This window comes from Paenibacillus sp. Marseille-Q9583 (assembly GCF_976954365.1).
In genome coordinates this window covers 115344-163034 of sequence record NZ_CDRJTB010000003.1, presented here as the reverse complement: position 1 = coordinate 163034, position 47691 = coordinate 115344, and the positions used below count along the sequence as shown (strand labels likewise).

At 43.0% G+C, this 47691-nt stretch carries 36 protein-coding genes and 1 riboswitch (1 of these 37 cut by a window edge); of the genes, 12 read left to right on the top strand and 24 right to left on the bottom strand.

Going from position 1 to position 47691, the window contains the following annotated elements:
* Positions 1-171: 171 nt before the first annotated feature.
* Positions 172-4563, bottom strand: a complete 4392-nt coding sequence (locus ACWNM1_RS03265) for an S-layer homology domain-containing protein (protein WP_449599851.1) — start codon at positions 4561-4563, stop codon at positions 172-174.
* Between the two features lie 167 nt (positions 4564-4730).
* Here ACWNM1_RS03265 and ACWNM1_RS03260 point away from each other — a divergent pair, with 167 nt between their 5' ends.
* Positions 4731-4856 carry a DUF4023 domain-containing protein gene (locus ACWNM1_RS03260; RefSeq protein ID WP_052414454.1) on the top strand — a complete coding sequence of 42 codons (126 nt, stop codon included), beginning with the start codon at positions 4731-4733 and terminating at the stop codon, positions 4854-4856.
* A 164-nt stretch (positions 4857-5020) separates the two neighbouring features.
* Here ACWNM1_RS03260 and ACWNM1_RS03255 read toward each other — a convergent pair whose 3' ends face one another.
* The 3 genes from ACWNM1_RS03255 to ACWNM1_RS03245 all read right to left on the bottom strand — a co-directional run bounded on the left by ACWNM1_RS03255 (position 5021) and on the right by ACWNM1_RS03245 (position 7882).
* Positions 5021-6241 (bottom strand): hypothetical protein, encoded by a 1221-nt coding sequence (locus ACWNM1_RS03255; protein WP_449599848.1) that lies wholly within the window; start codon positions 6239-6241, stop codon positions 5021-5023.
* Positions 6242-6467: 226 nt separating this feature from the next.
* Positions 6468-7172 (bottom strand): hypothetical protein, encoded by a 705-nt coding sequence (locus ACWNM1_RS03250; protein WP_449599846.1) that lies wholly within the window; start codon positions 7170-7172, stop codon positions 6468-6470.
* A 188-nt stretch (positions 7173-7360) separates the two neighbouring features.
* Positions 7361-7882: a GNAT family N-acetyltransferase gene (locus tag ACWNM1_RS03245; protein WP_449599844.1), complete on the bottom strand. Its 522-nt coding sequence runs from the start codon at positions 7880-7882 to the stop codon at positions 7361-7363.
* A 164-nt stretch (positions 7883-8046) separates the two neighbouring features.
* Between ACWNM1_RS03245 and mbcS the strand changes: the two genes are divergently transcribed.
* Entirely contained in the window at positions 8047-9642 is a 1596-nt protein-coding gene (gene mbcS / locus ACWNM1_RS03240; protein WP_449599856.1) for an acyl-CoA synthetase MbcS, read from the top strand.
* An 80-nt stretch (positions 9643-9722) separates the two neighbouring features.
* On the opposite strand, the gene ACWNM1_RS03235 is transcribed toward mbcS, so the two are convergent.
* Both ACWNM1_RS03235 and ACWNM1_RS03230 read right to left on the bottom strand, forming a co-directional pair.
* Positions 9723-10301, bottom strand: coding sequence for a hypothetical protein (locus ACWNM1_RS03235; RefSeq protein ID WP_449599842.1), 579 nt, complete (start codon positions 10299-10301; stop codon positions 9723-9725).
* An 11-nt stretch (positions 10302-10312) separates the two neighbouring features.
* Entirely contained in the window at positions 10313-10753 is a 441-nt protein-coding gene (locus ACWNM1_RS03230; protein WP_449599840.1) for a HEAT repeat domain-containing protein, read from the bottom strand.
* Between the two features lie 227 nt (positions 10754-10980).
* Between ACWNM1_RS03230 and ACWNM1_RS03225 the strand changes: the two genes are divergently transcribed.
* The 3 genes from ACWNM1_RS03225 to ACWNM1_RS03215 are packed head-to-tail and all read left to right on the top strand — an operon-like array spanning position 10981 to position 14014.
* Positions 10981-11469 (top strand): DUF4358 domain-containing protein, encoded by a 489-nt coding sequence (locus ACWNM1_RS03225; RefSeq protein WP_449599838.1) that lies wholly within the window; start codon positions 10981-10983, stop codon positions 11467-11469.
* A gap of 6 nt (positions 11470-11475) precedes the next feature.
* Complete coding sequence (locus ACWNM1_RS03220) at positions 11476-12861, top strand: MBOAT family O-acyltransferase (protein ID WP_449599836.1); 1386 nt, start codon at positions 11476-11478, stop codon at positions 12859-12861.
* A 13-nt stretch (positions 12862-12874) separates the two neighbouring features.
* Positions 12875-14014, top strand: a complete 1140-nt coding sequence (locus tag ACWNM1_RS03215) for a DHHW family protein (RefSeq protein WP_449599834.1) — start codon at positions 12875-12877, stop codon at positions 14012-14014.
* 288 nt (positions 14015-14302) lie between these two features.
* Here the strand turns inward: ACWNM1_RS03215 and ACWNM1_RS03210 are convergent, their stop codons facing one another.
* The 6 genes from ACWNM1_RS03210 to ACWNM1_RS03185 form a co-directional block, all read right to left on the bottom strand.
* On the bottom strand, positions 14303-14545 hold the full coding sequence (locus ACWNM1_RS03210; RefSeq protein ID WP_341147110.1) for a hypothetical protein: 243 nt from the start codon (positions 14543-14545) through the stop codon (positions 14303-14305).
* A gap of 52 nt (positions 14546-14597) precedes the next feature.
* The gene (locus ACWNM1_RS03205; RefSeq protein WP_449599832.1) at positions 14598-16013 is read right to left on the bottom strand and encodes a HAMP domain-containing protein; all 1416 of its coding nucleotides are present in this window, start codon (positions 16011-16013) and stop codon (positions 14598-14600) included.
* Positions 15997-16644, bottom strand: a complete 648-nt coding sequence (locus ACWNM1_RS03200; RefSeq protein WP_449599830.1) for a response regulator transcription factor — start codon at positions 16642-16644, stop codon at positions 15997-15999. Before ACWNM1_RS03200 ends, ACWNM1_RS03205 begins: the two co-directional genes overlap by 17 nt.
* Before the next feature lie 10 nt (positions 16645-16654).
* The gene (locus ACWNM1_RS03195; protein WP_449599828.1) at positions 16655-17938 is read right to left on the bottom strand and encodes a glycoside hydrolase family 5 protein; all 1284 of its coding nucleotides are present in this window, start codon (positions 17936-17938) and stop codon (positions 16655-16657) included.
* Positions 17939-18063: 125 nt separating this feature from the next.
* Positions 18064-20394 carry a bifunctional glutamate--cysteine ligase GshA/glutathione synthetase GshB gene (gene gshAB / locus ACWNM1_RS03190; RefSeq protein ID WP_449599826.1) on the bottom strand — a complete coding sequence of 777 codons (2331 nt, stop codon included), beginning with the start codon at positions 20392-20394 and terminating at the stop codon, positions 18064-18066.
* A 19-nt stretch (positions 20395-20413) separates the two neighbouring features.
* Positions 20414-21757 carry an MATE family efflux transporter gene (locus ACWNM1_RS03185; RefSeq protein ID WP_449599824.1) on the bottom strand — a complete coding sequence of 448 codons (1344 nt, stop codon included), beginning with the start codon at positions 21755-21757 and terminating at the stop codon, positions 20414-20416.
* Positions 21758-21976: 219 nt separating this feature from the next.
* Between ACWNM1_RS03185 and ACWNM1_RS03180 the strand changes: the two genes are divergently transcribed.
* The 5 genes from ACWNM1_RS03180 (at position 21977) to ACWNM1_RS03160 (ending at position 28686) form a co-directional block, all read left to right on the top strand.
* Positions 21977-22882 carry an ArsR/SmtB family transcription factor gene (locus ACWNM1_RS03180; protein WP_449599822.1) on the top strand — a complete coding sequence of 302 codons (906 nt, stop codon included), beginning with the start codon at positions 21977-21979 and terminating at the stop codon, positions 22880-22882.
* A 113-nt stretch (positions 22883-22995) separates the two neighbouring features.
* Entirely contained in the window at positions 22996-24270 is a 1275-nt protein-coding gene (locus ACWNM1_RS03175; protein WP_341147104.1) for an MFS transporter, read from the top strand.
* Positions 24271-24554: 284 nt separating this feature from the next.
* A complete protein-coding gene (locus ACWNM1_RS03170; RefSeq protein ID WP_449599819.1) occupies positions 24555-26528 on the top strand; it encodes a serine hydrolase domain-containing protein in 1974 nt (657 codons plus the stop codon).
* 59 nt (positions 26529-26587) lie between these two features.
* A complete protein-coding gene (locus ACWNM1_RS03165) occupies positions 26588-27265 on the top strand; it encodes a response regulator transcription factor (RefSeq protein WP_449599817.1) in 678 nt (225 codons plus the stop codon).
* On the top strand, positions 27262-28686 hold the full coding sequence (locus tag ACWNM1_RS03160; protein ID WP_449599815.1) for a HAMP domain-containing sensor histidine kinase: 1425 nt from the start codon (positions 27262-27264) through the stop codon (positions 28684-28686). The genes ACWNM1_RS03165 and ACWNM1_RS03160 overlap by 4 nt, the downstream gene beginning before the upstream one ends.
* Before the next feature lie 393 nt (positions 28687-29079).
* Here ACWNM1_RS03160 and ACWNM1_RS03155 read toward each other — a convergent pair whose 3' ends face one another.
* The 6 genes from ACWNM1_RS03155 to ACWNM1_RS03130 all read right to left on the bottom strand — a co-directional run bounded on the left by ACWNM1_RS03155 (position 29080) and on the right by ACWNM1_RS03130 (position 39005).
* On the bottom strand, positions 29080-29808 hold the full coding sequence (locus ACWNM1_RS03155) for an ECF transporter S component (RefSeq protein ID WP_339244954.1): 729 nt from the start codon (positions 29806-29808) through the stop codon (positions 29080-29082).
* Positions 29790-31460, bottom strand: coding sequence for an ABC transporter ATP-binding protein (locus ACWNM1_RS03150; RefSeq protein WP_449599813.1), 1671 nt, complete (start codon positions 31458-31460; stop codon positions 29790-29792). Before ACWNM1_RS03150 ends, ACWNM1_RS03155 begins: the two co-directional genes overlap by 19 nt.
* Positions 31433-32323, bottom strand: coding sequence for an energy-coupling factor transporter transmembrane component T (locus ACWNM1_RS03145; protein ID WP_449599811.1), 891 nt, complete (start codon positions 32321-32323; stop codon positions 31433-31435). The genes ACWNM1_RS03150 and ACWNM1_RS03145 overlap by 28 nt, the downstream gene beginning before the upstream one ends.
* The gene (locus ACWNM1_RS03140) at positions 32323-33297 is read right to left on the bottom strand and encodes a DUF4430 domain-containing protein (RefSeq protein ID WP_449599809.1); all 975 of its coding nucleotides are present in this window, start codon (positions 33295-33297) and stop codon (positions 32323-32325) included. The genes ACWNM1_RS03145 and ACWNM1_RS03140 overlap by 1 nt, the downstream gene beginning before the upstream one ends.
* A 73-nt stretch (positions 33298-33370) precedes the next feature.
* Entirely contained in the window at positions 33371-37969 is a 4599-nt protein-coding gene (locus ACWNM1_RS03135) for an S-layer homology domain-containing protein (protein ID WP_449599807.1), read from the bottom strand.
* 165 nt (positions 37970-38134) lie between these two features.
* A riboswitch (cobalamin riboswitch) is annotated at positions 38135-38335 on the bottom strand.
* A 91-nt stretch (positions 38336-38426) separates the two neighbouring features.
* A complete protein-coding gene (locus ACWNM1_RS03130; protein ID WP_449599805.1) occupies positions 38427-39005 on the bottom strand; it encodes a hypothetical protein in 579 nt (192 codons plus the stop codon).
* Between the two features lie 219 nt (positions 39006-39224).
* On the opposite strand from ACWNM1_RS03130, the gene ACWNM1_RS03125 reads away from it, so the two are divergent.
* On the top strand, positions 39225-40946 hold the full coding sequence (locus tag ACWNM1_RS03125) for a cellulase family glycosylhydrolase (protein WP_449599803.1): 1722 nt from the start codon (positions 39225-39227) through the stop codon (positions 40944-40946).
* A gap of 56 nt (positions 40947-41002) precedes the next feature.
* Here ACWNM1_RS03125 and ACWNM1_RS03120 read toward each other — a convergent pair whose 3' ends face one another.
* The 6 genes from ACWNM1_RS03120 to ACWNM1_RS03095 all read right to left on the bottom strand — a co-directional run bounded on the left by ACWNM1_RS03120 (position 41003) and on the right by ACWNM1_RS03095 (position 47431).
* Entirely contained in the window at positions 41003-41296 is a 294-nt protein-coding gene (locus tag ACWNM1_RS03120; RefSeq protein ID WP_449599801.1) for a transposase, read from the bottom strand.
* A gap of 24 nt (positions 41297-41320) precedes the next feature.
* Positions 41321-41875, bottom strand: coding sequence for a hypothetical protein (locus tag ACWNM1_RS03115; protein ID WP_449599799.1), 555 nt, complete (start codon positions 41873-41875; stop codon positions 41321-41323).
* A gap of 272 nt (positions 41876-42147) precedes the next feature.
* Positions 42148-42972: a carbohydrate ABC transporter permease gene (locus tag ACWNM1_RS03110; protein WP_042193304.1), complete on the bottom strand. Its 825-nt coding sequence runs from the start codon at positions 42970-42972 to the stop codon at positions 42148-42150.
* A gap of 18 nt (positions 42973-42990) precedes the next feature.
* Complete coding sequence (locus ACWNM1_RS03105) at positions 42991-43890, bottom strand: carbohydrate ABC transporter permease (protein WP_042184949.1); 900 nt, start codon at positions 43888-43890, stop codon at positions 42991-42993.
* Between the two features lie 72 nt (positions 43891-43962).
* Positions 43963-45279, bottom strand: coding sequence for an ABC transporter substrate-binding protein (locus tag ACWNM1_RS03100; protein ID WP_042184948.1), 1317 nt, complete (start codon positions 45277-45279; stop codon positions 43963-43965).
* Positions 45280-45337: 58 nt separating this feature from the next.
* Positions 45338-47431, bottom strand: a complete 2094-nt coding sequence (locus ACWNM1_RS03095) for an amylo-alpha-1,6-glucosidase (RefSeq protein ID WP_449599797.1) — start codon at positions 47429-47431, stop codon at positions 45338-45340.
* 232 nt (positions 47432-47663) lie between these two features.
* Between ACWNM1_RS03095 and ACWNM1_RS03090 the strand changes: the two genes are divergently transcribed.
* Positions 47664-47691, top strand: the 5' end (the start) of a protein-coding gene (locus ACWNM1_RS03090) for a LacI family DNA-binding transcriptional regulator (RefSeq protein WP_405175657.1). The gene runs 983 nt beyond the window's last position; the window shows 28 of its 1011 coding nt (coding positions 1-28); its start codon is at positions 47664-47666; its stop codon lies beyond the right edge, outside the window.

Genomic DNA, 47691 nt, shown 5'->3' with positions numbered 1-47691 from the left:
GCATTATTTTAAAATTCATATTATTTTGTATTCTGTTACTTCTTCATCGTAATAGTCCACTTCCTTAGAGATGTTTTCCGGCAAAGTGACACAAAAGAGCCCCAGCAGATAAGCTGAGACCCCTTTGTTCGATACAAGCTAAGCTTGAGTTCATTTCACGCAGATAATAGTTTACTTCTGCCCTTTTTCTAATAATGCAAGGATTATGGTAACCGCCTCTGCTCTTGTTGCCTTCTGGTTAGGTGCAAATTTATTCTGCCCTACACCATTCACAAGGCCTGATTTCGCTGCTGCTGCAATATACGGCACTGCCCATGCTGGTACATCCTTAGCATCATTGAAGGTTAATGTCGCTTTAGGATCTATTGTAATACCAAGAGCGCGAACAACCATAACTGCTAATTCTGTACGTGTTAGCTCCTGTGTAGGACGGAATGTTCCATCATCATAGCCACTGATAATTTGCAGAGATACAGCCTGTGCCACAAAAGACTTAGCCCATGCTGGAATCTTCGCAGAATCCTTAAAGCTTGAAGTGTCACCATTCTCCGGCAATTGCAATGCACGTGCCAGCATTGTGATAAATTCAACCCGATTTACTTTCTGATTCGGACGGAAAGTATCATCCGGATAACCACTAACGAAGCCAGCTGCTACTGCTTTCTCGATAACAGCAGCCGCCCAGTGATTGCTAGTATCTGTTAAAGATGGCTTACTAACTGGCTTCACAGTTGGTGAAGCCACCGTTGTCGGCGCTGGTGTAGCTGTTGGCGCTACTGTTGGTGCTGGTGTTGCTGTCGGTTTTGTTGTTGGTGCTGTTGTTGGCGCTGTTGTTGGCGCTGTTGTTGGCGCTGTTGTTGGCGCTGTTGTTGGTGCTGTTGTTGGCGCTGTTGTTGGTGCTGTTGTTGGTGCTGTTGTTGGCGCTGTTGTTGGTGCTGTTGTTGGCGCTGTTGTTGGCGCTGTTGTTGGTGCTGTTGTCGGTTCAGGTGTTGGGTTTACTACAGATTCCTTAACAATACCAAACTCTTCAAGAACGTATGGTTTAGCATCATTAACATTTTGATCGATCTCATAAGATACAGCTGTCAGCTTCCCTGCATCTACAGTGATACCAACAAAGGTTTGAACTTGACCGCGTTTTGGACGCGTAGCATCACTTGGGTCCGCTCCGTATTTAGCGGCTGTATTCTCATTGGCTACTTCAAAGAGATTATAGTAAGCATCTCCCAATTCTTTCTTCATGTTCTTATAGTAAACCTTCGCTCCTGCCGTAGCTGGAATCAGATAGATTGTTCCATCTGGGTTTACTGTGTACTCTACCGTTTGACCATTGAAGCTTTCCTTGATTTTCACTGTGTCTGCTGCAGTTCCGTCAGCCTTGATTGGCTTGGTTCGTGCATAGATATGATCGTGACCTTGAAGCACCAGGTCAATACCCAGTTCAGCCATCATTGGAGCGACTTTCGCTCTTTCTCCATTAGCGCCCATAATATCTTTGTCAGTAGCGTGGTTAGAGGTTGTGTATGGTCCTTTATGCATAGCGACGATAATCCACTTCGCTCCAGCAGCCTTCGCTGCTTTTACATCGGCCTTCATCCAATCCAACTGTGCTTTGCTGAAATTAGCATATTCATCCGAATTCTCATTCGTGTTCAAGACTATAAAGTGCGCATTGCTGTAATCATAGGAATAGTATGCTCCTGTTTCTGTTGGTGAGCCTGCAGCTTCCTTAATATTGTAGTGCTCATAGAAGGCATTCGCTTTATCCTCATGGTTCCCCGCAACTGGAACAATAGTCGTATTGAGCAAGGTTTCCTGCGAATGGCCAAGCAACCAATTCCATTGTGATTCATTGGTTCCAGTATCTACGATATCTCCGTTAATCGCCACAAACTCAGCATTCGGGAATGTCGTAAGTGCTTTTGCCATCGTTTCTCCAGAAAGAATAGCCTCATCTTCGGTCTTAGCTTGTGTGTCCGCCAGATCGATGAAAGTAAATGCACCTGTCTTAGCAGCTGTTTCGAAGGTTCCCACTGCACTCCACAATCCCAGTGCTTTATCACCTACACGAAAGTAGTATTTCGTATCAGCCTTAAGGCCAGAAGCTTCAGCTTTATGAACTAATTCATCCTTAGAATTTCTGGAAACAGCTGAACGTCCTGTAAACTCAGCAGCTTTTGTAAAGTCTGGAGTAACGCCCGTGTTCTCTACAACCTGCAGGTCGCTTCCTGAAGATTTCAACGCTGTATACCAAGTGAATCCTTTCGCACTCACTGGGTCGCCATTAAAGGTAACTGTAACTTTTTTGATAGAATCGGTAGAAGCAATTTTAGCTTCAGAATTGGTTCTGTCACTTACAGCTTTGATAACAAATTGATAGGTTTGGTTCGGATTAGTATTTTCTACAGTGTAACTATAAGAAGTTTGACCTTCCGTATTAGGAACACTGACCGTCCAGTTTGCAGATACTAGATCATTTTGCTCATAAATGCGATATCCTGATACCGGTGCACCGGATGCAGGCGCATCCCAAGTTAACGTGATTTTACCGCCATCTGCTACAGTAGCTTTTGCATTTTGCACAGGTTTAACAGCTACGTCAGACTTATGAATGCTGTATTTATCATACAAGTCAGTAGATCCACCAGTTGTCGTGGTGTAGGCTTCGTATGAAAATTCATTATTCGTTACAGTCATTCCTGTGAACATTTCCTTACCAGGCTGCTCGTATTTAGCTGCAAAAGGAAACGGACCTGCGCCAACATTATATTTTTTATTACCCGCTGCATTTGTAATCAGGTATAACGTACCCTTAGGATCAGTTACCACTCCGTTTTTGTCCGGCTTAATATCCGTCAACGGCTGATTGTTGTACATTTGATAGCTTCTAGTATAGGTGTGGTCATGTCCTCCGATAACCATGTCAATACCAAGCTCATCAAATACCTTTGTCAAATTAGCTCTGTAATAGAGTACATCTGTATCATTTGTGTGACTGGCAACTGAATAAGGTGATTTATGCAAAAGCACAACCTTCCACTTCTGATCGCTTTTCGCGGCTTCACTGCGCAGCCACTCTACTTGTTTTTTGTAAATTTCGTTATTCTCAAGACTCGAGCTAGCACCATAATATTCTGTATTAATAACCATAAAGTGTGCTGAACCGTAGTCAAAAGAATATACAGAGCCATCTGGTTTTGCGCCCGTATTCGAGACATTAGGTAAATTAAAATGAGTTGTGTAATTGCTATAACTCTTACTTTCATGATTACCTACCAGTGGAACCAATGGAATATTTGCTAGAATATCCTTTGGTTTATTGAAGAACCATCCCCATTGCTCCTCAATATCACCGTTGTCTACTAAATCACCAGAATTCAGAATGAATTCACTTGTCGGGAATTTAGCCAATCCCTCTTGAAGGGTATGATTCCAAATATCAAAATCACCTTCAGTTGTTCCTTGAGAGTCCGTTGTATATAAGAACTTAAATGCCTGATTACTAGAGCTTTCTGTTGTAAACGTTCCGATGTCACTCCAATTGTCAGCTTGTCCATCCCCAGCACGGTAAGCATACTCCGTTCCCGGCTGCAGATGATCAGCAATGACCTTATGACTAGTCAATACAACTGGTTTTTTAGCTGACTTATCCGCTTTTGTCATATACACGCTTGTTGTAACCGATGTTCCTTCGTAAGATTGAGCACCTACCGTGAACTGACCGTCCACTAATTTAGAAGCTTCTACTACTTCAAGCTTGGTACCCGTCACACTCTCAGGTGCATACCAGTTGAATCCCATACTAGTCTGAGGGTTTCCGTTAAAAGTCAGTGCGATGGACTCAGGCTTACCAACTCCAGGTTCTACAGGCTCTACTACCGGATAAGCAATCAGGTTCATATCCCAATAGAGGTCAGAGCTACCATCACTCGATTGATGCACCTCAGCTGAAAGCTCATTACTTCCATCCTTCAAGTTAGCCTTTACTACTTCGGTAAGGTCTACCTTGGTATATTCGTTTGGATCACTTAAGTTAGTTGAACTTTTTGTTTGAAAATTAATTTCGCCCGCTGGCATAGCCTCACGGTAAATTTCTTTACCGTTCAAATATAGTATAGCTCCGTCATCAAATGCGAAGTTACCCAAGATTTTATCGGATTTCGCAATCTCTTCCTTATTCACCGTTACGTTTGTCCGGAAGTAAGAAGTACGATATTTCATACTCTTATTAGAACCGTAGCTTATATTTGTGTTCAGAGCACCAAATTGCTTGCTGCTGACTCCGGTTCCATTATCTTTATAACCAAGCGGCGCTTGGCCAGACGCCCATGTTGAATCATCGTACACGGACCGCCATACCGTCGCTTGATCTGTTCCGTGATCTAGATACTTCCACGTAGAATTCCCTGCCAATAATGTAACAGGCTCTAACGATTGTAATTGCAGTAGTCCAGCATCCCCATTGCTGTCTTCAGCATAAGCTGGTATTCCTGTGAATGTAATTCCCAGTACCATAACGAAAGCTAAGGTCATGGATACAGCTTGTTTAAATAACCTGTTCATAATCAGTCTCCCTTACTGTTCTATGAAATGCTTGCATCCATTTATAGTAACTATTAAATATTTTCGCAATGTCTTTATAAACATAGAAGTTTGTAAAGTACATCGTGTATGTATTCTTACAAAAGTGGTTACAGTAACAGCAAGGTTGCCAATCAAGGAGGATAAACATGGACGATACTCATGCTTTTGTAGAAAAAGTACACGACACCCAAAAGAAAGCAGAGAAGAATAAAGAGCATCATGGCAAATCAACACCAAGTCAAAAGCTGCCCAATAAGCAACATAGTAAGTAATTCTGCATTGGAATAGCTCAGAAACAAGCAAAAAACGCCTTCAGTGTCCTTAAAAAGGACGCAAGGCGCTTTTTTTGAGAATAATTTTGATAAATAATAATATGCAACTTTACATTCATATATTTGAAAAAAGCCCGTGCAAGCGCACGGGCTTTCGGTCTGAGCTATTTTAACGGAAAGAGCTTACTAGAATAGACCATGTACAAATTATCATTAGCTATGAATAAATCATCGTAATAAACAGGCTGTTCTCCACCTCTAAACGGACTTGCGAACGAATACAATGTCTTATAACTCTTACGGTCGAGCACAGTCAGTGCAGTTTTGCCTTCAGGTCTTAATTCAGGCACAATAGAAATGTGTTTGTCGTCCAACCGTATTTTGTAGCCTAATGAACTGTTGGATAGGGGAGCAAGTGGGGTATGATTCAGTTGCTCACCGTTACCGTTCAGTACATAGAATCCTGTTTTATTGAAGAACATGAGTTTGCCATCCAAAATGTAGCTTTTGTTCGTTGTTGGAGCAATCTTCTTTGTCCATTTCTCTTTCCCATTTGCACCTAAAGCCACCAGTTGCGAAGTACTCTGGGATATCTTTTTTTCTAAAATATATAGATCATTGTTAAGCTTCAGTATTTGCCCTATTTTTGTAGTTGATTGTAACGGCAAGCTGAATTTTTTCTTGAGATTCCAGTCAAAGACATCAAAGGATACCGGTTTAGCACTATAAAGCTCAGTTTTGAGCACCAATATTTCATTCGAAGTAACATCACAAATCCAATATGAATACTTCTGCGTATCCTTGCTACTAAAATTTTTCTTCCAAGCTACTTTACCATCCAAATTCACCGCTGTGATTTCGTCCCTATCAGTCACGATTATCTTATTATTAATTATACTAAGTTCGAATACAAAATCAGGGAATAACGTCTGCCATTTCATTACCCCCTTAGGGCTAATCGAATACAGGAACGTTTCATTCGAGGGGCTTTTCAGTCCTGCTCCAATTACACTGTAGAAGTTTCCTGTTTCGTCAAAAAAAGCACGTGCGCCGTAACCAAATCCCCCATAGATCGGAACCTTCCACTGAATTGTATTCGTCTTAGCATTAATCGTAACGATATACTTAAGAAGCATCTGTTTTTTTTCATTACGAGGACTCTTACCCGAATACGGCACATCGAAGTACAAAAGTCCATTTGCTGTTCCCAGATACTCAATTGTAGAATTGTAAGAAAAATCAGGGAAGGAAATTGGCTCTTGCATCTTCAATTGTTGTTCTGCCCCTGTATTCGGCTCTACAGCTTCCGCATTAGCGGGCATATGGCTTAGCGGTGCTAAAGCAACTATCAACATAATCAGAAGACTCCATACTTTTTTCATCATAACAATAGCTCTCCTTCTATCAAACAAATATTATTACAATCCTTTCTTTAAGTCCTTAATTTTTCCAATTATTAAAATAGACCCTTCTGAAGTTTACCAAAAAAATACAAAGTCTGCCCATTAAAATTTATACTTGCCCTATATCTCAATAAAAAGCAGCAAGCCTCTCCAAAATCGGGAGACTTGCTGCTTTTTATAGTTGACACGTTCATTACTATTTGTAGAGTTATTTATTCCATTTCAGCACATGCACTGCTACTTTCTCCAAATGCGCCTTACTCATCGTTTTATTTGGAGAGCTGATTGTTACATAACGGTCACCCAGCTTATAGGTCAAGAACAACGAATCGGTGGATGGACTATACCATTTAGCTTCGGTTCCGTTAGAAAGCTTTACAGTTTCACCTTTATAATCGTAGGCGTAATCACGAGGAGAAATATTCACCTTCATTTGCTTGAACAGAAAGTTCACACCATCATCTGAACCCACTACTTTTTGAAATGCGTCTCCACTCACCATTTGAGTAGGTGCATAGGCTGTTTCGAAACCTTGGAAATTGGCGAAGGCTTTAACAATCTCTTCTTTCTGAGTGTTGCTGTATTGTACAGGAGCCAGAGAAATAGTGTCAGTCACCGAGCCTCCTGTGCCAAGAATAACCTGATTGTTCACCGCATCAAAGGTCACAGGCACCTTCATCACATCAGCAATCGCACGTACAGGAAGATAGGTTGTATTGTTATACGTAATTGGTGCCAGTGCATTTCCTTTATTATCAACTGGCGTATAAGCCGTGCCATTCACCTTAAATCCAATGCTGTGATTGAGATATGCCGTAATTTTCTGAAGTTTAGTTCCTGCGTACACACCGGCTGATCCTGTGACTACCATCCCAAACACCATTGTTGCTATAATTATTTTTTTGTTTTTCATAAGTAAGCCCTCCTCGAAAGTTCAATCTTTGTTCTTACTTTAGCTCAAACTAAATAAGATTATGTCTCTAAGTTGTTTCTTACTTGTACCCATTTTGTAATTAAAAAAATCAAGATATCATTCATTTAACCAAAAATAAAAACAGCAACCCGCTTGTCCTAAAAAGGATCGTACGGATTGCTGTTAGATTAACTTTGATACGGCGTTGTAACCTTATACACTTCTGTATATAAAATTTCTCTATAAAGATTGAATTCTTCTACATCGACAGGGTTAGGGTAAGTCATAATTTGAAGCGGTAAATCAGCATTTTCCTCACGCAGAGGGGGCTGCACATACGCATAAGGATTCAAATGGAAGCCCAGTCGCTCATAAAAGCCAATTCTCCGTTGTTCCATTTCACCCAGTGGCGGCTCTACTTCAAGAAGCACAGGCTTGCCCGACTGACGGATATATTCTTCCATCAGCTTTTTACCAATGCCTCCACCTCTTATACTTGGGTCCACGGCAATATGTTCTACAAATCGAAATCCTGGAAACTCCCAGCAAGCTATAAAAGCAATGATTTTCCCCTCAGCATTCACTTCGGTAATCAATCGGTAATGTGGAACATCCAATAACTCCTGTTGTCCCTCATAGGTTCTGATCTCGGAGGTAGGAAAAGAGGCTTCCATAATAGCGAATATTTCATCAAAAGTTGTGTGATTCATAACATAGTTCTCACTTTCTGGATTTATATTTACACAAGTTATCTTAACCTTCTGAACCCTATGATATCAAATTTAAGCATCAAGGTACTAGTACCTGGTACTAGGATAACGTGCTATACTAAGCATAACAGTTATACACATCTTGTTTTATATAGGAGAGGTTCATATTGGATAATCAGCAGTGGATCGCACCTGAGTACTACAATCTCACTTCGGAAATGGAACGACATGCTCCGGAAAAGATTGCGCTTAAGTGGTTGAATGAACAAGGAGACTACGAAGAGATCACTTACGGAGATCTTCGCAAGCAAGCTAACCAGCTTGCCGGAGGGCTCACAGCACTCGGCCTTCAGCAAGGGGATCGTGTTCTTGTAATGGTTCCCCGTCGAATCATCGCTTATGTCATCTATTTAGCATGTCTGAAGCTAGGACTTGCCATTATCCCTTCATCAGAAATGCTTCGCGCCAAGGATTTATCTTATCGTCTGCGGCATTCTGAAGCCAGAGCTGTTATTGCTTGGTCCGAGGTCACTGATGAAGTTAATAAAATCTCAGACGATCTGCCTGCTCTGGCTTACCGTCTTTCTGTATCCGGCGACCCTGACGAGCTCGGTCATGGATGGCTAGATCTGGAAGGCCTAATGATTGATCAACCAGACAAATTCACAGCAGTCGAAAGCCACCGGGACGATATGGCGATCTTGGCATATACCTCTGGAACAACTGGCAACCCTAAAGCAGTCGTTCACAGTCATGGCTGGGGTTATGCTCACTTACGAATCACATCGCCTCAATGGCTCGATATCAAAGAAACCGACACCGTTTGGGCAACAGCAGCACCGGGCTGGCAGAAGTGGATCTGGAGCCCCTTCCTAACCGTCCTTGGTAACGGGGCGACCGGCTTTGTATATAGTGGATCATTTCATCCCAAAAAATATTTGCAGCTGCTACAAGATCACAACATCGAGGTATTATGCTGTACGCCAACCGAATATCGCTTGATGGCCAAATTAGAAAATCTCAATCAGTATGACTTGTCCCACCTTCGCTGCGCGGTTTCCGCTGGAGAACCTTTGAATCAAGAGGTTATCAACACCTTCCAGCGTGAATTCAATATCACGATTCGTGATGGTTACGGTCAAACAGAAAGCACGCTTATTATCGGTACTCTCAAAGATACACCTATTCGAATAGGTTCTATGGGTAAGTCTATTGCTCCAGGTCTAGTTGAAGTGGTAGATGAGGACGGCATTCCGTTACCTGCTGGAGTTGTTGGAGATATCGCAGTGCACTTAAGCATGCCAGCGTTATTCCATACCTATTACAAAGACCCCGGCAGAAAAGAAAGCTCTACTCACGGCGAGTTCTTCATAACTGGTGACCGGGCACGGAAAGATGAAGAGGGTTATTTCTGGTTCGAGGGCCGTGGAGATGACATTATCATTAGCTCGGGCTACACCATAGGTCCTTTCGAAGTAGAAGAAGCCCTTATGAAACATGCTTCGGTTAAGGAATGCGCGGTCGTTGCAAGTCCGGATGAAATCCGCGGACATATCGTTAAAGCTTTTATTGTACTAAAAGATGAGACCGCCGCTTCTCCAGAGCTTGTGAAGGAGCTGCAATCCCATGTTAAAGAGTGGACCGCTCCTTATAAATATCCACGCAAAATCGAGTTCATTCAAGATCTTCCGAAGACGACCTCCGGAAAAATACGGAGAGTAGAGCTTCGTGAGCAGGAGAAACGTGCTGCGCAGGAGTAACATAACAGTAGATATTTAATAAACAAAGAGCAGCTAGTCCGTAATAGGACTGCTGCTCTTCTTTATAGGGTATCAGCTTGTTACTCGGACCAATATTTCGCATCCGGGTTTAGAGCCGCGCCAACTTCGCCCTCTTTTACTAAATCGCAATCGAGGTAACCCTCTTCATCCAGGAAATAAACCTCCTGCTTGTAGAACTCACATAAAGTCTCCAGGAACTTTTCAGGTGATTCATACATGACAATCAGATCCCCAAAATCATGCAGCAGGTCACATACACGTTCCACACCATCTGCAGATTTATAGTAACAAATGAAGTCGCTACCGTAGTTCGTTAAGATCGGCAAGATAACTCCATCCACTTGATGGCCTTTTTCTTCCAATATTCCAGCTAAAATCTTCATCTCTGCTTCATATTCATTAATATGAATTAGACGATACCCTGGAATAAATTCGATCAGACTTGGTTCTTCTTCCTCACTGCTTGTACCAGAAACTGTGTTATAAATGACCTTCAGCAGTTCAGGGGCTTCCGGAAAAATCGCCGTAATCTTCGCTTCATTATCCCCCTTACCTAAGCTGGCAATATAGTCAGGACGTAAGTCAGCGGAAAGCTTAAGATATTCTTGAAATTGTTCTGTCAATTTGTTAGTTTGCATGTTGTCATCCTTTACTTGTTCGAGGAATTCCACATCTTCGTCAGCCAAGCGTCAAAGTCAGCGCCCTTTTCGCCTTCGTAAATATCGTACACGTCGATTCTCATCTTCTTCAGTTTCTCTTTGAAATCTTCGTACGAATGATCTCTTGGCAAGCTCTTCTTGATTCTCAGGAGTATTTTGGATACGCCTTTTACTAGCTCCGGTTTATTCTTGGACGGTGCTTTCACATCTTCGCCGAATGCCTTCAGTTTAAGGTAAGCCGCTTCTTGAACTGTATATACAGGATCGCTCTCCATTAAACGCGTCAGGATATCGATAATTTGTTTGTGGTTAGTCTGTCCTAGTTCTTCAACAGCTTCTAGACGGGCTCTCCAATCCGCAGAGCGGTTGGCAGCTTTCTTTAATTCCTCGTAATTCTCCGGTAGTCCATTATTGTTCAGTTCTTCGATCATTCCGTTCAATCCCCTTCTATTCAAAACTATCTATCTAACATTAACAGTATAACCAACCATTGCGCAAGCTAAGAGAGGAAGATCTTTGCATGACCTTTTCCTTTAAACATATTTCCACAAAATTGGGGTAAAGTATTCGAAAGAAAGTGTCCCGCAACATTCTATAGATTCTTTACGTTAGTTAACTAGAGAAACGTAGATCAAACACACCAAGGAGAGTGACCTAATTGAAAAAACATACCTTCATTCTAGCGTTAACTATTGTATTAAGTGTAATGCTTAGCGCCTGTTCCAGTAGTAACAATGAAGCCGTTGTCGAAACCAATCTGACGTCGAAAGAAATGATCGACGAGATGCTTGCAAAAGTGGAACAGCCTTCATTAATGGAAGTTGAAGAAGATATGGTGGCTCAGCTGTACCATCTAGCTCCATCATTACTTGAAGATTATAGCATTAGAATGCCAATGATGAATGTGAAAAGTAACGAAATTGCCATTTTAAAAGTTAAAGATGCAAAAGATATCTCTACTGTCGAAACCGCCGTCAAAGAGCGTGCGACTGATATTCAAAAGCAATTCGAACAATACCTTCCGGATCAGTATGAGAACGCCCAAAATTATAAGCTGGTCACAAAAGGCAATTACATCTTATTCGTGATTTCGGAGAGTGCTGATCAGCTGGTGACTGAATTCGATACCTTGTTTACTAAAAAATAATTAGCGATGGTATTCAGCAGCCTACTGTTCCTATTCCTGTTCCTGCCGGCTGTACTTGCACTCTACTATGTTTCGCCTTGGCGAATCAAAAACCTCATATTGTTCTTAAGCAGTCTGGTGTTTTATGCTTGGGGCGAACCCGTCTACATTGTAATTATGTTGCTGTCCACCATTACGGATTACGGCTTTGGTCTACTTCTTAGTAGACCGAAGCTAACTAAGGTACAACGCAAGTGGATTGTGGTTAGCTCTATGGTTATTAACCTGGGCTTATTGTCGTATTTCAAATATGCAGATTTTCTCATCCAAAATGTAAACGAACTCCTCGGTACTCATATCCCATTAACTGATTTACCACTACCTATTGGGATTTCGTTCTATACCTTTCAATCCATGTCGTACATCATTGACGTCTACAGAGGAACTGCTAAAGCACAGCGGAATTGGATTGATTTCGGTACGTTTGTAGCCTTGTTCCCGCAATTAGTAGCCGGTCCTATCGTTCAATACAACACCATTGCAGAGCAATTACGAGCGCGTTCGGTGGATATCTCCATGTTCGCAGAGGGTGTACGAAGATTCATTATCGGACTTGCCAAAAAAGTGCTGCTTGCCAATAACATCGGTTTGCTCTGGCACACCATTTCCAGCTCCAATCTAGATTCTATACCTGCTTTAACCGCTTGGATTGGCATTATTGCATTTGCTTTTCAGATCTATTTTGATTTCAGTGGATATTCAGATATGGCGATTGGCCTCGGACTTATGTTCGGCTTCCGTTTTAACGAGAACTTCAACAAACCTTATATTTCACAGAGCATTACCGACTTCTGGCGGAGATGGCATATTTCCCTTAGCAGTTGGTTTCGTGACTACGTATATATCCCGCTTGGAGGCAACCGCCGGGGTTTAGGCATTCAAGTACGCAATATCCTAGTCGTCTGGCTGTTGACGGGAATCTGGCACGGAGCAAGCTGGAATTTTTTACTCTGGGGATTATACTTTGGGATTATTCTTATCTTTGAGAAATGGTGGGGATTAAAGCTACTTAGCCGCCTACCGCGCTGGGTTAGGCATTTCTATGCCATTGTACTCATTCTCATCGGATGGGTCTTGTTCGCCTTTGAAGAACTTCCACTGGTACTTAGTTACTTGCAAGCGATGCTCGGCTTTAACGGTCAGCCATTGTGGAATACCACTACTTTATACTTTACTTACACAAACGCGATTCTACTTGTAGTACTAACTTTAGCATCTGTACCTTTGAAACTCTCCAAGCGTATGGATAATAGAACGATTCCTTCTCTGGTTTGGTATGGCGTGCTGTTCTTCCTATCTGTCGCGTACTTAGTGGATGCTACCTTTAACCCGTTCTTATATTTCCGATTCTAGGGGGTGATTGTTTATGAAGCAGAGGACGGATCGAATACTAGTGGTGGGATTTGTCGCGACGCTGTTTCTGGTGGGTATAACCTTTTTCTTACTGCCTGTTCAACGTTTCTCCGAGTTAGAGAATCGATATTTGCAAAGTGCTCCCCATTTGACATGGGACAATTTATTATCCCACACCTACGCGGAAGAGGCGGAAAGCTTCGTAACCGATCATTTCCCTTTTCGCGCCAAATGGGTATGGGTGAAATCGGCGATGGAGCAAATGAGGTTGCAGCAAGAAAATAACGGAATATATAAGGGGAAAGACGGCTACTTATTCGAAAAATTCGAGGCACCTGATCACAATAAGGTTCAGCAATATACAGCGGCTGTGAAGCATTTTGCCGATAAAAACACCGAAGCCAAAACGACCTTTCTGCTTGCGCCGACATCGGTAGGCTTGTACAACGAGCGTCTGCCCTGGTTAGCACCCGTATATTCGCAAGCCGAGGTGAATCAAACGATTGCTGAGGATGTAGGGGATAGCCTTACTTTTATAAATGGATTTAATGTTCTTGCTCCTCATGCCTCAGAGGACATTTATTATCGGACCGATCATCACTGGACAACCTACGGCGCTTATTTGGCTTACGTAGCCTATGCTAAAAGTATGGGATGGCAACCTCTGCCCCAGAGCGAATTCGAGATTGAGACGGTTAGCGATTCGTTCCTTGGAAGCTACCATACGCGGAGTCAATTTATCGGAGTGACGCCAGATTCCATTCAAGTGTATAAGCCAGTTCATGATGTATCCACCAAGATGCATATTGTAGATACGGGTGAGAATTTAACAAGTATGTACGATCCAAGCTATCTGGAGAAAAAAGATAAATACTCTTATTTCCTAGGCGGCGTTCATGCCCTCATGAAAATCACAAGCCAGCTTGATCCAAAAGTGGTCAAACAGGAGAAGCTGCTCGTCATCAAGGACTCCTATGCGCATAGTGTCATCCCTTTTTTGACTCAGCATGTACCGGAAATCCACGTGATCGACATTCGTTATTATAACGGGAGTATCAGTGAGTACATGGCTCAGAATGATATTAAGGATGTATTGATGTTGTTTAATACGGCTACTTTTGTTGATAATTCGGCGATTTTAAAGCTTAATTGATGATATAGTGATGGATTAGGTGATGGCTATGGAGATAATACGATAAATCTGGTGATGGGACGTAACTGCGGGAATGTTTGGACTTTCGGTCGCTGTTGTCTCCAGATTTCTTTATTTATACCGTTTCTAACGGTTGAAATCCGGAGACAAAGGCGAACGCTCCGCTCCTACAGTTCCAAAATTCCCTCCGTTACTTCCCACCATATTTATGGGTTAAATATCAAGATCAAAAGCACCAAATAAACTACACGATTTTTCCAACTGCACTATGCCCCACCAAACAATAAATTAATTGCCATCTTCTAACACGTATGTCCTTATTACTGTATCACCATCAAATACATAAATCCTTTCGCAATCAATGCATCTCCATATATCATATCGGGGAAACGGTATTGTAACCGGGTCAATTGAATCTCCTAAATTTATAATTTTGTCCCATTCTCTATCTGTATAGACCCTTAATTCAACGTCATTGGGTGCATTTGAGTTTGAAAGTGCTTCACCACATTTACATTGTAATCTTGCCATTGACGCTCCTCCTTTTAAGGAATTGTGATAATTCCTTCACTCATCCAAATTTTCACCTTGTCGGGAATTGATCTGCATCTTCAACATCAAACCAAACACTAAAACTAATATACGAGTCCTCTAATGTGGCTTCATATTTGAGATCATTCTTAGCTAGAATCTCCGCGACAATAGACAGGCCAAGTCCAGTTCCGGAAATTTCTTTGTTTCGAGACTCCTCAATAACATAGAACGGGTCCCAGATATACGCTAGATGCTTCTCTTTTAGGCGCGTGGTTTTATTAGTGATGGTGAATTTCAAAGTGCCGTGGGTATCATTCGCTACTGAGATTCCAAAGACATTCTCTTCCCCATATTTAATGGCATTACTAATTAAGTTGTTGAATACAATTTCTATCTGGCTAATATCCTCTTCAACGATGGATCGTTCAACCGAATGGAAGTCGGTCTGTAACGTCAGGTTTTTATTTTTAAGCGTAATATTATATTGTGAGATCACTTTGAGCAGAAGCTCTTTAAGATCGAATTTTTCTTTATACACTTCGGTCTTTTGAATCTTGGACAGCTTAATTAAGTAATCTACCATATCCGAAGTGTATTTCACCTGCTCCAAAATGATATCGGTATACGTACCATCATCCAAATCGTCTTGAATGCCAATGGTATACGCCTGGATTAAGGATAACGGTGTTTTTACCTCGTGTGAAATGCTTGAGATCAGTGTGTTTAAGCTTTGATTTTTCTTTTCCAGCTCTGCATGGGCGCTTTTCAAACGCTGACTCATCTGGTTAATGCTTTTGGATAACTCTTCGATTTCATCCCCCGACTTAATCGTCACTTGTTTAAAATCAAGATTGGAGATATCCTTCGCTACATCCTGCAATTGCTCTAACGGAGTAATGATTTTCCTCGAAAAATAAGCCACTAACAGCAAGCTGATAATAATCCCCAAAAGAATAGAATAGAAGCTGAATTGATTTACGATGTTTAAAGCATCTGTATTATGCACAACCACAGTGCCGATGAGGATTAAGCTACCATCCTGCTCATATATTTTCGTTAACAGGCTGGACTTCAATTTCCCCTGATTAAATAATAGATTCACCGTTTTTCCTTCATTTACCTTTTGCAAAACTTCTTCCGTAATCCAGAACTTATTGAGTGCCACCTTATCTTTATACAACGCAAATTGAATGTTCTCGTTGATTATTGTTGTGCTTCCGTTGTTCTCAACCCTAACTATCGTTACATTGTTATTGTTCTCGATCGCTGTTTCTTTCTCCATGAGCTGATCCAGGCTGAGATCCTTTACTTCGTCATAAATGTCGTTAATTTTGGTTTTCATTTTATAAAGGTAATAATCGGACGAGAAAAAATTGTGTAATGAATAGGACGTCCCAAACACAATCAGCAGAATAATACTTACCATAATCAATAACTTCGTGCTTATTTTATTGATTTTTATCATGGAAGCTGTACCCCATTCCCCTGTGTGTGATTACGTGGTCAGCCCCAATCTTATCGCGCAATCTTTTGATATGTGTATCCACGGTTCTCTCTTCACCAAGATAATCCATCCCCCAAACGGAAGATAACAAAGAATCTCTGGACAAAATCCGGCCTTTATTCTCATATAGGAAGGTTAGCAGTTCAAACTCTTTTTTATATAGGGACAGCTCCTCCCCATTCTTGAATACTTTTTTTCGCTCAAAATCAATTTCTAAGTCCCGTATAGCAGCTACTTTTTCGGTACCCAGCATTTTTTTGATTCTCAGCATTAAGATCCGTGGATCGAATGGTTTTCTTATATATTCATCTGCACCGATATCTAATGCGCTAAATTCATCGTCATGGGAAGATCGAGCGGTCAACATGACCACCTTAGCTAAACTAATCTGCTTGACTTCATTGCACACCTCAATTCCACTTCGCTTAGGCATCATCCAATCCAGTACCACTAGATCGATCTTATTCGAATAAAAGAGCTCCAGCGCCTCCTCTCCATCCGCTGCTACCCAAACGTTATAGCCCTCTTTTTCAAAATAAGTCTTCAATATAGATGTCATATGTTTCTCATCATCGGCAATTAGAATGTTCAATTAGCATCATCTACTCCTTTCCTTCAAGTCCTTTCCTCAATACTTCCCATATCGGGTTATCGACTACTTTTCGAGGAGGCTGTTCGCCTTTCTCTATCGCTTGCCAATATTCCCAGGTTGGGGGCTTACTTCCCAATTCATAATCCATACCGTCCCAAGTATCCTCGCGGAAAGCATAAAACGCCCAGTGCCAGGCGAAATCATCAAAAATCGAAATTAAATCAGCCATGTATTGATCTGCACCTTTTACTAGTCGATTCGTTCCAAACTCTTCTGCAACAATCCGATTTGCGGGGATGTTATGTTCCTTTACCCACTGCGCAACAGGTTCCAGAAATTCCTTTAAGGCTTCCTTGTTAAAAGCTTTTTCCGTTTTATTATCCCCGACCTTTACCGTTCCAGGATATTCATAGGTTAACCCTTTTTTCTTATTTTGACTGGTTAACTCGTAAGGCTCGTACATATGAAAAGCATACAACACATTCTCATCATCGATCGGTTTTAAATATTTAAAAGCCCAAGGTGTAGCATACAGCCCAGAATTTACGATAATTGGCGTCTTGGTATCTACGGTACGAATAGCGGTCACTATCGTCTCATATAAAAGATTCAAATCCGCAGGGGTATTCTCTACTGAGCTATACCATTCGCTGTAGTCCTGTGTCCAGAAGTCATTAAATCCCGTGGCGGTCTCTGGATGCGGCTCATTTATCAGGTTATAACCGATTACCGCAGGATGATCTTTCAACCGGCTTGCCAGATCTCTCCAAAACACTGCCGCTTTTTCATGATAACTGAAATCTTTCCATATCCGATCATCATTTTTGTAATTATTGAACTGCCTCCAGCGATCTCCGGGGAGACTGAGTACGGTCAGCACCACCTTGGAGCCCCGAGCCTCGGCTGCATCTAAGTCCGCTTTTAACTCGGCAAAATCCTCTTCAACAATCCCTTCATACTTATCTGCATTCCCTATTAGAAAATCTTTATCCGGGCTCGCATCCGGTTTGTCATTAAATAAATAGTCACTGTCTTTTGCCCATTTATCTGGTGCCAAACGAACGAATTCAATATTCTGCTCTTTGGCAGCATCATAGTTCTCCGGTAAAGATTTTGAATTCATGAAATTGGTTCCTTTTCTCTGGCCATCCCAGAAGGCTAACTTCTCGTTCCTTTCTTTCGTTTCTTCCTTCTTCTCTTCTTTCTTTGTTTCTGGATTGGCTTGCGGTGGTACCGAACTGCATCCGACAACCAACAATAAGATCAACACGATAAAAGCTTTAGAATTCTTCATTTTCTCACCTCGTAGCCTATCGTAGCGAATCTCTGTTACAAGAGTGTCACAAGGGGTGGAAATCAAGCCGAAATTGTCTCGTTTAAAAGCAGAAGCTCAACCAAAAGTACTGGTTGAGCTTCTGTTCATTCTCCAAATAACAGATCCAAAATTCGTTCATCCGCTTGACGGTTCTTCCCTTTATAAGGATAACAGTGGATATGAATCGCTGGATTAAAATTGATCTCAATAATGCTGTAATTGGTATCCTTCGCCTCTTCCCTAATATCATCAATCATCATGTCTACTCCACAAATAGTGGCCCCTGCAGCTTTAGCTGATTGAATGGCTAGATCTTTATAGCTGTCCGGAATCTCATCAGTAAAGTCTAAGCTATCTCCACCGGTACTAATATTCGAATTCTCCCGCAGGTAGATCATCTCATTTAATGGAGGGATATCGCTCCAAGTCATAGTGTGATTCTTCAAAAACATCTCTTCTGCTTCGCCAATCCGAATCTTCTCAAGCGGAGTTTTGTAGCCACGACCTCTTAGCGGATCCTTATTCTTTTCGTGGACCAGCTCTTCAATCGTATGTACACCATCACCGACCACATTCGCCGGAACCCGGTGCAATACCCCGACTACTTCATCACCCATGACTAGAAAACGATATTCTTTCCCCGTCATAAATTCCTCAAGCAGCACTGTTCGATCATGCTCGAAGGCAATTGCGAAGGCTTTTTTATAATCTTCTTTGGAGAAATCATCTGTAAAAATAGTAATGCCGAGTCCAAAGTTGGTTGATTTGGGTTTGATCACTATTCGCTTATTACGATAAGTGCTATATGCATTCATTGCCGCTTCCAGATCTCCAAATGCCTCACCTGAAGGAACACGAATGCCTTGTTGTTTGAGAACTTCCTTCGTAACAATTTTATTCTCCATAATTAATACCGTGCTGTAAGAATCCAGGGATGTCTTCGTAGCCTGCTTAACGTATTCTTTATGATCGCCTTTCGTAAGTACAACGAAGTTCTCTTCCCGATCGAGCAATTGAAACTTAATCCCACGTTTAACTGCTGCCTTCAGTAAAAGCTGTGTAGATAGCTCCAAATCCTCATATCCTACAAATCGGTATCCATTCGCAAGACTTTCCTTAGCATATTGTTTGGCTTTATTCAGATGATATTTAATAAAAGAGGATTGTTGAACTTCCGACTTCACAATCCCTGCAAAGCTCTGATCTGGATTTAGAATCTTATCCTTAGCTCCGTTCAGAACGTTCGAGAACTGTTTATCCTCTGGGTTCAATAGCTGAATCATATCCTGCATTTCTTGCATACAAATTAAAGCCTTCTGTTCCATTGTCCCGCAAGAATCTCCGTAATCATGCAAACAGCCTTTGATCCCCTCCATGATCAATTGATCATGATTAAGATTCGCCATCTTCTGATCCTCTACTCCGTACGGTTCATCCTCTTTCAATAGCATATACAGGATAAACAGATGAATGAAAGTCATTGATTCTTTGCTAATTCCTATTTTATAGAGTGGATTGAGATCAATAAAACGAAGCTCCAAATAGGCAATCCCATCCTGCAGCAGCTCCTCTAACGGGTGTTTACCTCTTGCCGTCTTCACTCTAACCGGGCTATAGAACTCTTTTACACTTAATAATTCTTTCGATTCAATCAACGCTAGTAAATCATGTACATATTCCGTAAGCGAGTCAAAAGACACATAGAGAGGCTTTTCATTCCGATACCCGCATTCGCTATTTCGCAATGAATTCATATTCAGATAATAGAAGCTTTTGTCATCATCTGATTCACCACGTGCCACACATTGCTCCATATAAGTCTTATCAAAAACAGGACTAGCACCTGTTAAATAGATTAGAAGCCAGCGGTATCGCAATAGGTTGCGGGCTATTTTTAAATAGATAGCATCTTTGAAATCTTTAAAACTCTCTTGTGGATCTGCGATATCATGAAGCTTTATTAGAAATTGTTCATTAAAAGAGAAATTATAATGGATCCCACTCAGCAATTGTCTTTTACGACCATACTTATCGGCTAGCTGATGTCTATATTCGTCCTCTACCGGATTACCCATTTTGGCAATGGGAATGTCCTTATCATTCGGTAGCATGGGAGGATTACTACTCGGCCACAGATATTCTTCATTAAGCTCTAGCGACACAATATCCTGCAGCGCCTCCAGAAAGTTATAAGTCTCTTCAATAGAATCAAAAGAGGGTGTCACCATTTCAACCTGACTCTCTGAGAAATCCGTTTGAATATAGGGGTTCTCCAGCTTGTTTCCAAAGGCTTTTGGATGTGGTGTCAGCGCAAGTCTTCCCTCTGGATCCACTCTGACATTTTCTTTTTCCAGTCCAAATTCTCCGTGAAAAATCTCCTTATTCAAATGGTTATCCTTTAAAAGCTGTATGAGTTTACGATTTAATAAAGCCATTCCTACGCTCATCCTTTGCTTAGTAATTTGCCTGCTGTTTATTCATTCTGAACAAAGATCTTCTAAACCAGAACACAAGAATAACCCCCTTAAACACACTGCTTAGCGCAATCGACATCCACACCCCATTCAAGCCAAAAGGCTCGGATAAGAGTAAGGCTAGTGGAATTCGGAGTGCAGTAAATGAAATACTAAAGATCGGTGGGATGTGGGTTTGACCCATGCCGTTAAAAGCACCTACAGTCATCAATTCCATACACATGAATAATTGTGAGTAACCGATGATCCGCATATAATCTGCGCCCAATTCCAAACTTGTCTGGTCTGATAAAAACAATGAAAATAGCTGCTGCGGGAACGCAATAAATATAAGCGACACGATCACGCCAAAAATGGAGGTTAAAATTAAGGCCTGACGATACCCCTGCCCAATACGATCGAAGCGACGTGCTCCATAATTTTGACCAAAAAAGGCAGCAATAGCTCCCTGTAGTCCGCCAATGGTCATATAGGAAATGGATTCAATTTGGATTCCTACTTTTTGAACCGCAATAGCATCCGCTCCAAATCGTACAATGATCTTGGCAATGATGATCGATATGATCGTAAAGGTGACCCGTTGGATTGTTATGGGTAGCCCCATGCGGATGACTTCTTTCATTTGACGACTGTCCCACGCGGATGTATTTGAAATGAGTTCTGACTTTCTTGTCTTCATGATAAAAAGAGCCGTAACCAAAATGTTCGCCGTTAATGTTGCAATAGCTGCCCCCGCTACTCCCCATCCTTCAAAACTGCCCCAGCCAAAAATCAAAAATGGATCAAGGACAATATTAACCATAAGACCAATGGAGAAGATCTGAAACGGTTGTTTACTATTTCCCATAGCGTTTAAGAGAGTTGCGAATAACGTATTCACGATGGAAAATACCGATCCAAATATCGAAATCACTAGAAATTGTCTAGCCATCCGCTCTACTTCATCACTTCCAAGATCAAAAAAACCAAGCAACTGATTCTTGGTAAATAGCACTAAACTCATATAGAGAAGTCCTAATAAAATAGACATCATAAATCCGTTCTTTATATAAGATTTAGCCTTCTCTAACTGACCAGATCCCATACAATGCGCCACCTTAATCCCTGTGCCGATCGTAACCATAGTCGATAAAGCAATCGCTAGATTAATGAAAAAACTCGCTGTACCAATCGCGGCAACCGGACCACTTCCTAATCTTCCAACCCAAATCATATCGACTAGACCATAAGTAGTAGAGATGAAATTCGTCGCAATAATCGGAAGCGTTAATTTCATTAAGGTAGGCATAATAGGACCCTGAGTCAAATCGTTTGTGTCCTTCAAGTCTAATTACACCTTCTTCATCTAATTTCAAATCCATTATATAACCATAAGCTTATATAAACAATTGATTATATTTGAACAATATTTTGAGTTCGGATTTTTCGGCGAAATGGCTATTGAAAACAACAAGAAGTTCGTTTACAATAAAACAAATAATAAGTTCTATATTTATAGAACTAGTAATTAATTCAGTATCTCACTGAAAGAATGGAGCAGCTCATGGATTATAAAATAGAAGTCGATTTTGCACCCATGTATGAATGTGTTAGTAGTATGACTGTCTTTCTGAGCAAGCAGAACCATACTGCCATGGATTCCGGTAAGCTCTGGGTACGGGATGTTCAAGCAAGATTTGCACCCATGCTACTTCGTAAAATGCAAGAGGTCGTTAAGAAACTTGATGATTTCAGTTTGGCTCCCTACATTTGGTCTTGTCCGGGCGAGCGTTCGGTAGAGGGCTTTTTGGTATGGTTCGATGCTTTAACATCTGGAGAGCTATATGAAATTTCCGGACGTTTCGGCCAATCGGTTCCCTCCAATCTTGCGGAGCTTAGGGATACCGCTTCTGATATCCTGCGCGAATGGAACGCGGGATACTTCAGTGGAATCGATCCTAATATCATTAAAGGACTTGAGCAGGAAGCCGAATCAAGACGCGCGATGCTAAACGGGAACAATGATATGGAGATCTTTGAAGCAGCAACTGCTGGAATGCGACTTTATCCAACCGAACATCTGAAGCAAGTCATTATCATTCCGCAATATCATGCTCGTCCACTAGTTACGACCGCTATGTATGATGAATTCGTATTCACAAGCTACTCTTGTGATGTTCTCCCTCCAGAAGCTGGACGGCCTGCGCCTGCATTACTCCGCCTTACCCGTGCGTTGTCAGATGAGACACGGCTGTATATCCTTCGTTTGCTCACAGGCAAACAGCTCAATTTCACAGAAATCGTACGTGAGGTAGGACTTTCAAAAAGCACAATCCACTACCATCTTATCGCGCTGCGTGCAGCTGGGCTGGTCATTGTCCATACACATGGTAAAAGCGCTTCGTACAGCCTACGTTTAGAAGCCTTAAACGGACTGCCTCAGCAGATTGGGGCGTATCTGGAGAGTTAAGCATAAACGTCTTTGGCGTCCTTATAAGGACGGTAAGCGTATTTGCGAGAAATATAAGATAGTATAGGTGCAAAACTTATACTTTCTTATTTTAAGAAAGGAGCTACCAAGCAATGATCAAACGCAGCTATTATGGTCTACTCTCCACCATCACTTTAAGCGCTTTTGGAGATGCTTTTGGCTTACTGGCTATGGAATGGCTCGTCTATGAGCTAACCGGTTCTAAGCTAGCGATGGGAGCACTCGCGCTCAGCTCCGGCATACCTGAGCTGCTGTTGCGCTTGCTCGGTTCACCGTTGTCCGATCGGCTGCACCGGGTCCGTTTTATGGCCTGCTTGGCTGCCATTCGCTTGCTGGCTATAGCACTGCCACTCGGCATGGGCCTGGCTGGCCAATTGCAGCTGTGGCATCTGTTTGTCGCCGCGGGTCTCAGCGGATCTTGCGCCGCATTGTTCATGCCAACAGCGATGGCTGTTATTCCTGGAGTTGCCGATAGCCGGAAGCTGGTGCGAGCTTTTGCTATCATTGATGGCAGCAAAAGCGCAGCAGTCCTGCTGGGGCCTGCATTAGCAGGTGCGTTGACCGCTGCTAGTGGAGCACTGCCCGCCCTTGGCATCAACATGATATGTTACGCAGCCGCCATCACTACCTTGCTGTGCTTACAAAAGCTACCGCAACCTTCTCCACCCCCAGGTCGTTTCTCCATCACCGTTTACGTTCGCGAGATAGCCGAGGGTTTTACCTTCTATAAACAATTCCCTGCAATGCTTACGATTATGATCATGGCCTCCATCAGTAATTTAAGCTCAATTGCCGTCTGGACGATGATGGTCCCTTTTGTACGCGAAGTGCTCCGCCGTGATGCGGCGACGATGGGCACGCTAAGTACAGTTCTCGCCCTGGGAACGTTAGTCGGGCTAAGTGTGATTTCCATAATAGGAGAAATTAAAAAAAGGCGGCTTGTTATGCTTGGCAGTCTGGGGACCATAGGTTTAGTGACTACCTTATGGGGGTTATTTCCTAGTTTTTCTTTTGCTCTCGCCGCCGTATTTGCTACCGGAACGTTAGGTCCCTTCTTCGGTTCGTTAAGCTCTTCACTCCATGGACGTCTAGTTCCGAGCCATCTGCAAGGAAGAGTCAATTCTATTCGCTTTCTGATCGGTGGCGGCTTGCAGCCTTTTGGTGCTTTTGCCGGTGGCGCGATTGCCCAGCATTATGGGGTGCCCGCACTTTTTGTAATCGCCGGACTGCTTCCAATGCTCTGTGCTAGCGCAGCCTTACTGCTCCCCGGACTAAAAGCACTGGATGGTGACCTTTCCACCCTTGAGGCTACCCATAGACGACCCGTTGTGGAAGTTCCGTCACAAGGTGTTGTAACTGAACGATAAGTGGGGATAAGTAGAAGAGTTCACTGATTCTAATAGAAACAGCGATAGCTTAGGACAAGGAAAGCACGTCCTAAACTACCGCTATTTATTTTAATTTATCAGGCAAAAAAGGAAACTGGAATTTCGATTTTTCCACAATAGACTACCCTCTGTCGTTGAAGGCGCGGATGGCAGTCTGTTTTTTATTGTCTTGTTAACGTTCCATTCACACTACTCTGATAATGTCTATAAGCGTTAGGTGGATGATCATCCAAGCTCAATAAATGATGATGTGGAGGATAATAATGTTAACTTATATAAAAAAAAGACTGATCGCTGGTCTAACCCTATTGGCTGTGATTAGTGCCGGATTAGGCGCAAGCCTGGTGTTGCCCGGGAACCAGGCATGGGCCGAGACCAAAACGGATCAAACTGTGCTACCTATAACCCAGACTGAAGCACCTGCCAGTCTCGATGATACCGCGAGTCTGACTGCCTTCGTTAATGGCATCATGGAACAAGATATGAATCGGCTGCAAATTCCGGGAGCGGTCATCTCGATCGTAAAGGACAACAAGATTATTTTGGCCAAAGGTTATGGCAGCTCCAATCTGGAAAAGGCCGCACCCGTTGACCCGTCAACCAGCATGTTTCGAATCGCTTCAACGACAAAACTGTTTACCTGGACAGCGGTGATGCAACTGGTCGAGCAAGGCAGAATTGATCTAGATACGGATATTAACACCTATCTGAAATCAGTTAAGATCCCTGCTACTTATCCTGAACCTATCACTATGCGCCATTTGATGACACATACAGCAGGATTCGAAGAAGGTGGAGTTGGTTATCAAATCACTACAGACCCTGCCAAATTGCCGGGGTCAATCTCGGAAACACTCAATAAGCATATGTTGGCACGGGTAAGACCACCCGGACAGATAAGTTCTTATTCGAACTACGGTGCTACACTCGCAGGTCTAATTGTAGAGGAAGTTAGCGGTGTTCCTTACAATGATTATATAAAGAAATATATTTTTAATCCGCTCGACATGAAATATTCGACTGTAGTAGAACCTTTGCCGGAGTCATTCATGCCCAACAAAGTTGTGGGGTACAACAGCGAGAACGGTAGTTTTATTCCAGGCACACCTACCTTCGAGGGCGGCTTTCGTCCTGCCGGCTCGGGTACAGTATCAGCAGTAGATATGGCGCATTTCATGATCGCCCATCTGCAGAACGGGAAATTTGGAGACCAGCAGATTCTGAGACCCGAGACGGCAGAACTAATGCATTCAACGGCGTTTCAATTTGATAAACGTCTGCCGGGGCTGGATCTTGGGTTTGCAGAGAAACAAATCAATGGGCTCACGCTGATCACTCATGGTGGTTCTGACCCCATGTTTAATACGGAATTATACCTTGTGCCAGCCAAGCATGTAGGCATCTTTGTATCCTACAACGGTGGTGAAGGCAGTGATTCCGCTGCAGGTCTCATCCAAGCCCTTTTCAACCGCTATTACCCTGCTCCTGATGCGAGTCAGGCTGAATTCATCGCTTCTGATGAATCTATTCAGAAATTTGCAGGAGCCTATCAATTTACCCGCAGAAACATCAGTGATATTGATAAGTTTTTCAATTTTTTCGCTCAGCTGAATGTCTCAGTTGAGGATAATAAGCTATCCTTGGGAAGTGGTAGTGAACAACAATTGTATCGTGAAGTCAGTCCGAATATGTTCCAACTCGAGGGAGGTACCGAACAAATTGCCTTCCGCACGAATGAGTCCGGTAAGGTTACACATATGATCTTAGGGATGGCACCGGATATGCCGCTGGAGCGTACGCCTCTCTTGGATCAGAATAAATTTTGGCTTATCGTACTAGGGTTGTCGGGGTTGATTTTCATCACTGCATTGCTCGGACTAATCTTCTCCAGACGCAAGATTAAGGCGATGACGCCACCTGAAAAGTGGGCCATCCGCCTATCTGCGGGAACTGCTGGTTGGGCGCTGCTATCTTTCGTCACGATATTTATGGTGGTTATGTCCATGGACATAATGCAGAAGTTCAGCGGGATCAGTCTTTCGCTTTCTCTCAGTTTAGTTATGCCAATCATTTTGGTTGGTCTGACTCTAGCTCTGCTAATCTCGGCCATACTGGTTTGGAAGAATAAATACTGGACAGTTTTCAAGCGTGTGCATTATACGTTAGTGACGCTTTCGGCTGTGGCGATGACTCTGTTCTTCTACTATTGGAACCTGTTGGGTTGGCAGTTCGGATAACGCCATTACTTGCCAAGAACAAATCAGATATAATGAAAGCTTGATAGAGGGGGAAAATCGTGGCTACTATACTTATCGTTGATGATGATGATAACATCCGAAAGCTAATGTCTTTATTTTTGCGAAAAGAAGGTTTTGACCTCAAAGAAGCCAGGGATGGTACTAAAGCTCTGTCCATTATACAGAACTCGCGTGTCGATCTCGTCATTCTAGATATTATGATGCCAGGATTGGATGGTTGGGATCTATGCAGAGAAATCAGGCGCTGGGATGCCAACATCCCCCTCCTCATGGTGACGGCTAAAGCGGAATCCGCACACAAAGTAAAAGGCTTTCAACTTGGTACGGATGACTATCTAACGAAACCATTTGATCCGCTTGAACTGGTAATGCGAGTAAAAGCTTTGCTTAAACGCTCGCTGGTCGTTTCTTCCCAGTCCGTGCAGTTGGGTAATGTGGCGCTCAACCGGCGCACTTTTCAGGTCACGCGTGGTGAAGAACCGGTCACAATTCCTTTGAAGGAATTTGAGCTGCTGTTTCTGCTGGCCAGCCATCCTGGGCAAATCTTCACAAGAGAACAGTTGATCCTTCAAATCTGGGGATTAAATTATGAAGGAGACGGCCGGACTATAGATGTGCATATAAGTCGGTTGAGGGAGAAATTCAGCGGCAAGGGCGAGCAATTTCAAATCGAAACGGCCCGCGGCCTGGGATATCGGCTGATCCCTACGCCATGATCAAGACATTGTATGTACGCGTCATTCTCACGTTTCTGGGCATCATTATCTTTAGTCTAATCTGTTCCTTTTTCATTGGCTTGTATGTCTTTCAGAAACAAATAAGTTATGAGGGACAGAATGAAATGATCGTAGTGGGAAAAGAGATCATTCACCGCTATGATGACGCCAAACCTAAAGATACGGACGAGTTCCTGAATAGTATGGTTAAGGTATCCGCACACCCTATCCACCTATACAATCATGCCGGAGAACATACCTTTTATGGACTCAAGGGTAGTCCAGCTGTCATTGTCCCCCCCGAAGCTGTCAAACAAGTACTACAAGGAAAGCTCTACCGTTCCTCTGCGGAAGATAAGGATATTTTTATCGGGATGCCCTTTCTGTTGGACGGAGAGTGGCGTGCGATGTTCTTGCAGTATTCTGCTGAGAACGAAAATATCGTCAATCGGATGGTGCTCTTTGTGCTTTTGCTCGTGCTTTTGCTGGGTAGTGTATGCATTCTTATTGCCGCCAGATATTTGGTGGAGCCGATCAAAGCACTTACGAATGCCACAAAAAGACTGGCCAAGGGTGATTTCGAGGTGGAGCTTAAAGTGAACCGAATAGATGAAATCGGGGAATTGACACAAAGCTATGTGGAGATGGCAGGGGAGCTGAAGCAGTTGGAACAGATGAGGCAGGATTTCGTATCCAACGTTTCTCATGAAATCCAGACACCGCTTACGTCGATTTCCGGCTTTGCCAAGGCGCTACTTAACCATGATTTAATCGTGGAAGAGGAACGCAGCGAATATCTTGATATCATCATTGCGGAGAGTGAACGTCTGTCGAGGCTAAGTGATAATTTACTGAAGCTCGCTTCCCTGGATTCTGAACAGCATCCCTTCCACGCAAGTCCCTTCAATCTTGACGAGCAGATTAGAACAATCGTTGTGACCTGTGAGCCCCAATGGTCAGCCAAAGGCATTGTTATCGATCTTGAACTGCCGGAAGCGATCAAAATTAAGGGTGATGAAGATCAGCTGAAGCAAGTATGGATGAATTTACTCAGCAACAGCATCAAATTCACACCGGTAGGCGGGAATATCCGCATCAGTATAATTAGTAGTGCAGCAGAAGTATCCGTCACCATCAGCGATAATGGCATCGGGATCTCCCCGGAAGAGTTCAACGCCGTATTCCAAAGATTTTATAAAATAGACAAGTCGCGGAACGGAAACAACAATGGCAACGGTCTCGGACTTGCGATCGTTAAAAAAATTGTCTCTCTGCATCAGGGAAGGATAGAGGTAGACGGTGCTATCGGAGAGGGAACGACGATTATCGTTAGGTTGCCCGTCTCCCCGTCCGCTCCTAGCCGAAAGAGCCTTAAGCCCTTTGAAGATAACTCAGCACCTATGGATATCGTAAGGAAATAATCAAAAAAACAGGCGATACCGGTAAACCGGAGCATCGCCTGTTTTTTAAAGTTACATCTAGGAGCATCGCTACTAGAATTCCATACCGATTGTAATAACTTATAGTGGCCAAACCTCCAGCCACTAGGTACTACCGCCCCCCCTTCGGCTAAAAACCGAAGAGGGGACTTTGAGCCTTTCTTCGGTTTTGGGTTTGTGTTTTGGGGTTCGCGCTGAAAGCAGCGGAGAGAACGGACTGATTGTGGAAAAGCGGAGCGCTCGCCTTTGTCTCCGGATGTACACTACTAAGTGTAAAATCAATACATCTGGAGACAACAGCGATTGTAACAACAGTCCGTTCTCGGAGCATCCGCCAGCGCAAAGCGACAGCACCCAGCACCCCGCACAGACAACCTAAGGCTCAATCAACCCATACTTCGTTTTTATCCGATCCAACTTTTCAATCATAGGATTAGCAATAAAAAACAAAAACACCACCGTCGAGACCGCATGCACCATATCAAACCAAAAGGCGGAAACATAAGTCGTCATCAAAGCCGATAATGAGAACTCTGAAGTGAACATCATCAGCGAGCCTATATTGATAATGCCACCATATACCAAGAATGTCGCTAGCCCTCCGAATATACACAGCGATAGCTTAGTCTTTTTAAGCAGACCTTTCTTGAAGAAAATACCCGCCAGGAAGCCAATGATGCCAAAACAAAACATTTGCCAAGGCGTCCAAGGTCCCTGCCCAAAAAAGAAATTGGAGACGAAGCCCGCAACAGCACCGACCAGAAATCCTGCCTCAGCTCCCAAACTCACCCCTGCGATGATGACAATGGCAACAACCGGCTTAAACTGCGGCAACATGAAAAAGGCTGCGCGTCCAGCAACGGCAATAGCTGCTAGCACCGCTATGACGATGAGTTCCCTCGCCTGCGGCTTCCGATTCTCGAACACCAACGCAAACGGAATCATCGTGTAGAGGACGATCAATAGGCTGATAAAGTAATATTTGCGATCGTCTAGGACAAAGATCCCTAACAAAATTGTAGCTGGAATAACTATAAAGATTAGCAGTCCCGCTAATAAAGTTCGACGACTCAAACGACGACCCGTTACCTGCTTCGTTGACATAAATCAATCACACCCTCTATCGTTACTCCCTCGCTCCATACATGACGCGCCATACGGTTGGCGGCAGTCGTATAGAAGCTGTTTCCCGCAAAAAACTTCTGGGCTTCATTCGTAGTGATGATACTTCCATCAAAGAACATGGCGCAGACCTCCGCATATTTGGCACAGAATTCAACATCATGCGAAACCATTACGATGGTAACACCTTCAGCATTAAACTTCTGTAAGAATAAAGCTAATTTCTCTTTAAAAGGTCCATCTAGTCCCTTCGTCGGTTCATCCAGCAGCAGAATCTTTGGTTCTAACAAAAGCACTTTGGCCAGCGCCGCACGCTGCTGTTCTCCTCCGCTAAGATCATACGGATGCATCGAGAGAAGATGTTCCAGTTCTGCGAACTTAACCACGGCCTCAACTTTAGCCACCTTTTCTTCCTTCGTTAAAGGAAGCTGAGATAACATTTCGTATAAATCTAACTCAACTGTTTTCTTTACAAATAAGGTTTGCGGATTTTGCGGAAGGATGCCCAGATTGTTAGTAAACAGTTCTTTGGCATTCATCTTTGCTGGGTTCTTTCCACCGATTAGAACCTTCCCTCGATAGGGCTGAAGGATGCCGCTCATCAAGGAGAGTGTTGATGTCTTCCCCGTTCCATTCCCGCCAACAATGCAATAGAACTGCCCTTGCTTTACTTCAAAAGACAAATCTTTAATGATGTCCGATCCATGTTTATCATATTTAAACCATACATCCTTAAACTTTATGACTACAGGGCCGTCCACTTTCGAGCTTGGCTGAGAATCAACAATCGCTGCAGGTGTCTTATCCTCTAGAAAAGCATCCAACCATTGGCGTCCTTCCTTCACTGTAACAGGCCATGCTAAGTCATTCTCTACGCCTGCGTAAATTTGCATGGGTGAGGGCATGGACAGAAACATTGGATGATTCAGCTTGCTTAGAGCTTCTCCCACCCTTTGTGGGGTATCATCAGCAATCACGACGCCCTCATTCAACACAATCAGCCGATCTGTAAGCGGAAGAACATCCTCTAGACGATGCTCGCTCATGATAACGGTTGTTCCAAGCTCGCGATTGATCTTTTTGACCGTCTCCAAAAAATCGGAAGCGGCGATGGGATCTAGCTGTGAGGTAGGCTCATCAAGGATTAGAACCGAGGGATGCATAGCCATAATCGCTGCTAAATTGAGTAGCTGCTTCTGGCCACCCGATAGCTCAGTCACACTTTTATGGAACCAGGTCTGAATTCCGAAAAAGCTCGCCATCTCAGCCACGCGCAAACGAATCGTAGAATTGTCATAACCTAAGCTTTCAAGGCCAAAGGCCAGCTCATGCCACACCTTGTCTGTCACAATTTGATTGTCCGGACTTTGGAGTACATAACCGATTTCCGCTGCTTGTGTCCGCCCATCGATCTCCTCTACAGGTTGACCCTTATAATAAATCGCCCCTTGGCGTTTGCCATGTGGGGTTAGGATTGTTTTCAGTTGTCTTAGTAAGGTACTTTTGCCGCAGCCTGACTTTCCACAAACAGTAATAAAGTCTCCGCTTGCAATCGTAAGATTAATATTCGAAAGAGCCATCTGCTCTTGTTCAGGAAAAGCAAAGCTTAGTTCTTCGATTCGATAGATTTCCATTTCATTGCCTCCACCATATTGATGAGCACAGGGATCATACATAGCGCAAAATAAGCGATATATACAAGGATACTAAAAGGTGTAATTGCGCTCGCTTTAATCGACGGATAATATCTCATCGTGTTCTCACCCATTGCTGCGCCGATGGCTACCATCGCAATTAAGCCTGTCATAATCAAGAGGGCTACTTTGTCCCGGGCATCTAGACGGAAGATCGAAAAGCTTGTACGTCCAGGCAATCCATATCCTCTTGACTTCATGGAATCTGCCGTTTCAATCGCATTTTCCAGAGCCCAGGTAGTCATTATCGATAGGATCGTTATCCCATTTCGCGCTCGCGCGAGGAGATTTCCCTGCGTGACATCCCGGCCTATACATTTTTGAGCATTCGAAATCACCTTGATTTGCGCTAAATATCTAGGAACAAAACGAAGCACCATCGAAAAAATCAACGACAGTGCCGGCAGTATTTTTCCGAATATATAAATAAACTTATCCGAGGTCATCACGACGTTATAACAGGAGAACCATATGATTACCGTCACAAACATGCACGCCGCTGCTACGCCATAAAGAATGGATTCCTTCGTAATCGGGTTCCCGTTATTTAAATAGAACAAGATGGTTACCCCTTGATGGTTAAAAACAGGGTTCATCACCGCCATAAACAGTAGAAAAGGAACCATGTACAGCAGATTAAACCGAACGGCTTTCTTGCCTTTTAACATAAAGGAGTAGACCACTGCACTGATAAGGGCAATCACCTGAAATATGGGATGCATGAACACCATGCTAAATAACAACACAACTACAAAATAAAGAAAATTCACAAACGGATGAAAGGTAGAAAAGCTATCCTTCATTATTTTTGTGCTCCTCCTGTGGCTCCATTGCCACCTACATCTCGACCTAGATCACAAGTGTATACCCAATCAACGACATCGCCATCCTTGAGAACATAACGACTGCTGCCGTAGTTAGGGAACCAGCCATTTACTTTGTACATCCATCCACTGAGCTCTCCAGCATCAAATTCATACAGATTATTTATACCTTCAATATAATTACTGTTATAGATCGGAGTCATGCTGAATTCCATATGGATTTTATTCTTCTTCATCTCTCTTAGCAAAACATCAAACACAGACTCGCCTTCATAAAAGGTTACCTTCTGCGCTTTATAAATGATACCATCTGCCGGCAATACTTCAACCTTATCCTTATTGAAAATATCCATATTATCTAAAATCGTTGCTGCCGACACGGACAAAGTAGCCGTTAATTGCTTCTTCTTATCTACCGTTGCATCTTGCCATTCCACGGGCTTAGGTTTCCCGCTCGGCACTGGATCGGTAAGGAATTTATCCTTTTTCGGTTCCTGCTTTGTTTCTGGTGACGCTACTTTTGAATCCGGTTTGTTTACTGGTTTTGCCGTCGCTTTCGTTTCCGGCACGGATGTTTTAGCCGCTTTCGGTGTTGCGGTCGGTTGTGCCTGTGTATCCGATTTAGGTGTTGCGGTCGGCTTTTCAACATCTGTTGCCGCAGTTTCGGTTGGCGTTACCTCTTCAGTTGGTTTTACCGTTTCAACGGGCTTAGGCTTAGCTGTTTCACCAGGTGTAGCTGTAGGAGCTATCTCCGTTGTCTCGGCATCACTTGAGGTTGTAGGCTCTACATCAACATTCTGATTGGAGGCCGTATTGGCTGATTCTACAACTTGAGACTCAACACTGTTACTCGCAACCTTGTTCGGGCTCTTCTGATAATTCCCGCCCCAAAAGAAGGCAATCGCCAACACACCAATAATTAGTATCGCTGTAAGCCATTTTTTCTTGTTCATTTCTTAAGTTCCCCACCTTAAATAATAAGCAAGGGTATACACGCTACCCTTGCTTATCTCTTTAAATAAAATTCTATTTAACGTCTGTCATGTCATAAAGACTCGTCTGACCCTTAACGAACCGATCATAAGCAACCAGTGCATACATCGCTTGATCCGTAGCCATAAGATCTACTTCTCCTGGTTTCGCGCCTCCGTTGCCTACTCCCCCCTGCTTCACGTGATAAAAACCACCTTCAGCTGCAGCAAAGCCAAGCAACGCATCTACCGCTGAACGTCCATTTTTAATAAATCTGGAATCCTTATGCGGATCTATACCAAGTCCAGTTAAAGCTACAATCACCTGAGCAATGCTCTCGGAGTTCGTAGATTCCCAGCTTGCAAAGCCACCGTCTGCTGTTTGCGTTTTGGATAACCAAGCAATTCCACGATCCACAGCAGCCGTTACTTTGGCATTCGTTTTGTAATAAGGGGTCAAGCCTTGAATAACCATTCCCGTAATATCCGGATCGGCCTCAGTAGCATTACTGCCTAGTGCCCATCCCCCGCCGTTGATCTCTCTGCCTAAAATGTAATCAATGAGCATCTCTCTAGTTGTCTGCGTCTTTACATCCTTAACCACTGGAATGTCGTAATGATTACTGTCCAGAGCGATCAGGGCAAACACAGGTCCATTAATGCCTTGCTTGATTACAGTATCAAAATCCGCGAGCGGTTCCAGTAGGTTATAACCCGCCACTTTATCAATATTTTTGCCGATTGAAGTTAATGCCAAAATAACTCTATCATATTCGGTATATTTTACGCTATGCAGCTTCCCAGCTTTTTCTTTAAGGATTGCTTCTACATTCGCATAGTACTTAGCGTAATAACTATCTGGAACCTTCACACCAGAACGTGCCAGCCCGAACACTGTCCAATCCCCGCCAACCGAGGAGATGACTGGGTTTGTTACTGTTTTTTGCAAAAAGGCTGCTGTGTTCTGAATATATGGACTAACTGCTTTGTCGCCACTCTTATAATCATGGGTTCTAGTAGCTACAACAGCTGCCATTTCTCTAGTTACAAGCTCTTTAGGCTTAAACTGATTATTATCACCTAACATAAGTCCGGTGGCAACAATGGTTTCCACATCTGCTTTTGCCCACGCAGACACAGTATTGAGATCTTTAATAGCTGTACCTGGCTTCGTAGCCGGGATTGATAAGGCTCTGACAATAATGGCTGCCATTTGTTCGCGAGTAATCTTGTCATTTGGCTTAAATTCATTGTTAAATCCTGTAATTAGCCCTGCTTTATGAGCAGCATTCACATATGGATAGAACCAATCTCCCAGAGCGACATCCTTGTAGGTAATTCCTTTGTCACTCTTGATATCCAGTTCCAATGCTGATACTAGGATCTTAGTAAATTCTGCTCTTGTAATATGATCTTTCGGATTCACCTGACCATTGTTACCTTGGATGTACCCTTTTACTGTAGCTGTTTCAATCGCTGAGAATGCCCAGGATGAGATCTTATCGACGTCTTTATACACTTGCTTGATATCATTAGGAGTCGCTGTTGGAGATGGACTCGGATTTGGATCAACGTTGGCATCTGGATTACTTCCTCCACCCGCACCTGGAATTCCACTTGGTTTAGGAGTGGCAGATGGGGTTGGAGTAGGGCTTGTAGTTGGTATTGGTGCATTTAAATCCGCACCCAAATTCGTAGTATATCGCCACTGAATTTTGTCCCCAGCACTTAGATTATATGAAGATGCACCATAATTAGGATATTTTCCATTTACATTATACATCCATCCACTACCGCTACCATGGTCAAATTCTCCATCACCAGCTATGGATTCAACATACACACTTCCAAATGTACTGTTCCAAGAATATCTATAGTCGATACCGCGGCTATCTAGTACTCTTTCGAATACAGACCACACTGTGTCACCAGATAGTAGCTCTACCTGTACAGATGGAATAACATATCCTTTCTTAATCGTAAGCTTATCCACGGATAGGGTTACGTATGGCTTAGATGGAGTGGTTCCTCCATCGCCGTTACCGTTACCGTTACCATTACCGTCACCACCAGGTGTTTGTACTGCAGTGGAGGAATACGCAATGTAATCAGTGAAATGATTGGTTTTTACGATTAAATCATTTCCACTATCATAGGCATACTCAGACTTACCGCTTGCTAAGCCTAAGTCATCACTTGCAAATTTTTGAATCGCATGAGGTGTGCCGTTTTGAATATAAGCAGCATCTTTTCCTTTAAGGTCCTTAAAGGTTAACGTAATAAATTGACTGAATTCTACTCTTGCGCTACCTCCCATGGAAAATGCTTGTACGATGCTATCAAGCTTCTTGTCCCCAGGAATAATTTGATTCAGACTATCTTTTAGTGCAGATTCTGTCCCTGTTGTAGGTGAAATCAATTCAACCTTTGAAGAATCTCCCTCTATAACCTGTGTACCCTTAGGGATGACTACAGATACGTCACCTTTGGTAACCTCTAATTTAGGCAGATTACTATTGCTAGGTAAATTAACACTTACCGTGGATTGCTTATATTTCGGGATTTGCACTGTAATTTCTTTGTTGCTATCCCCTGAATTTATCGGAAGAATATATTTATTATTATTTTGAAAAATGACAACTTTGGGTGTATCACCTGAGGGTAACTGTACTTCTATTTCTTTCGTTTCCTCTGGTTGCTGAATTACTATATTACTCATATCAAATAGACGGTTCTTATGATTGATCAGACGATCGTAAGCAATAAGTGCATACGTACCTTGATCCGTAGCCATTCCATCTACTTTTCCGGTTAGAATATGCTTAAATCCGCCATCCGGTCCAGCGAAGGTAAGCAACGCATCAATAAGCGAATTCCCTTTTTTCACAAACTTAGGGTCACTGTGTGGATCTACGCCTACGCCAGTTAAGGCTACTATTACCTGCGAGATACTTTCACTGCTTGTACTTCCCCAGCTTGTAAATCCGCCTTGATCATTTTGCGTACTCGATAACCAATTGATCGCCCGATCCACAGCAGCTTTTACATTTGGATTAGTTGCGTAATAAGGTGCAAGTGCTTGCATCGCCATCGCGGTCATATCAACGTCCGCTTTGGTTACTCCTAAAGCCCAGCCGCCGGCATCTGCTGCACCTTTTTTAACCTCTTTATCCAAGATGTACTGAACCAGATTTTCTCTTGTGCTTTGGTATATTACTCCCTTTTCATCAGGATTAGGGAATAATACCGGGATGTCGTAGTTATGACTATCTAAAGCAATTAGAGCAAAAATAGGACCATTATTCCCTTGCTTCTGAACATATTGATAGTCAGCGAGTGCATTGATTAGATCATAACCCGCAACATTCGTGATATCTTTCCCGATAGAGGTAAGTCCTAGAATCGCTCTGGAATGCTCTGTGCTTTTAAAAGCATCGAGTTTTCCATCTTTCATTAATTCTGTTACTTTCTTAGCTACATTGTTGTAATAGAGATCATAATAACCACTTGGTACTTCGTAGTTGGCACGTGCTAAAGATAAGATCGACCATTCCCCACTGCCAGTACCAAATGACGGATTCTTTACAGTTTTTAAAATATAGGCCAAGCTCTTATCTAACTGTTGTTTGACTCCAGTCGTAGCATTTATTTTGTAGGTAATTTGATAAGTTTGCGTTGCTCTATTTTCTGCTCCGTCTACTGCCGTTACGGTGATTACATTACCACCTGGGTTAAGAGAAACCTTATACTCACCATTTGTAGCAGATAGAGCGACTCCATTTAGCTTCACTACTGGAATGATACCGTCATATACATTATCTGTGACAGCTACTCTGAAACTTAAATCTTTATCGGATACTTCCTGTTTATCCTGCATACCACTTACAGTAATAATAGGTGGCTCAATATCTAAAGAATGGGTAAGCCCGACCAGTGCATGATCTACACTTAATTGAGAGCTTTCCATATTTTCTAGCACTGAATAAGCTTGGTAAACTGCTTTTTGTACTACTGTTTTGCCCAAAATACTATCTTTATTCGGATCACTGTTAATTTCTGCGATTTTGGCAGTTAATGCATCCTTATTGGCAAATGGAAATGGAGGTTCTCCCCAGCCACCAAGATCAGAACTATAGCCATAAGTGGTGAACTGTGTTCGGATGATGTCACCGTCTTGAGGGTGATAATCAGACATCCCGAACGGAGGAAATTCATTATTTACGGCATACATCCAACCCGACATGTGAGTGTAGTCAAACTGACTTAGCCACTCTTGGTCTGCTTTAGTTCTGACTGTATTCCCATCGGCTGAAATCATATCTAAAATATATTGCGGTATATTGACTTCACTTCTGCCACTATCTTTAACTTCAGATAAATAAAAACTACTAGCTATACTTCCAAAGTTTCTATAATTACCTTCTCCTAGCGCACGTGTTATTAGTGATGCGCCATTGTCCCCTTCGTAGAATGGAACTTTAATAGGATCCTTAATATATCCTTGACCCAATGTGAACTTCTCTACGGATACAGTGACATACCCTTTAAGTGTAGAGCTTGCTTCATTCGCATGAGCCGGGATTACACTTGTAGAGAACGTCGTGATAAATACAGCTACAATAAGTAACCAAGCTAAAAACTTATTTTTCTTCATGTTTCCATAACCCTTCCCTTCTCTTCCTATGTTAAAAAACAGAATAAACTTTCATAGCACTACAAAAAAACCACTCAACATAACGTCAAGAGGTTTAAGATAGTGAACCGCAACAATAGCAGGCATATACTATATCAAACACCTCTCTATCGCTCGTAGAGTTTAACGGTGTATCAGAAATAGGCAGATATTCTGGCTCAAGTATCATCACCCTTGCTACCTTCCCAGTTTCCCAGTGGTACCTTGCAAGGACTCCTCTTTCACAGCGGCGGGACCGCGCGGGATTCACACCCGCTTTCCATTTAACCAATCTATGATTGTATTTCCGAAACATTCATAATTGGCACCTATTGCTAATATTAATTTTTCCATGCTTCATCATATCTAATATATATGCTTTTGTCATGCAATATTTGTTTTTTGTATAACGGGTGGTTGGCGATAATCCTACTGAATATCAAATCATTTTAACCATAATATACTCTTTTTCTCTCAGCTCAAAACCATCCTCCAGTGACAAAGAGGCCAACTCAAAGATTCGATCATACTTTTTATTACGCGGGAGCCCTTCTTCCTCAGCCCAGCATGTATAAAGCTCAAACTCGGCGCCTGATACTCCATAATCTGTCATAAGCTTAAATAACTCCCGACAGCACTTGAGTGAGGCGTTATACGATCTCGGTAGAGTATCTTTTAGCTTAGGGGATACAGAGAAGCCGCCCCAATTCGGTGAAATCCGATACACATATGGACTCCGAAAATGCTTGCGAATCTCATCGTTCCAATACCCAAGTTCCTCTATAAAAATACCCGCTGCATCTTCTTCCGAGTCATATACAAGACAGTCCTCATCTCTTAAATGAGATAGATCTGCGATGTCATCCAAAGGAATTATACCTTGCAGGCGCAGAGCCTCTCTTTGTTTCTTATACTCCGGGGAATTTTTCACTTCATTATATGTCTTTGCTGACGGTACACTGCCTCTTTCTCCTAACGGAAGCTCTGTAGCTGAGCCTATGTAATGAAATCTGCTCACTGGATTGCTCTCCATAACTTTGGAATCACTGCAAATCACTAATTCATATATGAATTTACCACAAATTAGTAAGGTACTCGTTGAAATCATTCTATGTTAGGGTATTTGGTAAGCGTTTACAACGAATTCAAGGAGGTGTACGTGTTCATCTAAGCACCAAAGTACTAAGGAAGGTCAGGTTTAAGCATCCACAAAAATGATCTTACAAAGGAGAATTCAATGACTACTCGAATCCAGAAATCATTCTTATCATTGACCCTTGTCACCGCTCTTCTGCTCTCTTTGTTCTCATCCATTGCCGCCGCTGCCACTAAGGACGAGCAACAAGCTAAGGCAGCACCAAAGAGTAAGATCCAATCCTATGTAGACGATATGCAGCCCGGATGGAACCTTGGCAATACTCTAGATGCTACAGGTGAGGATGAAACCTCCTGGGGCAATCCGCGTGTGACCCAAGAACTGATTAAGAAAATCGCCGCACAAGGCTACAAAAGTATCCGGATTCCTATCACTTGGGATTCACACATAGGTGAAGCACCGAACTACACCATTGATCAAGCTTACCTCAACCGTGTCGAAGAAGTTGTAGGCTGGGCGCTAGACGCCAAGTTATATGTAATGATCAATGTCCATCACGACTCCTGGTTGTGGGTGAGTCATATGGAAGAGAAGCATGATGAGACGCTGGCGCGTTATAATGCAGCATGGACTCAAATTGCGGACCGCTTCAAGGATAAATCCGATAAGCTGATGTTCGAAAGCATTAATGAACCTCGTTTCACGGATGGCGGAAGTACGGATGAAGCGAAGATGGAACAAATGCTTGTAGAGCTCAACAATTCCTTCCATCAGATCGTTCGAAACTCAGGTGGAAAAAATGATGTCCGTCCGCTAGTGCTACCTTCATTAGAGACTTCTCCTACCCAACCTAGAATGGATCAGCTCTACAAGACAATTACAGCTCTTAACGATCCGAACATAATTGCGACCGTTCACTACTATGGCTTCTGGCCGTTCAGTGTGAATATCGCTGGTTACACCACGTTTGAAAAAGATACAAAAAACGATATCACCCAAACTTTTGATAACGTTTACAACACATTCGTAGCCAAAGGAATCCCTGTTATCGTTGGTGAGTTTGGACTGCTAGGATTCGATAAAGATACAGGTGTGATTGAACAAGGCGAGAAGCTGAAATTCTTCGAGTACCTTACCTATTATTTAAAAGAAAAGAAAATGACCTCCATGCTCTGGGATAATGGGCAACATTTCAACCGCAAAACGTATAAGTGGTCCGACTCCGAGCTGCAGGGTGTATTAATGTCTGGTCTGAAGGAACGTTCCTCCAGCACTGAAAGCGATCTGGTCTATCTAAAAAAAGGTGCAGCGATCAAAGACACCAAGGTGAAGCTGAACCTAAACGGCAATAAGCTAACCACGATTAGTGCGAATGGGAAGTATCTAACAAAGGGAAAAGATTACACCTTGAATGGCGAGGAGCTCACACTCAAAGCCAGCCAACTCAAAAAACTCACAGCTTCCCAAAAATACGGTGAAAATGCCGTGTTAACGCTGAAATTCAACAAAGGTGTTGCGTGGAGACTAAAGATCATCGTGAATGACACTGCCAAATTAAGTGATGCCAAAGGTACGACTGAATCGTTTGCGATTCCAACTACCTTTAATGGTAACCAGCTCGCCACGATGGAGGCTGTCTATACCGCTGGTGGCAATGCAGGCCCGCAAGACTGGACACCATTCAAGGAGTTCGGCAATACGTTCTCACCCTCTTATAACACGAAAGAAATCAAGCTGCTTCCAGCCTTCTTTAAAGATGTTAAAGATGGAGAGGTCATCTTGAAATTCCACTTCTGGAATGGTGATATCCTTACGTACAAGATCACGAAGAGTGGAACAAACGTTGTAGGAAAGTCTTATTAGCTTTCGCTGTATAATGTAAAAAGGAGTGTCCCTTCACGGGAACACTCCTTTTTACATCATACATATACTTCTTCATACGTCATCAACATCAAGCGATAGACCAGATATACTCCAAGATAAGATCCCGTTAAAAGGAACATTGGATTCAAAAAAATCGCATGGATCGAGGTCATAAATACCGTGTTATCTCTTAATATTTCATATATAGCTAGGGCAGAAATATTACCTAAAATAAGCGTAGACAACACAGAAGCTACATTAAAAACAATACGCCACTTTATCCATTTCCGTTGTATCATTAGCATGGCGACGGGAACCACTATACTGCCAAATACGATTAGAAATTTCATTTAGCCAGCCACCTCAGTATCTCTTTAATCCTCCAGTTCAACACTTTCGATTTGCCCCTCGGCATTCACTGTCCACTCGATATCAACACCTGGCATCAGTCCAAGCTTGTCCTCATCTTCGATCACTACATGTTCGGGGATGGTTAGGGTCTGCTCTCCCCCACCTTCGACTTTAACGGTAACCTGTTTACCATTAGACGTAGTAATCTTCCCATCATATTCAATCTGCTGCAAAACAATCTTTTGGCTCGGATCCGTAATGGTAACCCGCTTGCCTCCGTCTGTCAGCAGCTCAATCTTTTTGTGATAGCCGTCCTTTAAAGTGACTTCCTTAATGACTCTCTGAACGCTAACATCCGCCGGAAGTCCCTCTGTATTTGTGCCGGTTGATGCATTGGGTTGTTCTGTTGCATCGTTCGTAGCCGCAGGTGCAGTGGCTTCTGTTATAGGCGTTGGAGTTACTTGTGTGGTTTCATTGGCAGCTTTAGAGCAGCCACTTAATAGGACGGTGCAGGCACAGATCAAACAAAGAATTGAAGTTCGAATCTGGCGTTGTGAATTTCCTTTATTCTGTGTCATCATTTACCTCCATATTTAAATTTCTTCCAGTTCTATTTAGTGAACATAGTTTTACCTCTTATCATCCTTTTATACCCCAACTTCCCCATATAAGATCAATAGAATGGTAATAATTCATGAACATACAAGCATAAACGCTTATCGTCCTTATAAGGACGATAAGCGTTTATGCGAGAAATATAAGACATAAAGTATGGTGCGAAACTTATACTTTCTTATATTTTCAAAAAACCGCCCTGATTTAAGATCAGTAGCGGTCCTTGTAAATTAAATTATTTGCTGCCGGTAAACGTAATTCCCTTTATAAAGAAGCGGTTGAAGAATGCATAAATAAGTAGCGCGGGTAGGGTAAACACCATTGATGCAGCCATAATATAATTCCAGTGGCTAATATACTGGCCCTTAAAAGTATTGAGACCAAGTGTAAGTGTGAACATCGACTTATCTGACATGAACATCAGTGGCTTCAGAAATTCATTCCATGCACCCATGAATACAAAGATCGTCTGAGCCGCCAATGCGGGGATAGCTAGTGGCAGAGCAATGCGGAAAAATGTGCCGAACTTATTTAGACCATCCATCTCGGCAGCCTCCTCCAGCTCTTTCGGAAAGCTCAGGAAGAATTGCCGCATCATAAAGATGAACGTCGCATTTACCATCATCGGCAGCGTCAGTGCGGCATAAGTATTCAACAAATCAAGCTGTTTCATGATCAGATATGCAGGCACGATAGTCAATTGGCCGGGAATCATCTGTACGGCCAAGATAAGAAAAAACACAACCTTGCTGCCTGTAAAATCAATACGTGCAAGCGCATAACCCGCCATAGAGTTGAACAAGGTATTGCATAGCGTTGAAACTACAGCGATGAGTGCACTGTTGAACATCCATCTGAGGAACAGCGGCTCCTTCACGAAGATGTCGTAATAGTTCTGGAAAGTGAACTGTTTTGGAATAAAGTTGATACTCCCTGACACAATCTCGCTTAACGGTTTAAACGATGAGGATAGTGCCCATAGGAAAGGTATGACCGTCACGCACCCATATGCGAATAACAGGAAATACAGAACCACCTTAACCCCTTTGGAATAATTAATTACCACCTGATCGTCCTCCTAGTTCAGCTTCTCTTCGGAGAATAGCTTCCGCTGGATCAGCGTTACGATCATAATGACCGCAGCCAGCATGACAGCGAGCGCAGAAGCGTAACCGAAGTCGAGATTTTTAAACGCATACTGATAGATAAGCAAAGCCACCGTTAAGGTAGAGTTATTCGGGCCGCCGGAGCCTGCCGAAAAAATATACGATTGATCGAATAGCTGAAAGGTACCAATGACTCCCATGACTACCGTGAAGAAGGTCGCTGGCTTAATCATCGGAAGCGTAATAGAAATAAAACGTCTAAATCCTCCTGCCCCATCCAGCATGGCCGACTCGTACAATGCATCAGGGATATCTTGCAGTGCAGCTAAGAAGACTACCATAAAAAACGGAGCAGTAGACCATATATTCATAAGCATGATCGCCTTAAGAGCGACCGCCGGATCTCCAAGCCAGTTGTAACCATGCAAACCTACGAACTCAAGCACACGGTTCAGCAGACCGTTTGAATTGTAAATCCACATAAAAATAAGTGACAATACCGCCGAGGAAGTAACCGTCGGCATAAAAAAGACGATTCGGAAGAAATTTTTAAATCTAAGCTTAGCATTCAAAATAACGGCTAATAAAATAGCAAATGCAGTCTGCAACGGTACAACGAACAGCGCAAAGGATGCTGTGTTTTTCAGTGCAATCCAAGCTCTCTCGTCACCGGCCATACGTGTAAAGTTATTGAATCCAACCCACTTGTAACTGACATCACCAAGTAAATTTACCTTATGTCCTGATAAATAAAGCGAATAAAAAACTGGCAGGAACAAAAAAGTGCCCAGTACAAGAATAGTAGGAAGCAGGAACAGATAGGCCGTCACATTATTTCTTAGCTTCTTTCTAAATGTTGAGACTTGAGTCATGCTTCACTTTTCCTTTCGGTTCAGAATGAAAGAAGGAAGGGGTGGTCCGAAGACCCTCCCCCTTCAATCCGTTTATTTTGCTGCTTCAATTTCCTTATTCGCTACATCTTCAGCTTTCTTCATTGCATCCTCAAGCTTAGAGTTGCCCATAAATGTATCTACAAATTGGTTATTGAAGTTATTAGTGATGGTAGGCAACGTTGATGCGGCTTGCCATGGTGTTGCATAGGAGGCACCCGCTACAATTGCTCCACGCAGTTCATCCTTGTCGTAACCCAGCTCCTGTGCGACCGATTTACGTGTAGGAAGTGCGAACCCTTTGCTAGTCCAGGTCTTCATTCCGTCCTTGCCAGTCAAGAAAGAGATTAACTGCCAAGCCGCTTCTTTCTTCTTCGACTGCTTGTTCATTACATAAGCTACCGTAAAGGCCATTGTGCCTTTAGTGCCGTTCACCGTTGGAAGCTCGGCGGTAGCATAATCCAGATCTTTATAGTTGGATTCCAGGAATGGAATCGCCCAGTTGCCTTCGAATACGATAGAAGCCTTGCCTTGCCCGAACATTTCTCCACCCCAGCCAGCACCTACTTCCTTAGGCTCACCGGAGGATTTGTCAACGTTGTGCATATCTACAACAAGCTGAAGACCTGGTAGTGCTTCCGCAGATGCGAAGGTTGCTTTGCCTTCTTCGTCAGAAACTTTTCCACCGAACGCTTGGATCATGAACATCTGACGCGCAAGCTCAGGAGCAACGCCGAAACCATAACGAGTGATTTTATCTCCTTCTTTTTTAGTCAGCTTGATCGCGTCTGCTTTCAGTTCATCCCAAGTTGTTGGAGGCGTCGTAATTCCCGCTTCGGCAAAATCCTTTTTATTGTAGAACATAGCGAGCGTAGAGAAATCCTTAGGGAATCCGTAAGATACATCATCCTTCTTAAAAGCATCAACCATTGGCTGTTCAAAGTCTGCAACATCAAACTCAGGTGTCACATAGCTGTCCAACGGCTCCAGTACATTAGCTTCAATGAGACCAGGCGCCTCAAATGCATCCAGATAGAAGACGTCCGGACCTTCTCCACCTATGAGTCTAGTCTTGATAACATCCATGTATTGATCGGCAATAACTTCGTAATTTACTTTCACATTCGGATATTTAGCTTCGAACTCCTTCAGCGTCTGATTTAACAGATCCTGCTCTTCAGGACTCGCTCCCCAGCCTGCAAGTGTAATCGTAACCGGCTCATCCGTTGTCGGTGCTGCTGTTTCTTTATCTGTGCTATTGTTTGTTGCTGCCGTTCCTGCGTTACTGTTTGTTTTGTTGCCACCACATGCGGTCAACATTAGTCCAGCAACCAGCATCAAAGATAGAATTATTAACCCCGATTTTCTCATTTTCAATACAACCCCCTTAGTATTGTCAGGCTTTTTATATAAAAAAATTACGTATTGCCTATAGAGTCACCAGTTCATAACCTGTCTGGTTAGATAAAATCTCCAGCTTTGGCTCGTTATCCACACGACTAACTCGCAGGCTGAGCGTGCCATTGCCAATCTGTAATTGCTCCACCTTTAAGTCATTCATACCGTTTAGAAGTGCAGGCTTGATCGTAATCTGCCGGGTTAGAGCATTCGGTTGAAGACCAAGCAGCGCTTGCACGAACGTCAATGGTGTTCCAGCCGCCCATGCTTGTGGAGAACAGGCCACCGGATAAGGAACAGGAGCACCCAGCTGGTCACTGTAACCACAATACAATTCAGGCAATCTGTAATATTCAAATTGGTCAGCTGCGTTCAGTAATCCTTGCATAACAGTGATTGCTTCCTCTGTGAACCCGGACTGACTAAGGCCAAGTAAACAGAGTGAGTTATCATGTGGCCATACACTTCCGTCATGGTAGCTCATCGGATTGTAACCTGTAGCCGCAGTACTCATAGTCCGAATACCGTATCCTCCGAAGAGATCAGGGGCTACTAGTCTTGCCGCAACTGCTTTTGCCCGCTCTGGCGAGGCGATTCCTGACATTAGAATATGTCCTGCATTCGAAGTAACGGAGTCTACCCGTTTCTTATCCTTATCCAAGGCGATTGCATAAAATTGCTCATCATCCATCCAGAAGTCTTCCTCGAAACGGGTTCGCAGCTGAGCTGCATCTTTTTCCATAACCTCTGCCTGTTCTTCGTGACCTAAGCTCTTGAAGATAGGAGCAAGTCGAGTCAGCGCCTGATACACATAACCTTGAACCTCAACTAGTGCGATCGGGGCCTCCGCATAATCACCATTACTATGGATAACGGAATCCGCAGAATCCTTCCAACCTTGATTGGCAATTCCCTTGGATGACTTCTGATAATACTCCACAAAGGAATCCTTATCATAATCGCCATATTCTTTAATCCAATTCAATGCAGCGTTGAGATGCGGCATTAAAGAGCTAACAAAATCAAGATCTCCTGTCCAGTGGTAATACTCTGCCGTAAGCAGCAGGAACAGAGGTGTTGCATCGATTGTGCCGTAATATGGTGTGAACGGAACCTGGTTAGTAGCCGCTAACTCTCCATACCGGATTTCGTGCATCACTTTGCCTGGCTGCTCGTCGCGCCACTCATCTTCCTTCTGTCCTTGGTAGGCAGCCATTGTAAGTAAGGTTCCCTTAGCAATTTGAGGATTCAAAGATAACATCTGCAGCGCTGCAATCAGGCTGTCGCGTCCAAAGGGAACGGAGTACCAAGGCAAGCCTGCAACCGGAAACTGCCCATAACCAAGGTCTGTTAGCAGCACCCGTAAATCTTGAACACCTCGATGGTACAGCTTGTTAAATAACGGCATATCACTGCTGATGGAAGTCGATGAAGCATTCCAACTAGCGTAAGATGCTCTGAGTTTATTCATTGCTTCCTTAGGTTCATGCTGCAGCGGCTCGTTGCCATCTATCATCGGAGCAATAAAGAAAGCGATTTCAACACTCTCCTGATGCTTCAGCTCGACATCGAAATGTACCTCACCTGTCTCGCTTATTCGGCTTTCCTGAGTATCCCATTTCACCTCGGTTTCTCTCAGTAACTCATCTGCCCCGAGATAACTGATCACTCTTTCACCTGAAGCACTTCGTTCACCCGTCTTACTTCCTAGCTTTCCATGCTGAAACCCACGAATCACGAACATATCTGTAAAATCTGCATCTAACAGCACAGAGAAATCGAATTGGATTGCTTTTGGATAATAACTTGTTAACTTGAAGGTCTCATATAGTGCACCCTCATAAATAAAGCGTGTACGTTCAATTTCTACAGACTCACGCCACAAAATCAATTTACCGTCTTCCTCCATATGAGGATTGGTAAGACGAATGGTAGAGATATAATTCTCATCGGCAGCGGAGGATAACAATATCGGTCGCTGATTATTAATTCGGATTTCCATTCGGCTTAAGAAACGGGTATCTCTGGTATAGAGACCTAGACCCGATTGATCATTGTCCGGTATGTCCCCACTTTTGTCCGTCATTAGAAACAGATCATTTTCTTTGATAACTCGATAATTCAAAACTTCCCCTCATTTCTTCGATGTGTATCCGAAACGTTTCGGAAAAAGCACAAAAAAATATATGTCTTCAGATAATCTAATACTGACAGACTTACCAAAACGTTTCGGATAAGGTATAATCGAATTATAAATCATGATGAAAGCATTTACAAGATGCATTATATATTTTATTTTTTTAATATTTAATACTACATATTACCTTATTGTCCCTAAATATGAAGGAGGTATCCTAATGGTTACTATAAAAGATATTGCCAAAG

Coding starts and splice junctions, on each gene's coding strand:
- ACWNM1_RS03265 (WP_449599851.1), bottom strand. CDS start 4,563: ATGAACAGGTTATTTAAACAAGCTGTATCCATGACCTTAGCTTTCGTT.
- ACWNM1_RS03260 (WP_052414454.1), top strand. CDS start 4,731: ATGGACGATACTCATGCTTTTGTAGAAAAAGTACACGACACCCAAAAG.
- ACWNM1_RS03255 (WP_449599848.1), bottom strand. CDS start 6,241: ATGATGAAAAAAGTATGGAGTCTTCTGATTATGTTGATAGTTGCTTTA.
- ACWNM1_RS03250 (WP_449599846.1), bottom strand. CDS start 7,172: ATGAAAAACAAAAAAATAATTATAGCAACAATGGTGTTTGGGATGGTA.
- ACWNM1_RS03245 (WP_449599844.1), bottom strand. CDS start 7,882: ATGAATCACACAACTTTTGATGAAATATTCGCTATTATGGAAGCCTCT.
- ACWNM1_RS03235 (WP_449599842.1), bottom strand. CDS start 10,301: ATGCAAACTAACAAATTGACAGAACAATTTCAAGAATATCTTAAGCTT.
- ACWNM1_RS03230 (WP_449599840.1), bottom strand. CDS start 10,753: ATGATCGAAGAACTGAACAATAATGGACTACCGGAGAATTACGAGGAA.
- ACWNM1_RS03220 (WP_449599836.1), top strand. CDS start 11,476: ATGGTATTCAGCAGCCTACTGTTCCTATTCCTGTTCCTGCCGGCTGTA.
- ACWNM1_RS03215 (WP_449599834.1), top strand. CDS start 12,875: ATGAAGCAGAGGACGGATCGAATACTAGTGGTGGGATTTGTCGCGACG.
- ACWNM1_RS03210 (WP_341147110.1), bottom strand. CDS start 14,545: ATGGCAAGATTACAATGTAAATGTGGTGAAGCACTTTCAAACTCAAAT.
- ACWNM1_RS03205 (WP_449599832.1), bottom strand. CDS start 16,013: ATGATAAAAATCAATAAAATAAGCACGAAGTTATTGATTATGGTAAGT.
- ACWNM1_RS03195 (WP_449599828.1), bottom strand. CDS start 17,938: ATGAAGAATTCTAAAGCTTTTATCGTGTTGATCTTATTGTTGGTTGTC.
- gshAB (WP_449599826.1), bottom strand. CDS start 20,394: ATGGCTTTATTAAATCGTAAACTCATACAGCTTTTAAAGGATAACCAT.
- ACWNM1_RS03180 (WP_449599822.1), top strand. CDS start 21,977: ATGGATTATAAAATAGAAGTCGATTTTGCACCCATGTATGAATGTGTT.
- ACWNM1_RS03175 (WP_341147104.1), top strand. CDS start 22,996: ATGATCAAACGCAGCTATTATGGTCTACTCTCCACCATCACTTTAAGC.
- ACWNM1_RS03170 (WP_449599819.1), top strand. CDS start 24,555: ATGTTAACTTATATAAAAAAAAGACTGATCGCTGGTCTAACCCTATTG.
- ACWNM1_RS03160 (WP_449599815.1), top strand. CDS start 27,262: ATGATCAAGACATTGTATGTACGCGTCATTCTCACGTTTCTGGGCATC.
- ACWNM1_RS03155 (WP_339244954.1), bottom strand. CDS start 29,808: ATGTCAACGAAGCAGGTAACGGGTCGTCGTTTGAGTCGTCGAACTTTA.
- ACWNM1_RS03150 (WP_449599813.1), bottom strand. CDS start 31,460: ATGGAAATCTATCGAATCGAAGAACTAAGCTTTGCTTTTCCTGAACAA.
- ACWNM1_RS03145 (WP_449599811.1), bottom strand. CDS start 32,323: ATGAAGGATAGCTTTTCTACCTTTCATCCGTTTGTGAATTTTCTTTAT.
- ACWNM1_RS03140 (WP_449599809.1), bottom strand. CDS start 33,297: ATGAACAAGAAAAAATGGCTTACAGCGATACTAATTATTGGTGTGTTG.
- ACWNM1_RS03135 (WP_449599807.1), bottom strand. CDS start 37,969: ATGAAGAAAAATAAGTTTTTAGCTTGGTTACTTATTGTAGCTGTATTT.
- ACWNM1_RS03125 (WP_449599803.1), top strand. CDS start 39,225: ATGACTACTCGAATCCAGAAATCATTCTTATCATTGACCCTTGTCACC.
- ACWNM1_RS03120 (WP_449599801.1), bottom strand. CDS start 41,296: ATGAAATTTCTAATCGTATTTGGCAGTATAGTGGTTCCCGTCGCCATG.
- ACWNM1_RS03115 (WP_449599799.1), bottom strand. CDS start 41,875: ATGACACAGAATAAAGGAAATTCACAACGCCAGATTCGAACTTCAATT.
- ACWNM1_RS03105 (WP_042184949.1), bottom strand. CDS start 43,890: ATGACTCAAGTCTCAACATTTAGAAAGAAGCTAAGAAATAATGTGACG.
- ACWNM1_RS03100 (WP_042184948.1), bottom strand. CDS start 45,279: ATGAGAAAATCGGGGTTAATAATTCTATCTTTGATGCTGGTTGCTGGA.